This window comes from Spirillospora sp. NPDC000708, assembly GCF_040299565.1.
Classification (GTDB): Bacteria; Actinomycetota; Actinomycetes; order Streptosporangiales; family Streptosporangiaceae; genus Spirillospora.
The window spans coordinates 1-45,957 of record NZ_JBEPCJ010000090.1 but is presented as its reverse complement, the minus strand read 5'-3'; the positions used below and the strand labels follow the sequence as shown (position 1 = coordinate 45,957).

At 74.4% G+C, this 45,957-nt stretch carries 44 protein-coding genes and 1 tRNA gene; 23 read left to right on the top strand and 22 right to left on the bottom strand.

Annotated features, from left to right (window positions below):
* The 6 genes from ABT299_RS41870 to ABT299_RS41845 form a co-directional block, all read left to right on the top strand.
* On the top strand, nucleotides 1-360 hold a 360-nt coding region (locus ABT299_RS41870; RefSeq protein WP_500254143.1), incomplete at its 5' end, for a tyrosine-type recombinase/integrase.
* Nucleotides 361-509: 149 nt separating this feature from the next.
* Complete coding sequence (locus tag ABT299_RS41865; protein ID WP_500254142.1) at nucleotides 510-1,538, top strand: hypothetical protein; 1,029 nt, start codon at nucleotides 510-512, stop codon at nucleotides 1,536-1,538.
* A 97-nt stretch (nucleotides 1,539-1,635) separates the two neighbouring features.
* Nucleotides 1,636-1,706: transfer RNA gene (locus ABT299_RS41860), tRNA-Asn, on the top strand.
* Nucleotides 1,707-1,730: 24 nt separating this feature from the next.
* The gene (locus tag ABT299_RS41855; protein WP_190854101.1) at nucleotides 1,731-2,171 is read left to right on the top strand and encodes an HNH endonuclease; all 441 of its coding nucleotides are present in this window, start codon (nucleotides 1,731-1,733) and stop codon (nucleotides 2,169-2,171) included.
* A gap of 189 nt (nucleotides 2,172-2,360) precedes the next feature.
* Nucleotides 2,361-3,380 carry a coiled-coil domain-containing protein gene (locus ABT299_RS41850; protein ID WP_347256585.1) on the top strand — a complete coding sequence of 340 codons (1,020 nt, stop codon included), beginning with the start codon at nucleotides 2,361-2,363 and terminating at the stop codon, nucleotides 3,378-3,380.
* 12 nt (nucleotides 3,381-3,392) lie between these two features.
* Nucleotides 3,393-4,229 (top strand): endonuclease/exonuclease/phosphatase family protein, encoded by an 837-nt coding sequence (locus ABT299_RS41845; RefSeq protein ID WP_500254141.1) that lies wholly within the window; start codon nucleotides 3,393-3,395, stop codon nucleotides 4,227-4,229.
* Between the two features lie 7 nt (nucleotides 4,230-4,236).
* Here ABT299_RS41845 and ABT299_RS41840 read toward each other — a convergent pair whose 3' ends face one another.
* Nucleotides 4,237-5,292 carry a Gfo/Idh/MocA family oxidoreductase gene (locus tag ABT299_RS41840; RefSeq protein WP_500254140.1) on the bottom strand — a complete coding sequence of 352 codons (1,056 nt, stop codon included), beginning with the start codon at nucleotides 5,290-5,292 and terminating at the stop codon, nucleotides 4,237-4,239.
* Nucleotides 5,293-5,422: 130 nt separating this feature from the next.
* Between ABT299_RS41840 and ABT299_RS41835 the strand changes: the two genes are divergently transcribed.
* Together ABT299_RS41835 and ABT299_RS41830 are read left to right on the top strand one after the other, a co-directional pair.
* The gene (locus ABT299_RS41835) at nucleotides 5,423-7,069 is read left to right on the top strand and encodes an NAD(P)/FAD-dependent oxidoreductase (protein WP_500254139.1); all 1,647 of its coding nucleotides are present in this window, start codon (nucleotides 5,423-5,425) and stop codon (nucleotides 7,067-7,069) included.
* A gap of 73 nt (nucleotides 7,070-7,142) precedes the next feature.
* The gene (locus ABT299_RS41830) at nucleotides 7,143-8,564 is read left to right on the top strand and encodes an ATP-binding protein (protein WP_500254138.1); all 1,422 of its coding nucleotides are present in this window, start codon (nucleotides 7,143-7,145) and stop codon (nucleotides 8,562-8,564) included.
* 236 nt (nucleotides 8,565-8,800) lie between these two features.
* Here ABT299_RS41830 and ABT299_RS41825 read toward each other — a convergent pair whose 3' ends face one another.
* Nucleotides 8,801-9,202 carry a VOC family protein gene (locus tag ABT299_RS41825; RefSeq protein ID WP_190854091.1) on the bottom strand — a complete coding sequence of 134 codons (402 nt, stop codon included), beginning with the start codon at nucleotides 9,200-9,202 and terminating at the stop codon, nucleotides 8,801-8,803.
* Between the two features lie 56 nt (nucleotides 9,203-9,258).
* Here ABT299_RS41825 and ABT299_RS41820 point away from each other — a divergent pair, with 56 nt between their 5' ends.
* Nucleotides 9,259-9,717: a MarR family winged helix-turn-helix transcriptional regulator gene (locus tag ABT299_RS41820; protein WP_500254137.1), complete on the top strand. Its 459-nt coding sequence runs from the start codon at nucleotides 9,259-9,261 to the stop codon at nucleotides 9,715-9,717.
* 42 nt (nucleotides 9,718-9,759) lie between these two features.
* On the opposite strand, the gene ABT299_RS41815 is transcribed toward ABT299_RS41820, so the two are convergent.
* Complete coding sequence (locus ABT299_RS41815) at nucleotides 9,760-10,758, bottom strand: zinc-dependent alcohol dehydrogenase family protein (protein ID WP_500254136.1); 999 nt, start codon at nucleotides 10,756-10,758, stop codon at nucleotides 9,760-9,762.
* Between the two features lie 134 nt (nucleotides 10,759-10,892).
* Here ABT299_RS41815 and ABT299_RS41810 point away from each other — a divergent pair, with 134 nt between their 5' ends.
* Complete coding sequence (locus tag ABT299_RS41810) at nucleotides 10,893-11,828, top strand: AraC family transcriptional regulator (protein ID WP_500254135.1); 936 nt, start codon at nucleotides 10,893-10,895, stop codon at nucleotides 11,826-11,828.
* Between the two features lie 21 nt (nucleotides 11,829-11,849).
* Here the strand turns inward: ABT299_RS41810 and ABT299_RS41805 are convergent, their stop codons facing one another.
* Entirely contained in the window at nucleotides 11,850-12,812 is a 963-nt protein-coding gene (locus ABT299_RS41805) for a GlxA family transcriptional regulator (protein ID WP_190854083.1), read from the bottom strand.
* An 82-nt stretch (nucleotides 12,813-12,894) separates the two neighbouring features.
* Between ABT299_RS41805 and ABT299_RS41800 the strand changes: the two genes are divergently transcribed.
* Nucleotides 12,895-13,794: an NmrA family NAD(P)-binding protein gene (locus tag ABT299_RS41800; RefSeq protein ID WP_500254134.1), complete on the top strand. Its 900-nt coding sequence runs from the start codon at nucleotides 12,895-12,897 to the stop codon at nucleotides 13,792-13,794.
* Nucleotides 13,795-13,811: 17 nt separating this feature from the next.
* Here the strand turns inward: ABT299_RS41800 and ABT299_RS41795 are convergent, their stop codons facing one another.
* The gene (locus ABT299_RS41795; protein ID WP_190854081.1) at nucleotides 13,812-14,606 is read right to left on the bottom strand and encodes a class II aldolase/adducin family protein; all 795 of its coding nucleotides are present in this window, start codon (nucleotides 14,604-14,606) and stop codon (nucleotides 13,812-13,814) included.
* 145 nt (nucleotides 14,607-14,751) lie between these two features.
* On the opposite strand from ABT299_RS41795, the gene ABT299_RS41790 reads away from it, so the two are divergent.
* The 3 genes from ABT299_RS41790 to ABT299_RS41780 all read left to right on the top strand — a co-directional run bounded on the left by ABT299_RS41790 (nucleotide 14,752) and on the right by ABT299_RS41780 (nucleotide 17,277).
* Nucleotides 14,752-15,891: a helix-turn-helix domain-containing protein gene (locus ABT299_RS41790; RefSeq protein ID WP_190854079.1), complete on the top strand. Its 1,140-nt coding sequence runs from the start codon at nucleotides 14,752-14,754 to the stop codon at nucleotides 15,889-15,891.
* Between the two features lie 76 nt (nucleotides 15,892-15,967).
* Nucleotides 15,968-16,828, top strand: coding sequence for an LLM class flavin-dependent oxidoreductase (locus ABT299_RS41785; protein ID WP_500254133.1), 861 nt, complete (start codon nucleotides 15,968-15,970; stop codon nucleotides 16,826-16,828).
* A 119-nt stretch (nucleotides 16,829-16,947) separates the two neighbouring features.
* Nucleotides 16,948-17,277: a DMT family transporter gene (locus ABT299_RS41780; RefSeq protein WP_190854075.1), complete on the top strand. Its 330-nt coding sequence runs from the start codon at nucleotides 16,948-16,950 to the stop codon at nucleotides 17,275-17,277.
* Here ABT299_RS41780 and ABT299_RS41775 read toward each other — a convergent pair.
* The 4 genes from ABT299_RS41775 to ABT299_RS41760 form a co-directional block, all read right to left on the bottom strand.
* A complete protein-coding gene (locus ABT299_RS41775) occupies nucleotides 17,222-17,689 on the bottom strand; it encodes a YkvA family protein (RefSeq protein ID WP_500254132.1) in 468 nt (155 codons plus the stop codon). The two genes, ABT299_RS41780 and ABT299_RS41775, sit on opposite strands and share 56 nt — an antisense overlap.
* 76 nt (nucleotides 17,690-17,765) lie before the next feature.
* A complete protein-coding gene (locus tag ABT299_RS41770; RefSeq protein ID WP_190854071.1) occupies nucleotides 17,766-18,617 on the bottom strand; it encodes a helix-turn-helix domain-containing protein in 852 nt (283 codons plus the stop codon).
* 154 nt (nucleotides 18,618-18,771) lie between these two features.
* Nucleotides 18,772-19,521, bottom strand: coding sequence for a hypothetical protein (locus tag ABT299_RS41765; protein WP_190854069.1), 750 nt, complete (start codon nucleotides 19,519-19,521; stop codon nucleotides 18,772-18,774).
* Nucleotides 19,522-19,756: 235 nt separating this feature from the next.
* A complete protein-coding gene (locus ABT299_RS41760; protein ID WP_500254131.1) occupies nucleotides 19,757-21,166 on the bottom strand; it encodes an aldehyde dehydrogenase family protein in 1,410 nt (469 codons plus the stop codon).
* Nucleotides 21,167-21,280: 114 nt separating this feature from the next.
* Here ABT299_RS41760 and ABT299_RS41755 point away from each other — a divergent pair, with 114 nt between their 5' ends.
* Entirely contained in the window at nucleotides 21,281-22,711 is a 1,431-nt protein-coding gene (locus ABT299_RS41755; protein ID WP_387030294.1) for an alpha/beta fold hydrolase, read from the top strand.
* Between the two features lie 82 nt (nucleotides 22,712-22,793).
* Here ABT299_RS41755 and ABT299_RS41750 read toward each other — a convergent pair whose 3' ends face one another.
* The 3 genes from ABT299_RS41750 to ABT299_RS41740 form a co-directional block, all read right to left on the bottom strand.
* Complete coding sequence (locus tag ABT299_RS41750; protein ID WP_190854059.1) at nucleotides 22,794-23,363, bottom strand: hypothetical protein; 570 nt, start codon at nucleotides 23,361-23,363, stop codon at nucleotides 22,794-22,796.
* A 6-nt stretch (nucleotides 23,364-23,369) separates the two neighbouring features.
* Nucleotides 23,370-24,092 carry a hypothetical protein gene (locus tag ABT299_RS41745; RefSeq protein ID WP_206699862.1) on the bottom strand — a complete coding sequence of 241 codons (723 nt, stop codon included), beginning with the start codon at nucleotides 24,090-24,092 and terminating at the stop codon, nucleotides 23,370-23,372.
* A gap of 86 nt (nucleotides 24,093-24,178) precedes the next feature.
* Nucleotides 24,179-26,353: a DUF6077 domain-containing protein gene (locus tag ABT299_RS41740; protein ID WP_500254130.1), complete on the bottom strand. Its 2,175-nt coding sequence runs from the start codon at nucleotides 26,351-26,353 to the stop codon at nucleotides 24,179-24,181.
* Nucleotides 26,354-26,640: 287 nt separating this feature from the next.
* Between ABT299_RS41740 and ABT299_RS41735 the strand changes: the two genes are divergently transcribed.
* Nucleotides 26,641-27,114 (top strand): hypothetical protein, encoded by a 474-nt coding sequence (locus tag ABT299_RS41735; protein ID WP_190854054.1) that lies wholly within the window; start codon nucleotides 26,641-26,643, stop codon nucleotides 27,112-27,114.
* Between the two features lie 112 nt (nucleotides 27,115-27,226).
* On the opposite strand, the gene ABT299_RS41730 is transcribed toward ABT299_RS41735, so the two are convergent.
* From ABT299_RS41730 to ABT299_RS41720, 3 genes are read right to left on the bottom strand one after another with little or no spacing between them, the layout of a single operon-like run.
* On the bottom strand, nucleotides 27,227-28,279 hold the full coding sequence (locus ABT299_RS41730) for an ABC transporter substrate-binding protein (protein WP_190854051.1): 1,053 nt from the start codon (nucleotides 28,277-28,279) through the stop codon (nucleotides 27,227-27,229).
* Between the two features lie 42 nt (nucleotides 28,280-28,321).
* Nucleotides 28,322-29,257, bottom strand: a complete 936-nt coding sequence (locus ABT299_RS41725) for an ABC transporter permease (protein ID WP_500254129.1) — start codon at nucleotides 29,255-29,257, stop codon at nucleotides 28,322-28,324.
* Nucleotides 29,247-30,104: an ABC transporter ATP-binding protein gene (locus ABT299_RS41720; protein ID WP_387030284.1), complete on the bottom strand. Its 858-nt coding sequence runs from the start codon at nucleotides 30,102-30,104 to the stop codon at nucleotides 29,247-29,249. Before ABT299_RS41720 ends, ABT299_RS41725 begins: the two co-directional genes overlap by 11 nt.
* A 158-nt stretch (nucleotides 30,105-30,262) precedes the next feature.
* Here ABT299_RS41720 and ABT299_RS41715 point away from each other — a divergent pair, with 158 nt between their 5' ends.
* Both ABT299_RS41715 and ABT299_RS41710 read left to right on the top strand, forming a co-directional pair.
* The gene (locus tag ABT299_RS41715) at nucleotides 30,263-31,882 is read left to right on the top strand and encodes a sensor histidine kinase (protein WP_190854044.1); all 1,620 of its coding nucleotides are present in this window, start codon (nucleotides 30,263-30,265) and stop codon (nucleotides 31,880-31,882) included.
* Nucleotides 31,879-32,634: a response regulator gene (locus tag ABT299_RS41710; protein WP_500254128.1), complete on the top strand. Its 756-nt coding sequence runs from the start codon at nucleotides 31,879-31,881 to the stop codon at nucleotides 32,632-32,634. Before ABT299_RS41715 ends, ABT299_RS41710 begins: the two co-directional genes overlap by 4 nt.
* Here ABT299_RS41710 and ABT299_RS41705 read toward each other — a convergent pair.
* The 5 genes from ABT299_RS41705 to aceA all read right to left on the bottom strand — a co-directional run bounded on the left by ABT299_RS41705 (nucleotide 32,583) and on the right by aceA (nucleotide 38,402).
* Nucleotides 32,583-33,605, bottom strand: coding sequence for an ABC transporter ATP-binding protein (locus tag ABT299_RS41705; protein WP_500254127.1), 1,023 nt, complete (start codon nucleotides 33,603-33,605; stop codon nucleotides 32,583-32,585). The genes ABT299_RS41710 and ABT299_RS41705 overlap by 52 nt on opposite strands.
* A 5-nt stretch (nucleotides 33,606-33,610) precedes the next feature.
* On the bottom strand, nucleotides 33,611-34,396 hold the full coding sequence (locus ABT299_RS41700) for an ABC transporter permease (RefSeq protein WP_500254144.1): 786 nt from the start codon (nucleotides 34,394-34,396) through the stop codon (nucleotides 33,611-33,613).
* 22 nt (nucleotides 34,397-34,418) lie between these two features.
* Nucleotides 34,419-35,207 carry an ABC transporter permease gene (locus ABT299_RS41695; protein WP_433235060.1) on the bottom strand — a complete coding sequence of 263 codons (789 nt, stop codon included), beginning with the start codon at nucleotides 35,205-35,207 and terminating at the stop codon, nucleotides 34,419-34,421.
* Between the two features lie 112 nt (nucleotides 35,208-35,319).
* Nucleotides 35,320-36,828: a M1 family metallopeptidase gene (locus tag ABT299_RS41690; RefSeq protein WP_500254126.1), complete on the bottom strand. Its 1,509-nt coding sequence runs from the start codon at nucleotides 36,826-36,828 to the stop codon at nucleotides 35,320-35,322.
* Nucleotides 36,829-37,118: 290 nt separating this feature from the next.
* Entirely contained in the window at nucleotides 37,119-38,402 is a 1,284-nt protein-coding gene (gene aceA / locus ABT299_RS41685; protein ID WP_190854032.1) for an isocitrate lyase, read from the bottom strand.
* A gap of 150 nt (nucleotides 38,403-38,552) precedes the next feature.
* Between aceA and ABT299_RS41680 the strand changes: the two genes are divergently transcribed.
* The 3 genes from ABT299_RS41680 (at nucleotide 38,553) to ABT299_RS41670 (ending at nucleotide 42,460) form a co-directional block, all read left to right on the top strand.
* On the top strand, nucleotides 38,553-39,989 hold the full coding sequence (locus tag ABT299_RS41680; protein ID WP_190854029.1) for a helix-turn-helix domain-containing protein: 1,437 nt from the start codon (nucleotides 38,553-38,555) through the stop codon (nucleotides 39,987-39,989).
* A 136-nt stretch (nucleotides 39,990-40,125) separates the two neighbouring features.
* Nucleotides 40,126-41,109, top strand: coding sequence for a glucosyl-3-phosphoglycerate synthase (locus ABT299_RS41675; protein WP_500254125.1), 984 nt, complete (start codon nucleotides 40,126-40,128; stop codon nucleotides 41,107-41,109).
* 121 nt (nucleotides 41,110-41,230) lie between these two features.
* On the top strand, nucleotides 41,231-42,460 hold the full coding sequence (locus tag ABT299_RS41670; RefSeq protein ID WP_500254124.1) for an acyl-CoA dehydrogenase family protein: 1,230 nt from the start codon (nucleotides 41,231-41,233) through the stop codon (nucleotides 42,458-42,460).
* Nucleotides 42,461-42,501: 41 nt separating this feature from the next.
* On the opposite strand, the gene ABT299_RS41665 is transcribed toward ABT299_RS41670, so the two are convergent.
* Nucleotides 42,502-43,869: a hypothetical protein gene (locus tag ABT299_RS41665; RefSeq protein WP_500254123.1), complete on the bottom strand. Its 1,368-nt coding sequence runs from the start codon at nucleotides 43,867-43,869 to the stop codon at nucleotides 42,502-42,504.
* Nucleotides 43,870-44,078: 209 nt separating this feature from the next.
* On the opposite strand from ABT299_RS41665, the gene ABT299_RS41660 reads away from it, so the two are divergent.
* Both ABT299_RS41660 and ABT299_RS41655 read left to right on the top strand, forming a co-directional pair.
* Complete coding sequence (locus tag ABT299_RS41660) at nucleotides 44,079-44,741, top strand: TetR family transcriptional regulator (RefSeq protein ID WP_190854021.1); 663 nt, start codon at nucleotides 44,079-44,081, stop codon at nucleotides 44,739-44,741.
* A complete protein-coding gene (locus ABT299_RS41655; protein WP_500254122.1) occupies nucleotides 44,738-45,181 on the top strand; it encodes a phosphomannose isomerase type II C-terminal cupin domain in 444 nt (147 codons plus the stop codon). The genes ABT299_RS41660 and ABT299_RS41655 overlap by 4 nt, the downstream gene beginning before the upstream one ends.
* Nucleotides 45,182-45,197: 16 nt before the next feature.
* On the opposite strand, the gene ABT299_RS41650 is transcribed toward ABT299_RS41655, so the two are convergent.
* Nucleotides 45,198-45,677 carry a hypothetical protein gene (locus ABT299_RS41650; protein ID WP_387030263.1) on the bottom strand — a complete coding sequence of 160 codons (480 nt, stop codon included), beginning with the start codon at nucleotides 45,675-45,677 and terminating at the stop codon, nucleotides 45,198-45,200.
* Nucleotides 45,678-45,957 lie beyond the last annotated feature (280 nt).

Here is a 45,957-nt window from a genome sequence, read left to right as displayed (position 1 = left end):
GAAGGCGACGACTTCGCGCCCGTGACCGGCCAGACCTACCGGCGCGTCTGGGGCAAGGCGCGCAAGAACGCTCTGAGCGGCTCTGAGCGGGCCTCCCGGCTGGCTGAGCGGCCGTATGACCTGCGGCACGGAAACGCCTCCCTGCTGCTCAACTCCGGCGTTCCGGCAACCGAGGTCGCCCGGCGGCTGGGGCACTCGGTCCAGATGCTCTACACCACATACGCGCACTGGTTCGACGGCATGGAGCAAGCCGCGAACGCTGCCGTTGACGCTGCCCTCGCGGACGGCGACACGCTGACCTGCGAAAACTCCGACAGCGGGCCAGCTACGGGCCAAAAGGGCAGGGGCGGCGGCTCATGACCGCGTATCCGCTGGTCGCAGCCATGATCGCGGCACCTTGAACGTTCACCACAGAATCCTGTTCTGGTTCCGTCCGCCACCGTCGGCGGCCACGCTGAGACCCCGGGCGCGGCAGGGGGCCGCGCCCGCGGAACGGGGGAGGCGGGCCCATGGGCGGGCGGTTCGTGCTGGAGGTCCCGGCGTCGGTGACCACGCGGTTCCTGGTGGCGACCCAGGAGAGGACGCTCCCCGGGCCCGGCCGCCTCCCGGACTCCCTCGGCGGCGGAGCGCTCGCGCGCGAGGCCGCCGCGATGCTCGCGTCCGCCGTCCTCGCCGTCGAACCCGTCACGCGCCCGTCCGCCGACCTGAAGGCCCGCTTCCACCGGCTCGCCGCACCGCACGGCCGGCTCGGGACGGTCGTCGCCGCCCGCCGGCACATCGCGGTCACCGCCGAGGGCCCGCCCGCGGGGCAGCCGCGGTCCGCGCAGGCCGCCCGGCTCGCCGCCCGCGCCCTCGCCGCGGACGTCGGCGGCACCGTCGCCGACCTGGACTCCCGCCAGATCCTTCCCGGCACGCCACCGGACGCGGAACCGGACGTGGAACCGGAGCGGTTCGCCCTCGGCCGCGGCTGGGTGTCGGTCTTCGTCACGCTCGACCCCGGCGACGGCGTCCGCGCCCGCATCGACACGGCAGGCCTGCACCGCTTCGGCCTGCCGGAGGTCGCCGCGCGGCACGTGCCGTACGCGAGCGTCCTCGCGGCCGCCCACCTCGTCCGCGGGCTGGCCTGGCAGCTGGTCGCCGAGCAGACCGCGTGGCTCGGCCGGGGCCACCGCGACCGCACCCGCGCCACCCGCCGGGAACGCGCCGTGTCCGCCGCCGACGTGCTGCGCTACTGGGGCGCCGGGCCGCCCGCCCTCGCTCCCGGCGCCGCGGAGGCCGTCGCCGTCCGCCTCGGCTGGACCGGCACCGACTGCCCCGACTGCGCCGCCGCCATCGAGGCCGTCCCGCCCGTCCGCGTGCCGTCCGGCCCGCCGGTCTCCGGTGCGTACGGCCCGGTCCGGTGCGCGTCGCCCCCGCACGCCGGCCCCGCCGAGGACGCATGGTGGCGCGCGGCGGCGGAGGCGATGCCGAAGATCGCCCGAGCCGCCCCCGCCCCGTCCGGCCGGCCCCGCGCCCTCCGGCACCGGCGGGCGGCCTGAAGCGGGCGGGAAAAACCGTTGCCTTTGCGGGGCGTGCGTCGGCATTCTGATGGAGGCTTCCGGGAAATGCCCGGAAACCGGAGAATTTCCGGAACATTGTCTCGTAGTTCAACGGCAGAACGCCGCACTGTTAATGCGGATATCCAGGTTCGAATCCTGGCGGGACAGCGGCCCGGGGTGGGAGGTGACCCGGTGAACGTGCTCGTCCTGAACGCGTCGTACGAGCCTTTACAAAAGGTCGACCTGCGGCACGCCATCCGCATGCTGGTCCGCGAGGTGGCGGTCGTCGAGGAGGCGGAGGAGGGCCGGACCATCGGCCGCTTCCCGGTGCCGCGGGTGCTGAGGCTCGTCCGGTACGTCGCGATGCGGTGGCGGTACGGCCGCCGGCCGCCGTGGAGCAAGCGCGGCGTCTACCTGCGCGATCGGGGCCGGTGCGGCTACTGCGGGCAGCGCGGCAACACGATCGACCACGTCCACCCGCAGTCGCGCGGCGGCGGGAACACCTGGGAGAACACCGTCCTGGCCTGCGGCCGCTGCAACAACCGCAAGGCGGACCGGACGCCCCGCGAGGCCGGGCTGCGGCTGCGCTGGGAGCCGCGGGCCCCGCGCTGGGAGGACCTCGTCGGGACCTGAGGGGAGGCCGCCGGACCCCGTCCGGCGGCACGGGGGAGGGGCCGGATCGCCTGCGGGCGGTCCGGCCCTCTTCGCCGTCTTCCGTGGTGTCCGCGTCACCCAGTGTGCTTGCCCGAATGTCGGAGGGTTTGTGGTGATTGTGGTAGCGTGCCCGCCAATCTCCGACCCTCTGTTATCCGGGAGTGATCTGTGGCGGCCTTCGGTCCCTTCGGCAGGACGGCGCGCCCGGCCGGCGGGCGCCGGGCGGCGCGGCGGCTCGCGGTGGTCGTCCTCGCGGCCGGGATGTCGGCGGCGCTCCCCCCGGCCGCCGGCGGCGCCGCCCGCGTGCCCGCCGAGCCGAAGAAGGACCTCGCGAAGGAGTACGCGAAGCTCAAGAAGCGCGCGGACACGCTGTCCAAGCAGTACCGCGGCGAGCTGGTCTCCCTCGAGGAGGCCAAGAAGGCCGCCGAGCGGGCGGGCGCCGACGCCGCCCGGGCCGACCGGGAGTACGGCGCGGCAAGGCTCTCCGTCGCCCGCATCGCCTCCACCAGCTACATGACCGGACGGCTCGACGTCATCCCGATCGTCACCTCCGGGGACCCGTCGTCGGCGCTGCGCGACGCGTCGGTGGTCGAGCACATCAGCCAGGACAACGGGCGCCGCGTCGAGAGCCTCGAGCAGCTGAACGCCAAGGCGTCGCAGTCGCACCGGGCGGCGCAGGCGAAGCTGGACGAGGTGCGCAAGGAGATCGACGACCTGGAGGGCCAGCGCGCCCGCGTCAAGAAGCTGCTCGCCAAGTACAAGCCCGAGACGCCGAAGGCCCCGGCGGGCGGCGGGAAGCCCGACGGCGTCTCCGGGAGCAAGTCGCCGATCGTGGGCAACTCCATGACCGCGCGGATGCGGACCGCCCTGCTGGCGATCGACGGGAAGTTCGGGCCGTTCCCCACCATCGGCTGCTCGCGCCCCGGCGACCCGCAGGACCACGGCTCCGGCACCGCCTGCGACTTCATGGAGAGCACCGGCGGGAAGATGCCGAGCGCGTCCGCCCAGGCGCACGGCGACCGCGTCGCCCAGTACGTGATCGACAACGCGTCCCGGCTCGGCATCAAGTACGTCATCTGGCGGCAGCGCATCTACGACATGCGCGGCAGCGGCGGATGGCGCCAGATGGAGGACCGCGGCAGCGTCACCCAGAACCACTACGACCACGTCCACGTGTCCGTGCTGTGACACGCTCACCGCATGGGCTATGACGTCGAGGAGCCGTACGGGCCGCTGATCGAGACGACGATCCGGGTGGCGACCTGGAACGTCTGGGACCGCTACGGCCCCTACCGGGAGCGCGAGGCGGCGATCATCGCGGCTCTCCGCGAAGCGGCGCCCGACGTGCTCGTCCTCGTCGAGGCGTGGGAGGACGGGGACGACTCGCTCGCGGCGCGCCTCGGCGAGCCGCTCGGCCTCCCGCACGCGGTCTTCGGCGGATCCGGCTCCGGGGCCGTGCCGGGCGCCCGCTCGGGGGTCGCGGTCCTGTCGCGCTGGCCGCAGGAGCGGACGGGCGAGCGCCCGCTCGGCGACCCGGGCGGCACCGACGGCGGCCTCACCGTCTCGGCCGAGGTCCGGGGACCGCGCGGTCCCGTCCACGTGTTCGGCGTCGCGCTGGGCTACAAGCTCGGGCACAGCGGGCAGCGGCAGGAGCAGGTCCGCGACCTCGCCGCGTACGTGCGCGAGACGGCGGGACGCGACGCGCCGGCGGTGGTCGCGGGCGACTTCAACGCCGACCCCGGCTCGGACGAGATCCGCATGCTCACCGGCCGCGCCGCCGTGGGCGCGCCCGGCGTCGTCTTCTACGACGCGTGGGAGACGGCGGGCGACGGAACGCCCGGCCACACCTGGAGCAATGCCAACCCCTGGACGCGGCCCGTCCTGTGGCCGGACCGCCGTATCGACCACATCTTCTCGGCGTGGCCCCGCGCGGGCGGCGCGGGCCATCCGGTGCACTGCGCGCTGCTGGGCGTCGAACCGGTGGACGGCGTCGTCGCGTCCGACCACTACGGCGTGCTGGCCGACCTCCGCTACTGACCGGCCGTCACTCCGGGCGGGTGCCGACGACGGCGCCCTCGTCGGCCGACCGGAGGGCGGCCTCGATGACCTCCAGCCCCGTGATCGCGTCGGCGAGGGTGACCGGCGGGGGCGCCTCGCCGCGCAGCGTGCGCGCCACCGCCGCGTAGAACTCGTGGTAGGCGCCGGGGGCGGTCGGCTCCGGGCGCTCGTCGCCGGGCGTGCCGACCAGGCCGTACGACTCGGGCGGCGCGATGCCGTAGCCGGGGTCCTTCGGCGTGAGGCCGGCGCGCAGCGCCTCCTCCTGCCCGTCCATCCCGCTCACCGTGTACGCGGCGCGGTCGCCGAGGACGCGGAACCGCGGCCCGAGCTGCGCGGCGGTCGCGCTCATCCAGAGGTGGGAGCGGGTCCCGCCGCGGTGCTCCAGCGCCACGAACACGTCGTCGGGCGCCGCGGCGCCGCGCCGCCGCGTGTCGATCTCGGCGTAGACCCGGTCGGGGCGGCCGAACAGCGCGACCGCCTGGTCGATCAGGTGGGAGCCGAGGTCGTAGAGGATGCCGCCGGCGTCGCGCGGGTCCGCGCTCTCCTTCCAGCCGGACCTCACCTCGGGCCGCCACCGCTCGAACCGGGACTCGAACCGCAGCAGCCCGCCGAGCGCGCCGGAGCCGGCCAGCCGCAGCACGGTCCGGTAGTCGCCGTCCCAGCGCCGGTTGTGGAACGGGATCACCGGCAGCCCCCGGACGGCGCTCAGCGCGGCGAGGGACCGGGCGTCCGCCGCCGTCGCCGCGACCGGCTTGTCCACGACGACCGGGAGCCCCGAGGTCAGCGCGGTGCGGGCGAGCGGGACGTGCTGCCGGTTCGGGGCGGCGACCACCACCAGGTCGTAGCCGCCGGACGCCTCCCACAGCCGGTCCGGGCTGGCGAGGACGGTCGTCTCCGGGTAGCGCTCGGCGACGGCCCGCTGCCGCTCCGGGTTCCCCGTGACGACCGCGGCGAGCCGCATCCCCGGCACCGAGGAGATCAGGGGAGCGTGGAACACCGAGCCCCCGGTGCCGTATCCGATCAGCGCTGCACGCAGGTCCATGCGACGATCATTGCCGATGCGGTCCCGGCCGCGGGGCGCCGGGGTGCCGGCCGGCCGGTGCGGGCGGGACGCGGCCGGGCCGGGCCACGTAGGCTTTTGCCCGGGGATGTCATGGGATGAGGGGGACGCGTTGTCCAAACCAGTGCTGCTGACCGTCGACGACGATCCGGGCGTGTCCCGGGCGGTCGCGCGGGACCTGCGCCGCCGGTACGCCGAGTCGTACCGGATCGTCCGCGCCGAGTCGGGGCGGCAGGCCCTGGAGGCGCTGAGCGAGCTGCGGCTGCGCGGCGACGACACGGCGGTCCTGCTCGCCGACCACCGGATGCCCGAGATGAACGGCGTGGAGTTCCTCGAGCGCGCCATGGACCTGTTCCCGTACGCGCGCCGGGTCCTGCTGACCGCCTACGCCGACACCGACGCCGCGATCCGCGCGATCAACGTCGTCGACCTCGACCACTACCTGCTGAAGCCATGGAACCCGCCGGAGGAGAGGTTCTACCCGGTGATCGACGCGCAGCTGGACGCGTGGCGGCGCACCGACCGGTCCCGGCCCGCCGAGCTGCGGGTCGTCGGGCACCGCTGGTCGGCCCGCTGCTACGAGGTCCGCGACTTCCTGGCCCGCCACCAGGCGCCCTACACCTGGCTGATGGACACCGACCCGGAGGGCGCGGAGCTGATCGCGGCGGCGGGGTCGCCGGAGCTGCCGCTGGTGGTGACGGCCGGCGGGGAGACGCTGTGCGCGCCGTCGGACGCGGAGCTGGCGTCGGTGATCGGGCTGCCGAGCACCCCGTCCACCGGGTTCTACGACCTGATCGTGGTGGGCGGCGGGCCGTCCGGGCTCGGCGCCGCGGTGTACGGGGCGTCCGAGGGGCTGAAGACCGTCGTGGTGGAGCGGCGGGCGCTCGGCGGGCAGGCCGGGCAGAGCTCCCGGATCGAGAACTACCTCGGCTTCCCCGACGGGGTGACCGGCCAGCAGCTCGCCGACCGGGCGCGCCGGCAGGCCGACCGGTTCGGCGCCGAGCTGCTGCAGGCGGGGGAGGTCGTCGGGCTGGAGGCGCGCGGCACGGCCCGGGTGGCGCGGCTGGCCGACGGCACGGAGATCGCGGCGCACGCCGTCATCCTCGCCAGCGGCGTGTCGTACCGGCGGCTGAACGCCGAGGGCGTGGACGACTTCGTCGGGCGCGGCGTGTACTACGGCGCGGCGCTCACCGAGGCGCCGTCGTGCGCGGACGAGGAGGTCGCCGTCGTCGGCGGCGCCAACTCCGCCGGCCAGGCGGCCGTGCACCTGGCCAAGTACGCCAAGACGGTGCACATCATCGTCCGGGCCGACGGCCTGGAGAAGTCGATGTCGCACTACCTGATCGAGCAGATCGAGCAGACGCCCAACATCGAGGTCCACACCGGCAAGACGGTCTGCGCCGCCGAGGGCGCCGACCGGCTCGAGCGCCTCACGTTCGCGTGGCCGGGCGGGAAGAAGACCATCGACGCCCACTGGCTGTTCGTGTTCATCGGCGCCGAGCCGGGCACGGACTGGCTGGACGGCTTCGTCGAGCGCGACGCGCGCGGGTACGTCGTCACCGGCCCCGACCTGGTCGCCGGCGGGCGCCGCCCGGCCGGGTGGCCGCTGGCCCGCCAGCCGTACCACCTGGAGACCAGCGTCCCCGGCGTGTTCGCGGCGGGGGACGTCCGCTCGGAGTCGATGAAGCGCGTGGCGTCCGCCGTGGGCGACGGCGCCATGGCCGTGGCGCTCGTCCACCGCTATCTGGAACAGGCATGAGCGAAGCGAACCGGGGGGTGCGGGGGGTCGTCCCCCCGCAAGTGACAGGCGTGAGCCCTCGGAGGAGGCAGGCATGACCATGACCGCATCGCCGGAGGAGCTCCGGTCGCTGTTCCTCTTCGAGGACCTCGACGACGAGAAGCTCGAATGGCTGTCGGCCTGCGGCACCGTCGCCGAGATCCCCGCCGACGGGGTGATCTGCGCGCAGGGAGATCCGGCCGAGTTCCTGTACGTGCTGCTGGAGGGCGAGATGGTGATGAGCCAGCTCGTCCGGGACCACAGCGTCGAGACGAGCCGGACGTCGCGTCCCGGCACCTACGGCGGCGCCGTCCAGGCGTACCTGGACGACCAGATCGAGCAGAAGTACCAGCACACGCTCCGGGCGACGCGCCCGTCGCGGGTGTTCGTGCTGCCGGCCCGCAAGTTCAGCAAGGCCGTCCGCAAGTGGTTCCCGATGGCCACGCACCTGCTGGCCGGGATCTTCTTCGGGATGACGAACCTGCGGCGGTCCGTCGACCAGCGGGAGCGGCTCACCGCGCTCGGCACGATCACCGCGGGCCTCACCCACGAGCTGAACAACCCGGCGGCGGCCGCGGCGCGGGCCAGCGCCGAGCTCGGCGACCGGCTGCTCGCGGCGCAGAAGAGCCTCGCCGACCTCGCCGCGCAGGGCGCCGACTGCACGCGGCTGGCGGCGCTCGTGGCGCTGCGGCCCACGCTGCCCGCGGCGCCGGGCGCGCGGCGCAGCCCGCTGGAGGTCAGCGACGCCGAGGACGAGCTGGGCGACTGGCTGGAGGAGCACGGCGTCGCGGACGCCTGGGACCTGGCGCCCGGCCTCGTGTCCGCCGGGGTCGGGGTGGAGCAGGCCGAGGAGGTCGCGGAGGCGGCCGGCGAGCACCTGCCCTCGGCGATCCGGTGGCTGGCGGAGGTGATGGAGGTCGGGCAGCTCCAGGCGGAGATCTCCGAGGCGATGGACCGGATCACCGCGCTGCTGGACTCCGCGCGCCAGTACTCGCAGCTGGACCGGGCCGCCTACCAGCGGGTCGACCTGCGCGAGCTGCTGAACAGCACGCTGACGATGCTCAAGCGCAAGTTCGGGCCGGGGGTGACGGTCAAGACCGTCTACGACGAGTCGCTGCCGCCCGTCCCGGTGTACGCGGCGGAGCTGAACCAGGTATGGACGAACCTGATCGTGAACGCGCTGTACGCGATGGACGGCCAGGGCACGCTCACCATCCGGACGTCCCGGGTGAACGACCAGGCGATGGTGGAGATCGCCGACACCGGCTGCGGGATCCCCGAGGAGGACATCGACCGGATCTTCACGCCGTTCTTCACCACCAAGCCGGTGGGGCAGGGGACGGGCCTCGGGCTCGACATCTCCTGGCGGATCGTCGCCGACCGGCACGGCGGCGACATCAAGGTGGAGTCGCTGCCGGGCGACACCCGCTTCCAGGTGCTGCTGCCGCTGGCCGAGGCGTCCCGCAACGGGGACTGACGCCGCGCGTCCAGTCACATTCCGGCGGGGTGGCGCGCTCCTTTTCGTCGATGAGGGACAAGCGTCCGCCTCCCCTCGGGTGATGTGATCGGCGTACGGGCTCACACCGGGGTCGGCCCGGCGGACCCTCCCTCCGCCGGGCCGAACGCCCCCGTACCGCGGTGCCCTCTCGCGGTGCCCGTCCCGCGACGCCCGTGCCGGCACCCGCTCCCGCGCTGACCCCTTTCGGGGGCGGGTCAGTACGACTGGAGTTCGAGCAGGTTGCCGCCGGGGTCGCGCAGGTGCGCGGTCCGCAGCCCGGGCCCCCACTCCGGACGGTCCGCCGGCGCGGCCACCACCCGCCCGCCGAGCCCGGCCAGGGCGGCGGCGGCCTTCTCGACGTCGTCGACGCGGAACACCAGCATCGAGCCGTCCTGCCCGGACGGGGCGGGCAGGTCCGCGGTGCCCACCGCCTCGGCCATGCGGGCGCGCCCCATCAGGACCAGGACGCACTCGTCCTCGTGATCCCAGTTGGCGTACTGCGCGGCGGGGAGCATCTTGACGGGCCGGATGCCGAGCAGCTCGTCCAGCGCCGCGGTGTAGAACCGGGCGCAGGCGTCGAAGTCGTCCACCAGCAGGCGCGGGTAGAGCGCGTCCATGCCGCCTCCAATTCATGGGTGTTCACCAATGATGGGGGTAACCCTACAATAGGGGGATGGACGACACCGCGGGCCCGCTGCCGCCCCGCCTGCTCGCGATCACCACGTTCGTGCTGGCGCAGGTGGGCCGGACCGGCCGGGTCCGGATGGGCCGGATGATGGACGAGCACGGCCTCGGCCTGTGGCACTTCGCCGTGCTGTCCGCGCTGGACGACGCGGCCCCGGCCTCCCAGCGGGAGCTGGGCGCGCGGCTGCGCATCGACCCGAGCGACCTGGTCGAGGTGGTCGGCCGGCTGGAGGCGGCCGGGTTCGTCCGGCGCGAGCGCGACCCGTCCGACCGGCGCCGCTACGTGGTCGAGCCGACCGCCGAGGGCCGGGCGGAGCTGGACGCGATCGGCCGCCGCGCCGTCGAGCTGGACGCCGACCTCCTGGCCCCGCTGCCCGCCGCGGACCGGGCCGAGTTCGCGCGCATGGCGCGCGTGCTGCTGGCCCACCACGACCCGAGGGCCCGCTGACGCCCGGCGCCGCGGGGCCGCAGCGCCGGGCGAGGGAGCGCGCTAGTGCTCGACCGTGAGGACGATCTTGCCGAACTGGGTGTTGGACTCCAGATGGCGGTGGGCCGCGACGACGTCGGTCAGGTCGAAGGTGCGGTCGATCACGGGGGAGAGGGAGCCGGAGCGCAGGCCCGCGTTGATGAAGTGCTTCGCGCGGCGCAGCCGGGGCTCGCTGTCGACGGTGAGTTCGGTGAAGGCGTAGGTCCGGATGGTGCGGCCCCGGAAGTCGGGGGCGATGGGCATCGGCGCGGGGGTGGGGTCCAGCCAGCCGTAGAACAGGAGGGTGCCGTCCGGGGCGACCGCCTGGACGAGGGTGTCGACCGCCGGGCCCATGACGGCGTCGATGGCCAGGTCCACTTCGCGGCCGCCGGTGGCGGCGTCGATCTCCTTGAGGAGGTCCTGCTCCTGGACCGCGATGACGTGGGCGGCGCCGGCGTCGAGCAGCCGCTGCCTTTTGGCGCCGGTGCGGGTGGTGGCGATGGGGACGGCGCCGAGGTGGTTGGCGACCTGGATGGCGGCGAGGCCGACGCTGCTGGAGGCCGCGTTGACGAGCACGGTATCGCCGGGCCTGGTTCCGCCGAACTCGACCAGGAGGCCATAGGCGGTGGTGTAGGCCATCCAGGTGGCGGCCCCGGTCACCGCATCGACGCCGGCGGGCCGGTGCACCAGTGCGTGCGCCGGGAGGACGGCCGACTCCCCGTAGGTCCCGTACTCGGTCATGAGGAAGGTGGGCACGGCGCTGACGGCGTCGCCGGGCGCGAAGCCGTCGACGCCTTCGCCGACGGCCTCCACGACGCCGGCCGCCTCGTAGCCGATCCCGGACCCGGGAAGGTTCGGCTGGTAGACATAGGTGCCGGACCGGAAATTGGCCTCTGCCCGGTTCAGGCCGATCGCGTCGACGCGGACGCGGGCCTCGCCCTTTCCGGGTTCGCCGGGCGCCACCTCCCGCAGCCGGAGCACCTCCGGGCCGCCGAGCTCGTCGAAGAACACTGCCTTGGTCATCACGGATCCCCCTGGTCGGGCCGGCCGCGCCGATGCGAGCCGGGTCATGCCACCGTAGGAGGCCACGTCCGAGACCTTCAATAAGTGATCGTCTGGCAGGACCCAGCGATCGTCTCGGCATCTAGACTTCCGCCATGGACGTCCTCAGCGACACGATCACCGCCATGCACGCCGGACGGCCGCACGCCAACCGCCACGAGCTGCGCGCGCCGTGGGGCATGCGCTTCACCGCCGACAGCGGCGGCGCGTTCCACGTCGTGCTGGAGGGGTCCTGCTGGCTGCTGCCTCCGGACGGCGCCCCGCCGATCCGGCTCGGCGTCGGGGACGTGGCGTTCCTGCACGGGGCCGGCACGCACGGACTGGCCGACCACCCCGGAAGCCCGCTGGTGGACTTCGACATGCGGAGCCCGCAGGCCGGGCCGGAAGGCACCGGCGCTCCCACGATCGTGCTGTGCGGCGCCTACCTGCTGGACGGCAGCAGGGCGCACCCCCTGCTGGCGGAGGTCCCGCCCGTCGTCCACCTGCCCGCCCGGATCGGACGCCATCCCTCGCTGCGCGCGGCCGTCGACCTGCTCGGCGACGAGATGGGGCGGCCGCGCCCCGGAGCGGGGGCCATCGTGCCGGCGCTGCTCGACACGCTGCTGCTCTACATCCTGCGGGCCTGGTTCGAGGAGCGGACCGAGGACCCGGCCGCCACCGGCTGGACGGTGGCGCTCACCGACCCGGCGATCGCCGCGGCCCTCACCGCCATCCACGACGCGCCCGACCGGCCCTGGACGGTGGCCGAACTCGGCGCGCGGGCGGGGCTGTCCCGCGCCGCCTTCGCCAACCGGTTCACCGCCCTGGTCGGGCAGCCGCCCCTGACCTACCTGACCTGGTGGCGCATGACGATCGCGGCGCGGCTGCTGCGCCGCTCCGGCACGCCGCTGCGCGTGGTGGCGCGGCGGGCCGGCTACTCCTCGGACGTCGCCTTCGCCGCCGCGTTCAAGCGCGAGTACGGCATCACCCCCGGCCGCTACCGGACCATGAACGCGCGCCCGCGAGACGGCCGGACCACGGGCGGAGCGTAGGGGCGGACGGGCAGCCGGTGGTCACCGCGCGGCGGGCCGGCTCCGGGAGAAGGTGCGGCGGTAGGTGCGGGGCGGGACGCCGCGGCGCAGCGCGAACTGCTCGCGCAGCACGGCCGCGTCGCGGTAGCCGACCCGGCGGGCGACCTCCCGCACCGGCAGGTCCGTCGTCTCCAGCAGTTCCTCGGCCAGGTCGAGCCGCTGCGCGCGCAGCCACGCGTGAGGCGTCGCGCCGGTCGCGGCCTTGAACCGGCGCGCGAACGACCGGCGGCTCATCAGCGCCCGCGCCGCCAGCTCGTCCACCGGCAGCCGCCGGTCCAGGTTGCCGCGCGCCCACGCGATCACGTCGGCCAGCCGCCGGTCGTCCCCGTCGGACGGGACGGGCGCGTCGATGTACTGGGCCTGGCCGCCGTCCCGGTGCGGCGGAGTCACGAGGTCGCGGGCCACCCGGTTGGCGAGGGCCGCGCCGTGGTCCCGGCGCAGCAGGTGGAGGCAGAGGTCCAGGCCCGCCGCCGCCCCCGCCCCGGTCGCGACCGCGCCGTGGTCGATGTAGAGGGCGTCCGGGCGGACGGTGACCCGCGGGTGCGCCGCCGCGAGTCCGGCGGCGTGGCGCCAGTGCGTCGTGACGTCGAGGCCGTCCGCGAGCCCGGCCGCCGCGAGCAGGAACGTCCCGACGCAGTGGGCCGCGATGGTCGCGCCTCTTCCGCGGGCCTCCCGGAGCGCCTCCACGACGTCCGGGGGCGCGTCGCGGAACCCCGCGCCGGGCAGCAGCAGGACGAGGTCGGCCGAGGCGATCAGCTCGGGGCCGTGGCCGATGTGCGCCTCGAGACCGAGTTCGGTGCGCAGCGGGCCCGGCCGCTCGGCGCAGAGCCCGAGATCGAACGGCGGGACGCCGTCGCGGGGACCGAACACCGAGTTCGCGATCCCGAGGCTCAGCGCGGTGACCCCCTTCGGGGCGTAGGCGGCGATGCGCTGGAACGGGGGCATGCCGCCAGGATGGCACGAAACCCGCGATGGGTGGCAGATGGGCCACTTCTCCGCGCCGAGGTCGCGGGACAGGCTGGTCGTCATGATCGAGCAGAGCAGCGAGCGGAGCGGCGGCCGCGTCCGGCGCGACGACGGGATCGTTCTGGTGACGGGGGCCACGGGGAAGCAGGGCGGCGCGGCCGTCCGGCACCTCCTCGCGGCCGGCCGGCGCGTCCGCGCCCTGACCCGCGACGTGCGCGGCGCCGCCGCACGCGCGCTCGCCGCGGCCGGCGCCGAGGTCGTCGCCGGCGACCTGGACGACCGCGCGTCGCTCGACGCCGCGGCGGCCGGCGTCCACGGCGTCTTCAGCGTGCAGGCGGGCCTGCTGGGCTCGCCGCCCGTCCCGTTCGACGACGAGGTCCGGCGCGGCATCGCCGTCGCGGACGCCGCCGGCGCGGCGCACCTGGTCTACTCGTCCGTCGCGGGGGCCGAGCGCTCGGCGGGGGTGCCCGCCTTCGAGGCCAAGCTCCGGATCGAGGAGCACATCCGCCGGAAGGGGATCCCGGCGACCGTGCTGCGGCCCGTGTCGTTCATGGAGAACTACCTCGGCGCCGAGGCGATCGCGACGCCGTTCTCCCCGGACGTCCCCGAGCAGCTGATCGCGGTGGACGACATCGGCGCGTTCGCCGCGGCCGCCTTCGCCGACCCCGCCCGGTACCTGGGGGAGACCCTCGCCATCGCGGGCGACGCGCGGACGCCCGGCCGGCTCGCGGCCGCGTTCAGCGAGGCCGCCGGCCGCGAGATCCCGTACGTTCCCGTACCTCTCGACGCGCTGCCGCAGGAGACGGCCGCCGCCGTCGCCCACCTCGACTCACACGGCGGTTACGGAGCCGACATCGCCGCTACCCGGGCCCTGCGCCCCGAGACGAAGGACCTGGCCACCTGGCTGGAAACCGTCGGACGGCGGGCGGCGGCCGCCGACCGCGGTCCGAGCCGGCCTTGACCGCCGCCACGGGCGTCCTAGTCGAACAGGTCGGGCTGCTCGCGGGTGATCTGGTCGTAGAGCGGCTGGTAGTTGATCCAGCCGACGAGGTCGTTGCCGATCTGCTCGTGGGTGAGGACGGCGTTGTCGTGCTCGATCGGGACGACCTGCCCGGCGGCCTTCGCCAGCAGCTGCACCTGGCACGAGCGTTCCATCGTGATGAACCACCAGGCGGCGGCGTCGACCGTGTCGCCGACGGTGAGCAGGCCGTGGTTGCGCAGGATGACGGCCTTGTGGCCGCCGAGGGCGGCGGCGATCCGCTTGCCCTCCTCCAGGTCGGTGACGACGCCGGTGTAGTCGTCGAACAGGCCGTGGTCCTGGTAGAAGGCGCACACGTCCTGCGTGATCGGCTCCAGCTTCTGGCCGAGGGCGGAGATCGCGCGGCCGTACGTGGAGTGGCTGTGCGCGGCGGCGACGACGTCCGGGCGGGCCTGGTGCACCTGGGAGTGGATCGCGAACGCGGCCTCGTTCACCGGGTAGCGGCCCTCGACGACCTGGCCCTGGTGGTTGACGAGGATGAGGTCGCTGACCTTGATGTGCTTGAAGGACATCCCGAACGGGTTGACCCAGAAGTGGTCGGTGCGCTCGGGGTCGCGGGCCGTGATGTGCCCGGCGACGCCCTCCTCGAAGCCGAACTTGCCGAAGATCCGCAGCGCGGCCGCCAGCCGCTCCTTGCGGTGCCGGCGCTCGTCCTCGACGCTGTCGAAGGTCGGCGGCAGCCGGAAGATCAGGTCGGTGGGCAGCTTCTCCAGGAACTGCTCGTCGTCGGACATCGGCGAACTCCTCGGGCTCTGGGCGGGACACCGCCGGGCACTACCGCCAGCGAACACCAGGCGGCGGGCGCCCCGCTAGGGGAGGCGGCCCAAGCGCCGCCCGGCTCGTTGTCCGGACGGGACAACGGCGGGGGACAATGGCGGGATGGAGTCGAGCGAGGGCGACCGGTTCCTGCGGCTGGTGCGCGAGCGCGGCGACGACCCGCGGCTGCTGGAGGGCGCGGTGCGGGCGGCGCGCGGCCGGTCGGAGATGGTGGCGGCGCTGCCCGAGGAGGAGACGCGGCGGCACACCCGCGCGCTGCTGCGCGGCGTCCTCGCCGCGCTGGCGGACGGCGCGCCCGGCGAGGAGCTGCTGGACGCCGCCGGGCGGCTCGGCTCGGACCGGGCCCGGCAGGGCGTGCCGGTCGCGGCGTTCCTGGACGGCTTCCAGGCCGGCCGCGCCCACCTCGTCCGCACGCTCATCGAGGACGGCCGCCGCCAGGGCGTGCCGGACGCGCTGCTGCTGGACGGCGTCAGCCGCATCGACGAGATCAATACCGCTCTCGTCCACCGGATGGTGCACGCCCACCGGGTCGCCGAACTGGAGATGGCCCGGACGACGCGGGAGGGCCGCGTCCAGATGCTGCGGCAGCTCCTGCACGGCGAGGCCGTCCCCGTCCTCGCCCCCCTCGACCCGGAAACCGAGTACCACTGCGTCGTGTCCGACGTCAGCGACCCGGCGGTGGCGGCGGAGCTGGAGGCGCGCCTGGTCGCGGCGGGCCCCGGCCTGTGCGGGCTGGTGGACGGGCGGTTCGCCGCGCTGGTGGCGCGGCTGCCCGCGCCGGGGCCCGTCCGCTCCGGGCCGCTGCTCGTCGCGGCGCCGCCCGCGCGGCCCGGCGGCGTCGCCCCGCTGTACGACCTCGGCCGCCGCGCCCTGCGCGCCGGATCCGCGGCGGGCCTCACCGGGCTGCGGGAGCTGGCCGGCCTCGCGCTGCTCACCGTCACCGAGGCGGAGCCCGAGCTCGGCGGGCTGCTCGCGGACGGGTTGCTCGGCGGCCTCGACCGCGACGACCCGTTCCACCGGGAGCTCGCCGGGACCGCGCTCGCCTACCTCGACCACGGCGGCCGGATCGAGCCGACCGCCGCGGCCCTGCACGTCCACGGCAACACGGTGAAGTACCGGGTGCGGCGGTTCCAGGAGCTGACCGGCCGCGCGCTGCTCGACCCGTCCGGCGGCGCGGCGGTGGAGCGGACGGCGCACTGGTGGTGGGCGCTGCGCCGCTGGCTCGCGGCGCCGGGCGCGTGACCGGCCGTCGGTGCCGGGTGATGGGATGGACGCGGCGCCCCGGGGCGGGGCGTCCCGGAGACAGAACGGGGGAGCAGTGACCGCACCGCGGATCAGCACGGTGATGTGGCCGATGCAGTCCTGGCCGGAGGCCGGCGAGCTGTGGCGCCGCGCCGAGGAGCTCGGGTTCCACCACGCCTGGGTCTACGACCACCTGGCCTGGCGCGGGACGACGCCTTGGTACGACGCCTACACCACGATGGCCGCCGCGGCGGCCGTCACCTCGCGGGTCCGGCTCGGCACGCTGGTCACCTCGCCGAACTTCCGGCACCCGGTGCCGACTGCGCACGCGATCCGGACGATCGACCACGTCAGCGGCGGCCGGCTCACCGTCGGGATCGGCTCCGGCGGGACGAACCGGCGGTCCGACGCCGGCGTCCTCGGCGGCGGCGACTGGACGCCGCGCGAGCGCGCGGACCGGTTCGCCGAATGGGTGGACCTGCTCGACCGGCTGCTGCGCGGCCCCGAGACCACCGGCGAGGGCGCCTACTACAGCGCGCTGGACGTGGTGTCGGACCCCGGCTGCGTCCAGCGGCCCCGGGTCCCGTTCGTGATCGCCGGCGACGGGCCGCGCGGCATGCGGCTCGCCGCCCGGTACGGCTCCGGCTGGGTGACCAGCCCGCACGGCGACGGACGCGAGCCGCTGGACGTGGTCCGCGAGCGGTTGGCCAGGTTCGGCGAGGCGTGCGAGGCGGAGGGCCGCGCTCCGGCCGACCGGATCCTGCTGACCGGGTTCAGCGGCGAGCCGTGGCTCGCGTCGGCCGGCGCGTTCGAAGACCTCGCGGGCCGGTACGCCGAGCTCGGCATCACCGAGATCGCGCTGCACTGGCCGCGTCCGGGCACCCCGTGGGACGCCGACATGAAGGTGTTCGAGGAGGTCGCCACGCAGGGCCGGTGAGTCGGGGGCGCCGGGCTCGAACGGGGCAGGAGAACGAGCGGGAACGGGCCGGGGAATGGGCGGGGACGCGGGCCGGGCCGCCGGGCCCGGCCCGGAAGGCGCCCGGTTAGACTCCTGCGATGCCGTACGTCCTGCTGGCCCTCGCGATCGCCTTCGAGGTCACCGCCACGCTCGCGATGCGCGCCTCGGAGGGGATGACCAGGCTCGGGCCGTCCGTGCTGGTGGTCGCCGGCTACCTGATCTCGTTCGCGTTCATGGCCAAGGCGCTCACCTCGCTGAACGTCGGGCCGGTCTACGCGATCTGGTCGGCGCTCGGCACCATCGGGGCCTTCGCCGGCGGCGTCGTGCTGTTCGGCGAGCAGGTCAGGCCGCTGACGATCGCCGGCGCGGTCATCATCGTCCTCGGCGTCGTCGTGATGAACCTCGGCGGCGGAGTGAGCCGGGGCTAGGCTCCGGCGCGCGCTCCGGGCCTGCGGTGACCGCGCGCCGCGCGCCGGAACGGCGGGTGTACTCCTGGCCGAGCGCGAACAGCAGCCAGGTCAGCGCGGTGGCGTCGTCCACGATCCCGACCGGCAGGAACACGTCCGGGATCAGGTCGACCGGCGACACGATGTACACCACCGCGAGGACCATCGCGACGATCTTGCCGGTGGACGTCCGGTAGTACGCCTGCGCGCCGCCGGCCACCGGGCCGAGGCGCCGCCTGCGGCGCAGCCGCAGGATCCCCGCGACCAGCAGCACCGCTCCGGCGGACAGCGCGACGGCGCCCGCGAGCGTCAGGTCGACGCCGGCGAGGCGTCCGCCGGCGGTGAGGACGGTGATGCCGCCCGCGACGAGCAGCACCGCTCCGAACCAGGCCATCGTGCACCTCCGGGGGGAGTCGTCTGCGGTATTGCCGTTCAGGCGCGTTCCATTCGCCGGGACGCGCGGACGCGGGTCAGGCGGGCTCGGCGGCGGTGGTGGTCCGCTGTTCCTCCAGCATGCCGCCGAGCAGCTGCGACGGCGTGCAGCCCGCCAGCGCGCGGAACTCCCGGTTCAGGTGCGCCTGGTCGTAGTAGCCGCAGGCCGCCGCGGCCTCGGCCGGTCCGAGGCCGCCGTTCGACAGCAGCCCGATGGCGCGCCGGAACCGCAGGACCCGGCCCATCACCTTCGGCGGCAGCCCGGCCTGCTCGGTGAACCGCTGGGTGAGGTGCCGGCGGCTCCAGCCCACCTCCTCGGCGAGCCGCGCGACCCCGACCGCGCCGCCGGTGCCGTCGAGCAGCCGCCACGCCCGCGCGACCTCCGGGGCCGGGACGGGGCCGATCTCCAGCCGGCGCAGCAGGAACGCGTCCATCAGGTCGAACCGGGCCGCCCAGGACGGCGTCTCCGCGAGCCGCTCGACGAGCTCCGCCGCGCCCGCCCCGAGCACGTCCGGCAGCTCGGCGGCCGCGTTGGTGATCCGGGCCATCGGCACGCCGAGCAGCGTGTACGCGCCGAGCGGCGTGACGTCGAGCTGGATGCCGTGCTGCCCGCCCGGGGTGGTGTACTCCCCGTGGCCGTCGTGCAGGCCCGCGACGAACGACCCGTACTCGGTGGCGGCGTCGGACGGCGTCGCCAGCCGCATCGGCGGGCCGAGGTTGACGATGACGACGGCGCCGCGGGTCGGGAGCGTCCGCATCCGGGCCGGGACGGCCACGGGCTCGAAGTACCCCTGGTAGGCGCGCAGCAGGGGGCGCAGCGCGCGGTGCGGCGGCCCGCTCGCCTCCAGCCAGCCCCCCCGGTCGCGGATCACGACCGGCCTGTCGACCATGCCCCCACTACTACCACCGGCCTCCGACATCGCGCCGACGCCCGGCGAGATCGCGACAGCGCCCGGGGACGTCGCGACAGCGCCCGGGGACGTCGCGACGGCGCCCGAGGGCATCGCGACGGCGCGGGGACATCGCCACCGCGCCCAGGCGGGGTCACTCGTACATCTGCCCGCACACCGCGATCCGGGCGAGGTCGCCCCAGGTCATCGTGGTGATCTCGCGGACGTAGGAGCGGGCGGGGGGCTCGCCGGCCGGGGTGGGCACCGGCACCCGCGCGCCGTCCGCCGCGTCCCAGCCGCCGAGGCTCCCGGCGACCGCGCACTCCAGGTACGTCGCCGGGTCGAAGTTGTACCAGCGGGCCGGGGTCGCGCGGGCGCCCGAGCCGGCCGGGCGGGGCGCGTCGACGCCGAACCGCGCCTGCGGCCCCGGCGGGCTGGCGAGGAAGTCCTCCAGGTCGGCGACCTGGGACAGCACGACCCGCTCCCAGTCGGCGTACCCGTCCGGCTCGTCACCGGGCAGCGACAGGTCCTTGGCGCTCCACGCCGGGTCGTAGGGGGCGGGCGGCGTGGTGGACGCGGCGGCGAACATCGCGGCGACGTCGTCGGGTCCGAGGCGCTCGTTGTCGCGCAGCGGAGCCGACACCTTCCACAGCGCGCGCAGGAACGCCGACAGCGACCACGAGGCCGCGCGGGCCTCCTGGCCGAGGTGCAGGAAGATCAGATAGAGGTCGCGGTTGGTCCGGACGGACGGGCCGGGCGGCCCCTCCACCCAGTACGCCTGCTTGTGCGGGACGCCGCACTCCAGGGCCAGGACCTGCGCGAGCGCCGAGACCCGGGAGTCGTGCGCGGCCACATGGAACTTGTTGCCGAGGTCGTCCTGGCGGATGACGTCCCATGTCTGCATCCGGCTCCTCCACGGTCGGCGGTGCGGTACCGAGGGCCCCCGCTCAGAAAGTGTCCCATTCCGGGACCGGACCGCCAGTAGTGGTGATGTCACTTTCCGGACTCGAAGTCGTGACTTTCCGCACATGTCGATCGAGGGTGGGAACGCCTAGGGAGGACGGCCGGAGAGGGCCTTCGGGAGGACGCCGGACGAGGGGGCCGGCGGGCGTTCCCGCGGGCCCCCTCGCGCCGTCGGCTCAGTGCTTCGAGCGGTGGATCACCTGCATCTCGGTGAAGCCGTACAGGCCCCACGGGCCGTTCTCGACGCCGACGCCGCTCCACTTGAAGCCGCCGAACGGCTGGTGCGGCGCGAGCGCGAGGTGGGTGTTCACCCAGGCGGTGCCGCACTCCAGCTCCGCCGCGACCTCCGCGGCGCGGTCGGCGTCGGCGCTCCACACCGAGCCGGACAGCCCGAAGTGCGTGCCGTTCGCGCGGGCGAGCGCCTCGTCCAGGTCGGTGTACTTGATGATCGGCAGCGCGGGGCCGAACTGCTCCTCGTCCACGATCCGGGCGCCGTCGGCGATGTCGGCGAGGATCGTCGGCTCGAAGAAGTAGCCGGGGCCGTCGATCGGCCGGCCGCCGGCCGCCGCGCGGGCGCCGCCGGTGAGGGCGTCCGCGACCAGCTCGCTGACCCGCTCGTACTGCGGCCTGTTGTTGATGGGCCCGTACTGGACGCCCTCCTCCATGCCGTCGCCGACCTTGGCGGCCTTCGCCTGCGCGGCCAGCGCGTCCACCACGTCGCCGTACAGCGCCTCCGGCACGTACACCCGCTTGATCGCCGAGCAGACCTGGCCGTTGTTCTGGAACGCGCCGCCGAACAGCTTCGGCGCGACCGCCGCCGGGTCGGCGTCGTCCAGCAGGATCGCCGGGTCGTTGCCGCCGAGCTCCAGGGTGACCCGCTTGAGGTCCGGGGCGGCGGCCGCGGCGACCCGCTTGCCGGTGGCCACGCTGCCGGTGAAGCTGATCTTGCGGGGCACCTCGTGCGCGGTCATCCAGGCGCCCAGCTCGTCGCCGCCGGTGACGACGTTGAGCACGCCGGGCGGCAGCACGTCGCGCAGCACCTCGCCGAGCTTCAGGCTGGACAGCGGTGTGAAGGGGGACGGCTTGAGCACCATCGTGTTGCCCGCCAGCAGCGCGGGCGCGATCTTCCACACGGCCAGCAGCAGCGGGAAGTTCCACGGGGTGATGGCGGCGACGACGCCCATCGGGCGGCGGACGACCTCGACCACGGCGTTGTCGTCGTCCTGGATGACCTCGCGGGGCAGGTCCAGCTCGGCGAAGTACTTCAGCCACACCCCGGCGCCGACGACCTCCATCGTCGCGTCGGCGAGCGGCTTGCCCTGCTCGAGGGTGAGGATGCGGCCGATCTCCTCGGAGCGGGCGAACATGACGTCGGCCGCGGCCAGCAGCGCCTTGCGCCGGGCCGACTCGTCGCGGCGCCACGCGGGGTAGGCGGCCTGGGCGGCGGCCATCGCCGCGTCCAGCTGCTCGCGGGAGGCGTCGGGCGCCCGCTCGGCCACCTCGCCGGTCGCCGGGTTGATCACTCCGAAGGTGGCGGGCGCGTCCACCGCCGCGCCGTCGATGGTCATCGCGAAGTTCTCGGGCACCGTTGCTCCTCCGCTCGGGTGGGGTGTAACCGAATGACGTTCAGTATTCACCGTGGACCGCCCTCTTGACGAGCGCCCTCTTGACGGGCGCCGCCCGCGGCGGATGATCGGCTCATGCGATCACGTCTCACCGCGGTGTTCGCCCTGAGCCTCGCCCTCGCCGCGTCCGGCGGGGCGCCGGCGGCCGCCGCCACCGCCCACGCGACCACCTCCGCCCGAGCGCCCGGGCTGGAGGATCCCCATCCGTGCGCGGGCCAGCCGGGGTACACCTGCTCGACGCTGACCGTCCCGCTCGACCACCGGGACCCCGCCAAGGGAACGCTCAAGCTCCAGGTGGCCACCGGGGACAACGTGGCCGCGCCCAAGGGAGTCCTGCTGTTCCTGACCGGCGGGCCGGGTCAGCCCGGCGTGCCGTTCATCTCCCGCATGGCCGAGCAGAGGCTCCCGGAACTGGCGAAGAACTACCGCTTCGTCACCATCGACCAGCGCGGCACCGGCGAGTACGGCGCCATCGACTGCCCGAAGCTCCAGGCCGAGGTCGGGAGCAGCGACATCGAGCCGCCCAGCCCCGGCGCCGTCCGCGAATGCGCCTCCGTCCTCGGCGACCGGCGCAGCTACTACACGACCGAGCAGACCGTGGGCGACCTCGACCTGCTGCGCCGCGCGCTCGGCGCCCGCACGATGGTTCTGGACGGCGTCTCCTACGGCACCATGACCGCCGCCAGCTACGCCGTCGCGCACCCCCACAACGTGGGCAAGGTCGTCCTCGACTCGGTGCTGCCGCACGTCGACCCGCAGAACGACGACATGCTGTACCTCACCGGCCTGCGCGCGACGGCGCGCGTGCTCCGCGACGCCTGCGAGACGGCACCGGCCTGCGGGTTCGACCCCGCGCAGGACCTCGCCTGGCTCGCCCGGCACCGCTCCGACCACGTCCTGATCTGGGACATGCTCGTCAGCTACGAGTTCCTCGACCCCACCTACCGGGACCCCGACCCGGGCGGCCTCCCCGCCGGGTCCGGCGACGTCGTCACCGCGCTCCACCAGGCCCGGCACGGCGACCCGGCACGGCTCGACGCGCTGCTCCGGATGATGGACTCGGGCGGCGACCCGGTCACCGGGTACAGCTCCGGGCTGCACATCGCCACCATCTGCGGCGACGGCCACTTCCCGTGGGGCACCTCCGAGGCGCCGCAGGCCGGGCGCGAGGCCGCCCTGCAGCGCGTCCGCCGGACCCTGCCCGCCTCCGCCACCTGGCCGTTCACCGCGGACACCGCCGTGGGCGACGGGTTCGTCCAGGAGTGCCGGAACTGGCCGTGGGCCCGCCACACCGCCGAGCCCGCGCAGGACCGGCTCCCCGCCGTCCCGATCCTGCTCCTGAACGGCGACCGCGACCTGTCGACGCCGCTGGAGTGGGCCCGCGAGGAACTCCGCCGCGCCCCGCTCGGCCGGCTCGTCGTGGTGAAGGGGGCCTCGCACTCCATCCAGAACCGCGAGCGCGGCACGCAGGGCCGCGAGGCCGTCTACCGGTTCCTCAACGGCTGACCACCCGCCCAAGAGCCGACCGGCGCCCCGTTCTCCGAGGCGCCGGTCGGTGTTCTCGTCGCGGGAAGGCCCCGCCCTCCGGTCAGGCGGCGAAGATCCGCTCCAGCAGGTCGCGGTACCCGCGCAGCGCCAAGCGGAGCCGCTCGGTGTCCGGGGTCTCGTGCCGGCCGACCTCCTCCGAGAGCGCGCGGCGGTGCGTCCCGACCGAGCGGCTCAGCGCCTCGACCGCGTCGGAGGCCAGGGCGTCGGCCGCGCGGACGGACTCCGCGGGGTCGTCGATGAAGCCGGCCTGCACCTCGTGCCAGCGCTCCCGGAACCGCTCGGCGTCCGCCGGGTCGAACAGCCGCTCCGGGACGCCGCCGAGCCCGGCGGGCGTCGGGTGGAGGCCGGGCTTCGCCCCGCCGGGGCCGGGGCTCGGGAAGCCGGTCGCCACCTCCTCCTCGCCCAGCTCCGCGGCCGGGACGGGATCGGGCGAGGTGTCCTCGGCGGACACGGTGTTCTCGGCGGAAACGGAGTCCGCCGTGGGCGGCGGTCCGGCGACGTGGACGTCACCGGCCATGCCCGGGTCCGCCGTCCCGGCGGCGCGGGCCCGCTCGTCCTCGGTGCTCCCGCCGGCGGGGGGCGCCGCCTGCTCCTGCTGCCTGTGCTGCATCGGCGCTCAGCTCCTCGTGGTCCGCTCGTCGTCCCGGCCGGTGCGCCCGTCGTCGGGCTCGCCGGCGCGCGGACCGGGCACCCGGACCTCCTCGCCGCGGGCGGCGCGCCGCTCGTCAGGAGCGGTGCCCTGCTGGTCGGGGGCGGTGCCCCGCTGGTCGGGGGCGGTGCTCCGCGCTTCCGGGGCGGTGCGCTGGACGGGGACCGAGAGCAGCTCCTCGAACAGGGCGCGGTAGTGCACCATGGCCTGCCGCAGATCCTCGGTGGACGCCTTCCCATCGGCGGCGCGGCCGCCGATGGCGTGGGCGCGCCGGTAGTGGTCAAGGGTGCGGCCGTGCTCCACCGACAGGTGGGCGGCCTTCTCCTCGAACCCGCTCGTGGGGTAGCCGCGCTCTCCCATGACGACGGTGACCAGGCCGTCCGCCTGCTCGACCGCCGACTCCGGCGCGTCCACGAAGCGCTCCTGGACGGCCACCCACTGCTCGCGGTACTGCTCGCGGCGCCGGGGGTCGAGGTCGCGCAGCTCCAGGTCCCGGTGGCGCCGCTCGCGGTCGAGCAGCTCCCGCTCGGCGGCGGCGCGGCCGCCGTGCTGCTCGACGGCCCGGTCGTACTCGGGGCCGAAGCGCTTGCGCAGCCGCCGCGTCCGCGCCTGCTTCCAGGCGAGGAACGCGACCGCGGCGACGGCGGCGATGATGATCACTGCGATGACGACCATGACGGCGGTCGACATTGTCTGTCCTCCAACGTGCGTCGGATCGAATGGATCGCCGATGCCCGGACAGACGCGGTCGAAACAGACCTAAAGGCGAAACTGCCCTAAGGGGTGCGGGGCCCATGGCCGGCGAAGAGGCACACCAGCTGGCCGACCCGCCGGCGCCCCGACAGCCCGGCCTGCTCCAGAAGCGAGAGTCCCCGCAGGTCGCTCGGATGCGCGCACGCCACGACGACACCGACCCGATGCAGCGCGCCCTCGATGTCGGCCAGTGCGGGCTTCCATCCGCCCGGCCGGCGCACCGCCGCGGTCAGCACGCGCCGGTCGTCGACGAACCGCGCCGGAACCGGCAGGTTCCCGAGGTAGTGGGTGTTGGGATTGGCGGCGTGGACCCGCGCGGTGAGCAGCGGCACCGCCCGCATGTAGCCCTGAGGCATCACCACCACGCCCCCGGTGCGGGCCAGGTCGACGACCGCGCGGGCCGTCCCCACCTGCTCCGCGGGGAGCTTCCACGACGGACGCGACGCGACGAGCGAGCCGTTCTCCGCCGACCAGAGGGGCGTCCCGCCCACGATCATGGTGACCGCCAGCGCGGCGGCCGGCAGCGCCGCGGCGACGGCGCCGAGCACCCCCGTCCCGCCGGAGCGCGCGGCCGCGGGCAGGGGGAGGCGCACCGTCGCGAGCAGCCCGATCAGGACGGGCGCGGGCACGATCCACATCGTCCGCCACAGCACCTGGCCCGCCCCCGTGACGTCCGCCGCGAGGTGCAGGACGCCCGGCAGCAGGAGGAGCGTGGTCACCGCGGCCACTCCCGCGCCGGCGAGCGCGGGGACGCCGCGCCGCGCCGTCCACGGCGCCAGCCACAGCGCGCACCCCGCGAGGACTCCCGGCGCGGAGTGCAGCAGGACCCACCGGAAGTCGTCGGACGCGTCACCGACGAACCCCGTGACGGTGGTGTCGTGGTCCTGCAGCGTCACCACCAGGCCCGCGGCGACCGGGTAGGCCAGCGCGGCGCAGGCGGCGAGGCCGGTCCGGACCCGGCCGGACGCGATCAGCGGGATCGCGGCGGCGCCGACGGCCAGCGGCAGGACGAACGCGGCCGAGGACGTCAGGCCGGTCGCGGCGACCCCGCAGGCGGCGAGCATCGCCAGGTCGCGCCGCGTCCGCCGCTCCGCCCAGCGCGTGAGGTGGACGTACAGCAGCGGGACGAGCGCCGACACCATGACGGCCTTCCCCTGCCACATCCGCAGCAGGTGGAACGAGCCGAGCGACGCGGGACCGAGCCCGGACCACAGCAGGTACACCGCCGCGACCGCGAAGCACGCCGCGGCGCGGCGCGGCGCCCACGCGCGCGACAGCCGCCACGCGGCCCACACGGCGATGAACGTCACCACCGGCAGCAGCACGTAGTACACGAAGGACGCCGCCGGGACGCCCGCGACCCGCGCGAGGCTCCCGGCGAGGACCTCGATCGACGAGACCGGCGGCTCGCCCGCGATGGGACCGGTCGCGCCCGAGGTGAAGATGGTGTCCTTGAACGGGATGCGGCCGAGCGCGGCCGTCGCGACGGACCGCGAGACGAAGTAGGCGTCGTCGCCGTCGGAGTTCACGATGAACAGGGAGGCGACCGAGAACCCGGCGGCGGTGGCGAGCGCGAGCGGCGTGCCCCACCGGCTCGCGGACGTTCCGGCCTCGACCGGCCCACCGGGCTCGGCGAGTGCGCGCGCGGGGGGCTCGTGCGGGGAGTTCTCGCGGGAAGAGGGCTCGTGTGCGGAGGGCTCGTGTGCGGAGGGCTCGTCCTGGGCGGACGGGCCGCCGGCGGGGGAGCGGCGGAGCAGCAGGCAGGCGGCGGACGCGGAGGCGGAGACCAGCCCGAACGCCCAGGCGCACCACCACGGGGCGCCGGACGTCTGCAGGCCGGCGCAGAAGCCCGCGACGATCCCCGCCAGGACGGCGACCAGGGCGAGGGCGCGCGGGGGAGCGGCAGAGCGCGGTCCGGCGGGCTCGGGCCACAGCGGCGCGCCTCCCGGGCCGTCGCGCCGCCTGCGCGCCGCCCACGCCGTGGCGGCCACCGCGGACGCGCCGAGCCAGCAGGCGAGCAGCGCCCAGGTCGGCGGCCGCAGCAGGAGGCCGAGGTGGTAGACGACCGTCCACACCGCGAAGAGCAGGACGGCCGCGTCCACCGCCGTGTCCACGGCTCGTCCCGTGCGCCCGGCGCGGCCCGTACCGGGCGCCGCGCCGCCGGGCCCGCCGGCGGCGGGCAGCCTCAATCTGATCATGCTTCCCCCGAAAGCGATGGTGTGCTGTCCTTGCCTCTTTCTTCGCCGCGCGGGCGGAACGCGTTCGCGGCGCCGCAGGATCGATCTTGTTCGGTAGGACGTCCCGCCTTCCTGGGCGGTTGGCCGTCCCCGGCCGATTCCTGGAGGTTCGCTGAAGATCGGCTGGATGCTCTGCCAGTCATCGCACCGCGAAGGGCAATAAGTCCGGATTTACTGCGCTGTGCATGCCGCGCGTGTTCTGATGGACCGGTACCAAAGGACGCGCGTTCGATGGGATGTGATGCGCGGTGCGCCACGCGTTCGGCTTCGTCCTCGGCGTCCTGCTGACCCCCGCGCTCGCGTACGGCGCCGCTTGGGGCTACGTGCAGGGCGGGCAGTCCTTCGACGGGACCGGCCAGGAGATCACCGACCGCACCCGCATCTACGGGGCCTTCGCGCTGCTGGCGGCGGTGGGCCTGGTGACCGGCGTGATCATCGTGGCGCGCTGGGCGTCGCCGCTCGTCTCGCTCGTGCCCGCGCTGGCGCTGCTCGGCTTCTCGGTCGCCTTCCTCATCGACCCCGGCCGCGTCCTGGACCTGCCCTCCAAGGTGCCGCCGTCGGGCGACATGGACGACGGGCTGCGGACGCTGCTCGGCTCCGGGATGTACGCGATGATGGGCTTCGCGCTGCTGGTGCCGTCCTGGGCGCCGCGCCGCTGGGGCTCGGGCCGCCACGAGGACGAGGCCGCCGACGTGGACGTCTACTCCGCCGCGCGCCGCTGACGGCCGCCGCCCGCGCCGTCCGCCCCCGGACCCGGAGAGTCCCCGCAACGCGAGCGGGCCGGACCTCCAGGAGGTCCGGCCCGCCTTCACCGCGCCCTGCGGGCGCCGTCCGTCAGGACTGCTTCGCCTTGGTGACGAACTGGGTCGTGTAGGTCTTCGACAGGTCCACCTGGTCCTTCTTGCCCTGCACGTTGGGCGAGAACTGGGCCAGCACCTCCAGCACGTTCTTCGCGCCCTCGTCGGGCATGACGCCGTCGCCGTTGAACATGCTGATCGAGTCGGTGATGGCCTTCTCGTACAGCGCCGGGTCGCCGCCCGCGTAGTCGGCCGGCATCTTCGCCGCGATCTCCGCCGGCTTGTGCTGCTTGATCCAGCCGAGCGTCTTGACGAACGCGTTGGCGAGCTTCTGCACCGTCTCGCCGTGCGACTTCACGTAGGAGCAGTCCATGTACAGGGAGCTGGACGGGTACAGCCCGCCGAGCGCCTTGCGGGTGCCGTCCTCGGTCCGCATCTCCACCATGACCTTCGCCTTGCCGGTGCTGACGAGCTTGGCGATGGTCGGGTCGGTGGTCATGCCGGCGTCGATGCCGCCGTTGTCGAGCGTCGAGATGAACGTCGGGCCGGCGCCCGCCTTCACCGTGGTGTAGTCGGAGGTCTTCACGCCGTTGCGGACCGCGAGCGCCCGGGTGATGAAGTCGGTGGACGAGCCGGGGCTGGTCACGCCCAGCTTCTTGCCCTTGAACGCGGCGGGCGACGCCAGCGCGGACGCCTTCTTCGCGGCGACCATCTCCGCCTCGCCGGGTACGTCGGCCATCTGCACGACGCTCTGCACGCACTTGCCCTTGGTCTGCAGGTCGATGGTGTGGTCGTAGAACCCGACGACGCCCTGCACGTCGCCGGAGATCAGCACGTTCTCGGCCTGCGCGCCGGCCGGCTCGGTGAGCAGCTGGACGTCGAGGCCCTGCTCCTTGAAGTAGCCGAGCTGCTCGGTCAGCTTGGCCGGCAGGTAGATGACCTTGTCGATGCCGCCGACCATGATCTTGACGGTGCCGCCGTCCTTCCCGCCGCCGTCCCCGCCGCCGCGCGAGTCGCGGCAGGCCGAGACGGACAGGGCGGTGAGGGCGGCGACCGCGGCGGCGGTGACGCGGATCGGGGTGGTGCGCATGGTGGTTCTCCTGGTCGTGCGAAGGGGGTGGGACGGGGCCGGTCAGATCTGCGGGTCGGCCCCGGCGGCCGGCGGGCGCCAGCGCAGCAGCCGGCCCTCGACCGCGGTGAGCAGCCACTCGGCGAGCAGCGCCAGCACCGTGATGATGATCATTCCGGCGTAGATGCCGGCCGAGTCGAAGGTGCCCTGGGAGTGGTTGATGAGCAGGCCGAGGCCCTTGTCGGCGCCGCTGTACTCGCCGACGATCGCGCCGATGATCGCGAACCCGAACGCCGAGTGCAGCGAGGCGAGGATCCACGAGGTGGCGCTCGGCACCACGATCGTCCACAGCACCTGCATCCGGCCGGCGCCGAGGATCCGGGCGTTGTTCACCAGGTTCCGGTCGACCTCGCGGGCGCCCTGGAAGGCGTTGAAGAACACCGCGAAGAACACCAGCACGAACGCGGTCGCGATCTTGGACTCCATGCCGAGCCCGAACCAGATCACGAAGAGCGAGGCCAGGATGATCCGCGGGATCGCGTTGACGGCCTTGATGAACGGCGCGCACACGTCGGACAGGTAGCGGCTGCGGCCGAGCACGATGCCGAGCACCACGCCGCCCGCGGCGCCGAGCACGAAGCCCGCCACCGCCTCCTGCAGGGTGTAGGAGATCTGCTCCCAGATCGAGCCCTGCGAGGTCCCGTCGGTGAACCAGCCGGCCAGCCGGCTCCAGATCTTCGACGGCATCGAGTAGTAGAACGGGTCGATCCAGTTGCGGGCGGCCAGCTCCCACGAGCTCAGCCACGCCGCGACCAGCAGGACGCGGACGCCGTTGACGCCGAGCCGGCGGCGCAGCCCGGCCGAGCGCATCCGCGCGATCGCGGCGGACTCGTCCGCCCCGCCGGGCGGCCCGGCCGGGGCCGCCGCTCCCGCGCTCAGTACGTCCTGTCCGGCCCGCGCCTCCTCGGCGGCCTGCACGGTCTCCGACTCACGCGGCATTGCCGGTGCCCCTTTCCCTGGTGATCTGGACCTCTTCGCGCAGCGAGTCCCAGACCTCCCGGTAGATGTCCAGGAACCCGGAGGTGAGCCGGACCTCCTCGGCGTCCCGGGGCCGCTCCAGCGGCACCGTGAACACGCCCTTGATCGTCGCCGGGCCGGCCGTCATCACCACGACCCGGTCGGCGAGGACGAGCGCCTCCTCCAGGTCGTGGGTGACGAACACGACCGCCGCGCCCGAGCCCGACCACAGCCGCAGCAGCTCGTCCTGCATGAGCCCGCGGGTCTGCACGTCCAGGGCCGAGAACGGCTCGTCCATCAGCAGCACCGACGGCTCGTTCACCAGGGTCTGGGCGAGCGCGACGCGCTTGCGCATGCCGCCGGACAGCTGGTGCGGGTAGTAGCCCTCGAAGCCGGCGAGGCCGACCCGGGCGACCCAGTCGCGGGCGCGCTCGCGCGCCTCGCGCTTGCCCGCCCCCCGGTAGCGGGGGCCGGTCGCGACGTTGTCCAGGACGGTCCGCCACGGCAGCACCGCGTCGTTCTGGAACATGTAGCCGACGCCGTCGGGGATGCCCTCGACGGGCCTGCCGTGCACGAGGGCGCTGCCCTCCGACGCCGGCTCCAGGCCGGACACCAGGGACAGGGTGGTGGACTTCCCGCAGCCGGTCGGTCCGACCACGGCGACGAACTCGCCGGCCCGGACGGTCATGTTCAGGTCGCGGACCGCGGTGTGCACGCCGCCGCCGGACGAGCGGAAGCGCTTGGTCGCGCCGCGCAGCTCGATGACGGGATCGCCCGTGCTCACGCGGCCGTCGTCCGCGTTCTCGGGGGTGGTTGCTCGCTTGGGCATGGCGGAACCGTAGGGATGTGGCCCGCGTCACCGGAACCCTTGCCCGCGATGTGCTCGCAAGCCGCGAATCCCCACGTTGAGTGCGTATTCCGCACTTCTGCTCTTTTTGCTCGCCGGGGTCTGGGCGGCGGGGCCCGGCGTGACGTACGGTGCGGGTCATGTCCGTCCGGCCCCGCATCCCCTTCGCCCGGCAGGTGCTGATCCTGCAGGTGGGCGTGGTCGTCGTCGTCGCCTGCCTCGGCTACGGGCTGGTCGCCTGGATGCTGGACGGCGAGCTGCGCGACCAGTACGGGCAGCGGGCCCTCACCGTCGCGCGCGCCGTCGCCGTCGACCCGCAGATCGACGCCGCGGTCGCGGCGGGCGACCCCGGCCACGTCGTGCAGGAGCGCGCCGAGCGCGTCCGGATCCGCACCGGCGCGCTGTTCGTCGTGGTGACCGACCGGCGCGGCATCCGGTACTCGCATCCGACGCTGGGCGAGGTCGGCCGGCGGGTCAGCACCGACCCGTCGGAGGCGCTCGCCGGGCACGAGGTCGTCAACATCGAGCGCGGCACGCTCGGCCTGTCGGCGCGCGGCAAGGTCCCGCTGTACGGGCCGCAGGGCGGCGTCCTCGGCGAGGTCAGCGTCGGGTTCGACGCCGGCGCGATCGACCGGGAGCTCGACCACCTGCTGCGCGACCTCACGCTGTTCATCGCCGGCGCCGTGCTGCTCGGCGTGCTGGCCTCCGCCGCGATCGGCCGCCGGCTGAAGCGCCAGACGCTCGGCCTGGAGCCCTACGAGCTGGCCGAGCTGGTGCAGGAGCGGGAGGCCGTCCTGCACGGCGTCGGGGAGGGTGTGGTCGCGGTCGACACCGCGGGCCGGATCGCGGTCTGCAACGACGAGGCGTCCCGGCTCCTCGGCGTCGCCCCCGAGCGCGGCGCGGCCGCCGCCGGGCTCGCGGCGGAGGGCGCGCTGCGGGACGTGCTGACCGGCGCCCGCGAGGCGGCCAACCTGTTCGTCACCGCCGGCGAGCGGGTGCTGGTGGTGAACCGGCGGGAGGTCCGCCGCGACGGCCGCGACCTCGGCGCCGTGGTCACCCTGCGCGACCGCACCGACCTGGAGACCCTCGCCCGCGAGCTGGACTCGGTCAGCACGCTGTTCGACGCGCTGCGCGCGCAGCGGCACGAGTACGCCAACCGGCTGCACACGCTGTCCGGGCTGCTCCAGCTCGGGCACGCCGAGGAGGCCGCCGGCTACCTCGGCGCGCTGATGGACGACGAGGTGGGCCGGCTGCCCGCCGCGGAGGAGCTGCCCGACCCGCTCACCGACCCCTACCTGCGGGCGTTCCTGGCCGCCAAGTCGGCCGTCGCCGCGGAGAAGGGGGTCCGGCTGGACATCGGCTCCACGAGCTACGTGCCGGGCCGGGTCGCCGAGCCGCTGGACGTCACGACGGTCGTCGGCAACCTCGTCGACAACGCCGTCGAGGCGGCCCGGCTGGGCCGGCGGCGGCCCGCCCGGGTCGAGGTCGAGCTGCTCGGCGACGGCCGCGACCTGCACGTCACCGTCGCCGACTCCGGCGACGGGCTGCCGGAGGGGCTGCGCGAGGCGGTCTTCGACGACGGGGTGTCCACCCGGGACGCGGCCGGCGGCCGCTCGCGCGGCCTCGGGCTGGGGCTCGCCCGCCGCACCGCCCGCGCCCGCGACGGCGACGTCGCGTTCGTCGACCCCGGCGGGGACGGGACGGGCGCGGTCGCGGTGGCCCGGCTGCCCGGCGTCCTCGGCGCGGAGGCGGTCCGGTGAGCGGGCACGGAGACGGTCGGGCGACCGGGCGCGGGACCGGCGCGGAGAGCCGGGCCGGCGGCGCGGCGGTGGAACGGGGAGGCGGCGCGGTGATCGGCGTGCTGGTGGTGGACGACGACTTCCGGGTGGCGCAGGTGCACGCCGGATTCGTGGCGGGCCTGCCCGGCTTCGCCGTCACGGGCCTCGCGCACACCGCCGCCGAGGCCCGCTCGATGGCCGCCGAGCTGGCGCCCGACCTGGTCCTGCTGGACGTCTACCTCCCGGACGAGCCGGGCCTCGCGCTGCTGCCCGAGCTGTCCGCGGACGTGATCATGGCGACCGCGGCGGCGGACCCCGGCGTCGTCCGCGAGGCGCTCGCGGGCGGCGCGCTGCACTACCTGATCAAGCCGTTCACCGCCGCCGCGCTCGGCGAGCGGCTCACCGCGTACGCGCGCTACCGGGCGGCGCTGTCCGGCGGCGAGCTGTCGCAGGCGGCGCTCGACGGCGCGCTGCGCGCCCTGTACGCGCCGCTGCACGCCCAGCCCGCCGCGCCGAAGGGGCAGTCGCCGGTGACGGCCCGGCTGATCGCCGAGGCGCTGCGGGCGGCGGACGAGCCGCGCTCGGCGGCCGAGGTCGCCGACCTGGTCGGGATCTCCCGCGCCACCGCGCAGCGCTACCTCGCCGGGCTCGCCGAGGCCGGCCGGGTCGTGGTGACGCTGCGCTACGGCGCGACGGGCCGCCCCGAGCACCAGTACGCGTGGTCGCCGCGGTAGAGCCCGGCGAGGACGTCCTCGATGCCGGCCTCGCGCAGCGAGATGTCGCGGACCTCGTGGCGCTGCGCGAGCGCCGCCACCAGCGCCGCGGCGTTCTCCTCGCGCGGGACCCGCAGCCACTGCCGCGCCCCCTCGACCCGCTCGGCCCGGATCTCCCCGAGCACGATCGGCGGCGCCGGCTCGGCCAGCTCGACCACCAGGGTCCGGTCGGCGTCGACGGTGCGGCGCAGCTCGTCCAGCCCGCCGTCGTAGGCGAGCCGGCCGCGGTCGATGATCAGCACGCGCCGGCAGAGCCGCTCGATGTCGCCGAGGTCGTGCGTGGTCAGCAGGATCGTGGTGCCGCGCTCGGCGTTGGTCCGCTCCAGGAAGTCCCGGACGGTCGTCTTGCTCACCACGTCCAGCCCGATCGTCGGCTCGTCGAGCACCAGCAGCTCCGGGTCGTGCAGCAGCGCGGCGGCGAGATCGCCGCGCATCCGCTGGCCGAGGCTGAGCTGCCGGACCGGCGTGTGCAGGAACGGCTCCAGCTCCAGCAGCGCGGTCAGCTCCGCCAGCCGCTCCCGGTGCGCCGCCGCGTCCACCCGGTACAGCCGCCGGACGAGGGCGAGGCTGTCGCGCAGCGGCAGGTCCCACCAGAGGGTCGTGCGCTGCCCGAAGACGACGCCGATCCGGCGGGCGAGGGCCGTCCGGCGGCGCGAGGGGTCCAGGCCGCACACCCGCAGCGTGCCGGACGAGGCGGTCAGGATCCCGGTGAGCATCTTGATGGTCGTCGACTTGCCGGCGCCGTTCGGCCCGAGGTAGCCGACGAACTCGCCGGGCGCGACCGTGAACGACACCCCATCGACGGCACGCAGGGCCGTCCGGGCGCGCCGCCGGCCGCCCGCGCGCCCGCGGACCGTGAACGACTTGACGACGTCCGCCGCCCGGATCACCGGCTCGGCCCCGGACCCCGCACCGGTCCCCGCCTCCCGCATCGGCCTCAGCTCCCCGTCGATCGGTAGTGCCGGATCCCCGCCCGCCACGCCAGCGCCGCCGCCCCGCACAGCACCGCCGCGACGGCGGGCGAGGCGAACCGCGCCGCCGCCGGCAGCCCCAGCGGGTCCGGCCGGTCCAGGACGTACAGCGCGGGCTGCCAGTTGACGAACGCGAGCGGCACGACGAAGGTCACCCCGCGCACGAAGTCGCGGCCGAACATCGTCATCGGGTACTGAGTCAGGTACGCGCCGCCGTAGGTGAGCGACTTCGTGGCGCCGTGGCTGTCGACCATGACGAACTGCACGGCCGCCGTCAGCACCCACAGCCCCGCGAAGATCGCCGTCCCGGACGCGACCATCAGCGGGAGCGCGGCGGCCCGGCCCGGCGTCCACGGCACGTCCAGCCGCGGCAGCACGAGCGCCAGGACGGCGACCGCCGGGACGAGCTTGCCGAGCCGGCGGGGCGAGAACTGCTCGGTCGCGATCTGGACCAGCGGGCTGACCGGCCGCACCAGCACCGCGTCCAGGGTGCCCAGCCGGACGCGCTCGCCGAGCTGCTCGGTCGTGCCGAGCAAAACATCGGAGATCGCGAACGAGAGCGCGCTCGTCCCGTACAGGAACAGCACCTCCGCCGCGGTGAAGCCGGCGATGCGGGGCGCGCGGGAGAACAGCACCAGGACGGCCACCGCGTCCAGCCCGCCGACGACCGCGGTCGCCAGCGACAGCAGCACCATGGACACCGGGAACCGGCCCGCCGCCCGCAGCCACGTCCACGCCAGCAGCCCGTACATCCGCACCGGCCGCGCGCCGCCGTCAGCCACCGTGGATCACCAGCCTCCGCCGTGCGGCGCGGGTCAGCAGCCATCCGGCGGCGAGCAGCGCGGCGGCCCACCCGGCCTGGAACGCGAGCGCGCCGAGCAGGCCGGCGCCGGAGCGGCGGCCGAGGAACACGTCCGCCGGCACCTGGATCTGCGCCGACCACGGCAGCGCCCGCGCGACGTCCCCGAGCCGGCCGGGGAAGACCACCAGCGGCAGGATCATCCCGGAGAAGAACAGCGACATCACCAGCGCGACCGCGTTCAGGCCCCGGTCGTCGTGCAGCCAGAACATCCCGAGCGCCACCAGGTAGCGGATCGCGAAGCCGACCAGCGCGCCCAGCAGCACCGCCGCCGCGAACGCCGCCAGGCCCGCCGGGCCCGGCGCGCGGAAGGGGAACGCCAGCGCGCCCGCGACCAGCGGCGGCCCGGCGCGCAGCACCAGCGACCCGGCGGCGCGGCCGAGGTCCTCGGCCAGCCACCAGCCCAGCAGCCCGACCGGCCGGTGCAGGTCGATCGCGACGTCGCCGTTGCGGATCCGCTCGGTGAGGTCCATCCCGCCGAAGATCTGCACGGGGCCGATCAGCGCCTGGGTGATGAAGCAGAAGGTGACGGCGTCGGCCGCGGCGTAGCCGCCGAGCGCGGGACGCGCGTGCCAGAGCGCGAGCAGCACGTAGGCGCGGATGAAGCCGAAGGCGGTGTTGGTCAGCGACTCGGCGAGGGAGCCGAGCGGGTAGGCGGTGTGGCGCCGGAAGCCGTACCACCACACCCACGGAAGGACGCCCACTCGCCGAGAGCCTAGACAAGGCACGGCCCGGCGACCATGTAATTTCGCACAGTGGCCGCCGGGCCGTTGACCCGGGTGATGCTCGCCGCGGGTCGGCGAGGGCTTCGGGCCGTCAGCCCTGCGGGAGGTCCGGCTTGATCGGGGAGTACAGCCAGTCCTTGAAGAACTGCGTCAGGTCCTGGCCGGAGATCTTCTGGGCCAGGGCGGTGAACTGCTCGGTGGTGCCGTTGCCGTACTTGTGCTGGGCGTACCAGGTGCGCAGCACCGTGAAGAACTTGTCGTCGCCGATCTTCTCGCGGAGGAACTCCAGCGCCATCCCGCCGCCGCTGTAGACCCGCTGGTTGAACATGGTGTCGCGCTGCGGGTCGGCGGTCACGACCGACCAGAAGGGACGGCCCGCCGGGTCCGGGAAGGGCCGCGAGTTGTAGGTGGTGCGGGCCCGGTCGTGGACGGTCGCGCCGCCGTGCTTCTCGCCCCAGTACCACTCGGCGAAGGTCGCGAAGCTCTCGTTCAGCCACACGTCCTTCCAGCGCTCCGGGGACACCGCGTCGCCGAACCACTGGTGCGCCAGCTCGTGCGCGATCGTGGAGGTGCTGCGGACGGCGGAGTAGACCGGCTTGCTCTGCGTCTCCAGGGAGAAGCCGAGGGGGTCGCCGTTGTAGCGGGCGTCGTCGGCGATGGCGCCGGTCGTCTCGAACGCGTACTTGCCGAACAGCGACGACCACAGGTCGGTGGCCTCGCTCGTGGTGTCGAAGAAGAAGTTCACCGCGTCCGGCTGGTTCTGGAGCAGCACCGGGTCCACGGCGGTGTAGTTGCCGACGCCGCCGGGCGACTCGCCCTGCTTGACGTCCCACTTGCCGATGTCGATGGTCGCGAGGTAGCTGGCCATCGGGTACCGCTCGCGCCACTTGTACGTGCTGGCGGCGGTCGCGGCGGAGCGGCGGCTGAACGCCGCGTTCCCGCTGTGCTGCCCGTCGGGCAGCCCGTTGGCGACCACGGTCAGCCCCTTCGGCACCGTGACCTCGAAGTCGTAGGTGGCCTTGTCGCTCGGGTGGTCGTTGACCGGGAACCAGGTGGACGCGCCGTTGGGCTCGTCGCCGACGAACGCGCCGTCCGGGGTGTGCAGGAACCCGTAGGGGGAGCCGAACACGATCGGGGAGCCCACGATCGTCTGGGGGACGCCGCCGTAGGTGATGACGGTGGTGAACGTCCTGCCCTTGCGCAGGCCCTTGTGCGGCGTGATGACGAGTTCCTGGCCGCGCCGCTTGAAGTCGGCCTTGTGCCGGTCGACCTTGACGCGCTGGACGTCCATGCCGGACAGGTCCAGGTCGAAGCTCGACAGGTCCTGGGTCGCGCGCGCCGTCATGGTGACGACGCCGTCGAGCTGGTCGTAGTCGGGGTCGTAGGTGAGGTCCAGGGAGTAGTTCTGCGCGTCGTAGCCGCCGTTGCCCTCGAGCGGGAAGTAGGCGTCGCCGACGCCCTCGGCGCCGGGCGTGTAGCGGTGCTGCGCGGCGGACGCCGAGGGGGCGAGCGCGACCACGCAGAGGGCGGCGACGGCGATCGGGAGCGTGCGCCCGGGGGTCGCCCGGAACGGATGGAGGCGGGGGTGGCGCTGCGCCATCGGAAGGATCCTCTCCCTTGAGTGATCACAAGCGTGCTTACGATGCCCTCAATAGCGCCACATGTCGAGACTTCCTCCCCATTTGGCCGATCTTGGTCCGGGTGCCGGCGGCCCTCCGCCCCGGCCCGGTCCCGGCCCGGTCCCGGCCCGCTCCCGGCCTCGTTCCGGCGCTGGCCCCGGACCTCGTGCGGACATCAGAAGGCCCCCGCGGGTGTAGGGACGCGGGGGCCTTCTGCTGGGGATCAGACCTGGGGCGACAGGTCTGGATCAGCTCACTGGTCGGGACCGGCTCAGTGGAACTGGCCCTCCTCGGTGGAGCCCTTCAGCGCCGTGGTGGACGAGTCCGGCGCGATCGCGGTGCTCACCATGTCGAAGTAGCCGGTGCCGGCCTCGCGCTGGTGCTTGACCGCGGTGAAGCCCTTCTCGGCCGCCGCGAACTCGCGCTCCTGCAGCTCGACGTAGGCCGTCATGCCCTCGCGGGCGTAGCCGTGCGCCAGGTCGAACATGCCGTAGTTGAGGGCGTGGAAGCCGGCCAGCGTGATGAACTGGAACTTGAAGCCCATGTGGCCGAGCTCGCGCTGGAACTTGGCGATGGTCGCGTCGTCCAGGTGCGCCTTCCAGTTGAAGGACGGCGAGCAGTTGTAGGCCAGCATCTGGTCCGGGTACTCGGCCTTGACCGCCTCGGCGAACTTGCGCGCCTGCTCCAGGTCCGGGGTGCCGGTCTCCATCCAGATGAGGTCGGAGTACGGCGCGTAGGCCTTGGCGCGGGCGATGCAGGGCTCGATGCCGTTGCGGACGCGGTAGAAGCCCTCGGCGGTGCGCTCGCCGGTGATGAACTCGCGGTCGCGCTCGTCCACGTCCGTCGTGATCAGGGTCGCGGCCTCGGCGTCGGTCCGCGCGATGATCAGGGACGGCACGTTGGAGATGTCCGCCGCGAGGCGGGCGGTGTTGAGGGTCTTGATGTGCTGCGAGGTCGGGATGAGGACCTTGCCGCCGAGGTGGCCGCACTTCTTCTCGGAGGCCAGCTGGTCCTCCCAGTGCACGCCCGCGGCGCCCGCGGCGATCATGCCCTTCATCAGCTCGAAGGCGTTCAGCACGCCGCCGAAGCCGGCCTCGGCGTCGGCCACGATCGGGGCGAGGAAGTGCGTGTCGCCCTCACCCTCGGCCCACTGGACCTGGTCGGCGCGCAGCAGCGCGTTGTTGATGCGGCGCACGACGGCCGGGACCGAGTTCGCCGGGTAGATGCTCTGGTCCGGGTAGGTCTGGCCCGCCAGGTTGGCGTCCGCCGCGACCTGCCAGCCGGACAGGTAGATGGCCTTGAGGCCGGCCTTCACCTGCTGGACGGCCTGGAGCCCGGTGAGCGCGCCGAGGGAGTGGACGTAGTCCTCCTCGTGCAGGAGCTTCCAGAGCCGCTCGGCGCCGAGGCGCGCGAGGGTGTGCTCCTCCTGGACCGAGCCGCGGATGCGGACGACGTCCTCGGCGGAGTAGGTCCGCTCGATGCCCTTCCAGCGCTCGTCGGTCTCCCACTGCCGCTGCAGCTCCTCGGCTGCGCCCTTGAGGCGACTGTCGCTCATCGTCTTGCCCTTCCGTGTCGTCCCCTGGGTGCTTGGACATGACTATGCCCGGACTTCAACCCCTTAATGAACTCGTGAGTAACAGAAGAACTGCGAAATTTCCGCTACGATGAAGCCGTGACGACCTTGCGGCCAGAAGAACCCCTCAACTTGACGAGCGATGTAGACCTCGTCACCTTCGGGCAGCGGCTCCGCCACCTGCGGCGCAGCCGCGGCATGACGCTGTCGGACCTCGGCGAGCGCGTCGGGCGCGCCCCCTCCCAGCTCTCGCTGCTGGAGAACGGCCGGCGCGAGCCCAAGCTGTCGCTGCTGCAGTCCCTCGCCGCCGCGCTGGAGTGCCCGGTGGAGGAGCTGCTGCGCCGCCAGCCGCCGAGCCGCCGCGCGCAGCTGGAGATCCAGCTGGAGGAGGCGCAGCGCGACCCGCTGTACCGCACCCTCGGGCTGTCGCACCTCAAGGTCGGCAAGCGGATGCCGAACGAGGTGATCGAGCACATCCTCGCCCTCTACGGGGAGCTGAAGCGCAGCCGCACCAAGCCGACCGCCAGCCCCGAGGAGGCGCGCAAGGCCAACGCCGAGCTGCGCCGCCAGATGCACGAGCGCGGCAACCACTTCCCCGACATCGAGAGGGTCGCCGCGCAGACCCTCGACGCCGTCGGCTACCGGGGCGGCGCGGTCTCCCAGGGCATGCTGATGACCCTGGTCGGCCACTTCGGCTTCAGCCTGCAGTACGTCCAGGACCTGCCGCGCTCCGTCCGGTCCGTCACCGACCTGCGCAACCGGCGGATCTACCTGGAGCGCGAGCAGCTCGGCATGCACACGCCCCGGACGATCCTGCTGCAGACGCTCGGGCACATCGCGCTCGACCACGACCAGCCCCGCGACTTCGCCGACTTCCTGCGCCAGCGCGTCGAGGCCAACTACTTCGGCGCCGCGATCCTGATGCCCGAGCGCAGCGTCGTGCCGTTCCTGCAGGAGGCCAAGGCCGCGCGCGAGCTGTCGGTGGAGGACCTCGCCGACGTGTTCTCGGTGTCCTACGAGATGGCCGCGCACCGCTTCACCAACGTCGCCACCCACCATCTCGGGCTGCAGCTGCACTTCACCAAGAACGATGAGAACGGCACGATCTACAAGGCGTACGCCAACGACGGCCTGGCGTTCCCGCAGGACGAGGACGGCGCGATCGAGGGCCAGCGGATGTGCCGCGAGTGGGCCGGCCGGCACGTGTTCGGCGCGGAGGACCGCTTCTCCGTCTACTACCAGTACACCGACACCCCCCACGGGACCTACTGGTGCCTGTCGCACATCGACCCGAGCCACGAGCGCGACTTCGCGATCACGCTCGGCGTCCGGTTCGAGGACTCGCGCTGGTTCCGCGGCCGGGAGACCACCCGCCGGGTCAAGTCGGCGTGCCCGGACGGGGACTGCTGCCAGCGCCCGCCCAAGGAGCTGGCCGAACGGTGGGAGGGCATGGCCTGGCCCTCGGCCCGCGCGCACTCGCACGTGCTGTCGGTGCTGCCGCCCGGAGCCTTCCCCGGCGTGGACGACGCCGACGTCTACGAGTTCCTGGACAAGCACGCCGCCGAATGACGGGTGTGTTGCGCCGGTGTCAACTCTTCGGGTCGGCTGCCCGTTCGCCGCGCGGACGGTGAATGATCTGGACGTATCCGGTGTTCACTCAAGGTGAGGGCCGGTCACGGGACCGTCCGCACGGGAGGGGGAGCGCGTGCTGCCAGAGGTCGCTTCGTGGTTGCGGCGCCGTACGAGCACGGCCGAGGACTGGCCGGCGCACGTCCTGCTGGACGCCAAGGACGGCACCGGGATCAGCGTCGTGCTGCCCGCGCGTGACGAGGAGGCGACCGTCGGCGCGATCGTCGCCGCCGTCCGCACCGACCTGATGGAGCGGGTCCCGCTGGTCGACGAGATCGTCGTGGTGGACTCCCGCTCCACCGACCGGACCGCCGCCGTGGCCGCCGCGGCGGGCGCGGAGGTCGTCGCGCAGGACGAGGTGCTGCCCGGCGAGGGGCGCATGTCCGGCAAGGGCGAGGCGCTGTGGAAGTCCCTCGCCGCCACCACCGGCGACCTGATCGTGTTCGTGGACGCCGACCTGCGCGGCTTCACCTCGTCCTACATCACCGGGCTGCTCGGTCCGCTGCTGACCGACCCGTCCGTCGGCTACGTGAAGGGCTGCTACGACCGCCCGCTGATGGAGGGGGAGCGGCGCGTCGAGGGCGGCGGCGGTCGGGTCACCGAGCTGGTCGCCCGCCCGCTGATCAACATGCACTGGCCGCTGCTGGCCGGGGTGATGCAGCCGCTCGGCGGCGAGTACGCGGGCCGCCGCGCGCTGCTGGAGCGGCTGCCGTTCGTGACCGGCTACGGCGTGGAGCTCGGCCTGCTGCTGGACGTCTACCAGGACGCCGGGCTGGACGCGATCGCCCAGGTCGACCTCGGCCGCCGGGTGCACGGGCACCAGTCCACCGAGGCGCTCGGCGCGATGTCCGGCCAGATCATGCTGACCGCCTGGTCGCGGCTGGAGCGGCACGGCCGGATGATCCCGCTGGGCGCGCCCGCGACCGCGCTGACCCAGTTCCGCCGGTCCGCGGCCGGGCACGACGCCCGGACCAGCGACGTCGCCGTGGGGGAGCGCCCGCCGATGATCGAGGTGCCCGGCTACGCCGCCGCGCGCTCCTTCTCTCCCGGCCGCGGCTGACCCGCCGCCCCCCGCCTCCGCGCCCCTTTCCCGGCTGTGACTCCGGCCACCTGTTACCCGCGGTAGCACGCGATGCTGCTACCGTTGGTAACAGGCGATATTGGAGAAAGGGTCAATAATCATGACGAGCGCGGAGTCCACGCCGTTCTCGCTGGAGCTCAGCGAGGACGTGCGCGAGGTCAGGGACTGGGTGCACGAGTTCGCCAAGGACGTCATCCGCCCGGCCGCCGAGGAGTGGGACGAGCGGGAGGAGACCCCCTGGCCGCTCATCCAGGAGGCGTCCAAGGTCGGGATCTACTCGCTGGACTTCTTCGCCACCCAGTGGCTGGAGCCGACCGGCCTCGGCATCCCGGTGGCGTTCGAGGAGCTGTTCTGGGGCGACGCCGGCATCGCGCTGTCGATCGTCGGCACCGGCCTCGCCGCCGCGTCCGTGGCCGCCGTCGGCACCCCCGAGCAGGTCACCGAGTGGGTGCCGCAGATGTTCGGCACCACCGACGACGTCAAGCTCGGCGCGTTCTGCGCCTCCGAGCCCGACGCGGGCAGCGACGTGGGCTCCATCCGGACCCGCGCCGTCTTCGACGAGGCCAAGGACGAGTGGGTGCTGAACGGCACCAAGACCTGGGCGACCAACGGCGGCATCGCCGACGTCCACGTCGTCGTCGCCTCGGTGTACCCCGAGCTCGGCAGCCGCGGCCAGGCCAGCTTCATCGTCCCGCCGAACACCCCCGGTCTCCGGCAGGGGCAGAAGTTCAAGAAGCACGGCATCCGCGCCTCCCACACCGCCGAGGTCGTCCTCGACGACGTGCGCGTCCCGAGCCACCACATCGTCGGCGGCAAGGAGAAGTTCGACGAGCGCATCGCCCGGACCCGCGAGGGCAAGAGCTCCAAGGGCCAGGCCGCGCTGAAGACGTTCGAGACCACCCGGCCGTCCGTCGGCGCGATGGCCCTCGGCGTCGGCCGCGCCGCCTACGACTACGCGCTGCAGTACGCGCAGGAGCGCGAGCAGTTCGGCAAGAAGATCGGCGACTTCCAGGCCATCGCCTTCAAGCTGGCCGACATGAAGACCCGCCTGGACGCCGCCCGCCTGATGGTGTGGCGGGCCGCCTGGATGGCGCGCAACGGCAAGGACTTCGAGAACGCCGAGGGCTCGATGGCCAAGCTCATCGCCAGCGAGATGTCGGTGTACGTCACCGAAGAGGCGATCCAGATCCTCGGCGGCAACGGCTACACCCGCGAGTACCCGGTGGAGCGCATGCACCGCGACTCCAAGATCTTCACGATCTTCGAGGGCACCAGCGAGATCCAGCGCCTGGTCATCGGCCGCACCGTCACCGGCCTGCCGGTCCGCTAGCGGACCCCTCGCGGGCGGCGCGGTCGCGGATCGCGGCGCCGCTACAGGATCGCGGCGTCGTACAGGATCCGCTTCATCGCAGGCACGGGCAGGCCGGGGTTGCGCGCCGCGCTCCCGGCCGCGTCCGGGTCGTCGAGCAGCTCCAGCAGCCGGGCCTCCGGCAGCCGGGCGTCGCGCGCCGCCGCGGCGCGCACGCCCGGCTCCTCGTCCCGGCTGAGCCGCTCGACGGCCGGCGCCGGCAGCTCCGGGTCGCGCAGCGCCAGCGTCCGCGCGACCGGGTCGTCCGACTCCGCGAGGCGGGCGAGGCCCGCGCACGGGAAGTTCGGATGCCCGGTGCGGTCCAGCCGGGTGATGAACGGCGACTCCAGCGCGACCGACAGCAGCAGCTCACCGGGCGGATCGGGATGCTTCTCCGACAGCAGCAGCCGGACGACGAAGTCCTCGTCGCCCGCCAGCCGCGCGACCAGGTCGGGCGGCAGGTGCGGGCTGTACGCCGCGAACCGGCGCAGCCCGGTGTGCGCGGAGGTGGCGTACCGCCGCATCAGGTCGAGGTCGTCCAGCCGGTCCCAGAACCATCCCGGAGGGCGGAGATGATCCTCGGGCCCCACGCGGTAGTCGATCGCCGCGCGCTGCTCCTCGGTCAGCTCGGGGCGCAGCGACACCGCGAGCCGCACCTCGTGCTCGGGGTCGCCCGCCAGCACGGCGACGAGGTCGGGCGGCAGGCTCGGGTTGGCGGCGACGGCCCTGCGGACGGCGCTCCGGCCGTCCCGGCACAGCGCGGCCGCCTGCCCCGGATCCAGCGGGACGCGCGCCACGACGTCGGGGTCCCCGGCGGCGAGCAGCGGCGCGGCCACGTCGGGGCGGCGCCGGGCGGCGAGCGCGACGGCCGCGCGCCGGACCTCCGGATCGGGGTCGCCCAGCGCCGCGTCGACGATCTCCTCCGGCGGCTCCGGCCAGGTGCGCAGGACGCCGCGCCGGACCCGGGCGTCCGGATCCGCCGCGAGCGCCGCGCGGACGCCGTCGGGGAGGTCGCGGTCGAGGACGGCGTCGCGGACGCGCGGGTCCGGGTCGGCGGCAAGCCGCAGGACGACGTCCGCGGGCAGGGGCTTGCGGGGCTGCCGGTACTCGGGGATCGCGGCGAGCGACCGGCGCACGTCCGGGTCGGGATCGTCGGCGAGCAGCGCGCGGATCTCCGCCGGCGCGTGGCCCGACACGGCGACCAGCCGCCGGGCGTGCGGGTCCGGATGCCGGACGGCGGCCTCGTACACCGCGTCCGGTACGTCCGCGCGGCGCAGCAGGGCGTGCCGCATGCGCGGTTCCGCGCGTTCCAGGATCAGCAGCAGGTACTCGACCGGGGCGGCGGGGTTCGTCGCCACGCCCTCCAGCCGCACCGAGTAGAGCGTCCGCACCCCCGCGACCTCCTCACGCCGGCCACCGATCACGGTAGCCGCTGCGGCCGCCCGCCGGGAAGGGCGCGAGGCGGCGGACAACCCCCAGGCCAGGCGGTGTTGTCACCGGGTAACACCCGCGGATACCGTTCGGTGTATGCCCGCCTGCCCAGCGCTCACCCCGCCCCACGCGCGTCCCGCGCGCACCGCCCGGCTACGGTGATCGCACCATGAGGGGCGAAGCGGGCGGGAGGGCACCGGGATCCAGGCGCGATCCCGGCCGCAGGCGCGCCCTGCTGGAGGCGGCGGACCGGGTCATCCAGCGCGAGGGCCCCGAGGCGTCGATGGCCGCGATCGCCGCCGAGGCGGGCATCAGCAAGCCGATCCTGTACCGCCACTTCGGCGACAAGAGCGGCCTCTACCAGGCGCTCGCCGAGCGGCACACGCGCAAGCTGATCGAGGGCATCCGGGAGGAGTTCTCCCGGGACGACTCGATCCGCGCGCGCACCCGGTCCACCATCGACACCTACCTGGCGACGATCTCCAAGAACCTCAACCTCTACCGCTTCCTGATGCACCGGGCGAGCGCGGAGGACACCGCCACGCACAGCGCGATGAGCACGATGATCCGCGACGTGAGCCGGGAGCTGGCCGAGGTGATGATCGCCGAGGGGGAGATGGCGGACCGCACCCGCGCCTACGTGTGGGGCCACGCGATCGTCGGCATGGTGCAGACCGCCGGCGACTGGTGGCTCGACCAGGCCGACGAGGTGCCCCGCGAGGCCGTCGTGGACGGCCTCGCCGACCTCGTCCTCGGCGGGCTGCCGGCCGCCGCCTCCGCGTCCGGCGCCCGCGTCCCGCAGATGTTCCCCGACCCGCGATTCCCGAGGTGACCGTGCAGACCGACGTGCCCGTGCCGACCGACTCCCGCGCGCAGACCGGCGTGCCCGCGCAGCCCGACGCTCCCGCGCCGGAGGGCGTGCGGCAGGAGCCGGAGGTGCTGACCGAACGGCGGCCGTGGGGCGCCTTCGAGCAGTTCACGCTGAACGAGCCGTCCACCGTGAAGATCATCTACGTGGAGCCGGGGCAGCGGCTCAGCCTGCAGCGGCACCGCGACCGCGACGAGCTGTGGGTCGCGCTGGACCCCGGCGCGGTGTTCGAGGTGGCCGGCCGCCGGACGCTGCCGGAGGTGGGGGAGCGGGTCCTGATCCGGGCGGGGCAGACGCACCGGCTGGGCTCCGACGGCCCCGCGGTCCGGGTCATGGAGATCGCGTTCGGGAACTTCGACGAGGACGACATCGAACGGCTCGAGGACTCCTACGGCCGGGCCTGACCCTCCGGGGCGCCGGTCAGCCGCGCGTCCGGCGGAACCGGGACCGCACCAGCACCGTCGCGCCGGTCCCGGCCGCGCCCGCCATGAGCACCATCGCCACCGAGGTCCACGGCACCTGGAACCCGTCCCCGCCGCCCATGGCCCAGCCGTGCGGGCGGGGACGGCGCGGCCGGCGCACTTCCAGGGGCGCCTGCGCGGCCCGTCCCGACGGGACGCAGGCGACCTCCACGGGCCGGCGGCCCGTCTCCCGGGCGGCCCTGGCCTCGACGCGGAACCGGCCGCCCCGCACCGCGCCCTCGCCGGTCGCGGCGCCGGAGACCCGGACGCTCCGATCCGCGGCCGGGCAGGTCCCCGACACCACCACGGTCTCGCCGGGGCGGGCGCGTCCCGGTGTGACGACGGGGCCGGCGGCCCTCGCGGCGGGCGCGGCGCCGCACACGATCGCGCCGCACACGACGGCGCCTGGCAGCAGCCCGGCGCGCACGATGGCTCTCACATCGCGGATGATGCCCGTGCGGGCGCCCGCTCAAGGCACGGCACCCGCCGACTTTGCCGACTCTTGCCGTGGTCCCTCCGGCGCACCCGCCGTGTCCGGACCGTCCTGAAGGCGCTCGTCCGGGCCGGAAGGCGCCCGTCCGGGGAGGCGCTGCTCCGGGAGAGCGGCCCCGCACGGAACCGGCCCGCGGCGCGCGGGGGGGGGGCCGGGGGGCGGGCGGGGGGGGGGGCGGGGGGGGGGCGGGGAGGGGGGGGGTGGGTGGGGCCGGGGCGAGAACATA

What these genes read in the sequence shown, in the direction of transcription:
- ABT299_RS41865 (WP_500254142.1), top strand. Translation starts at nt 510, where the DNA reads ATGGGCGGGCGGTTCGTGCTGGAGGTCCCGGCGTCGGTGACCACGCGG.
- ABT299_RS41845 (WP_500254141.1), top strand. Translation starts at nt 3,393, where the DNA reads ATGGGCTATGACGTCGAGGAGCCGTACGGGCCGCTGATCGAGACGACG.
- ABT299_RS41840 (WP_500254140.1), bottom strand. Translation starts at nt 5,292, where the DNA reads ATGGACCTGCGTGCAGCGCTGATCGGATACGGCACCGGGGGCTCGGTG.
- ABT299_RS41830 (WP_500254138.1), top strand. Translation starts at nt 7,143, where the DNA reads ATGACCATGACCGCATCGCCGGAGGAGCTCCGGTCGCTGTTCCTCTTC.
- ABT299_RS41825 (WP_190854091.1), bottom strand. Translation starts at nt 9,202, where the DNA reads ATGGACGCGCTCTACCCGCGCCTGCTGGTGGACGACTTCGACGCCTGC.
- ABT299_RS41820 (WP_500254137.1), top strand. Translation starts at nt 9,259, where the DNA reads ATGGACGACACCGCGGGCCCGCTGCCGCCCCGCCTGCTCGCGATCACC.
- ABT299_RS41815 (WP_500254136.1), bottom strand. Translation starts at nt 10,758, where the DNA reads ATGACCAAGGCAGTGTTCTTCGACGAGCTCGGCGGCCCGGAGGTGCTC.
- ABT299_RS41810 (WP_500254135.1), top strand. Translation starts at nt 10,893, where the DNA reads ATGGACGTCCTCAGCGACACGATCACCGCCATGCACGCCGGACGGCCG.
- ABT299_RS41805 (WP_190854083.1), bottom strand. Translation starts at nt 12,812, where the DNA reads ATGCCCCCGTTCCAGCGCATCGCCGCCTACGCCCCGAAGGGGGTCACC.
- ABT299_RS41800 (WP_500254134.1), top strand. Translation starts at nt 12,895, where the DNA reads ATGATCGAGCAGAGCAGCGAGCGGAGCGGCGGCCGCGTCCGGCGCGAC.
- ABT299_RS41795 (WP_190854081.1), bottom strand. Translation starts at nt 14,606, where the DNA reads ATGTCCGACGACGAGCAGTTCCTGGAGAAGCTGCCCACCGACCTGATC.
- ABT299_RS41790 (WP_190854079.1), top strand. Translation starts at nt 14,752, where the DNA reads ATGGAGTCGAGCGAGGGCGACCGGTTCCTGCGGCTGGTGCGCGAGCGC.
- ABT299_RS41780 (WP_190854075.1), top strand. Translation starts at nt 16,948, where the DNA reads ATGCCGTACGTCCTGCTGGCCCTCGCGATCGCCTTCGAGGTCACCGCC.
- ABT299_RS41775 (WP_500254132.1), bottom strand. Translation starts at nt 17,689, where the DNA reads ATGGCCTGGTTCGGAGCGGTGCTGCTCGTCGCGGGCGGCATCACCGTC.
- ABT299_RS41770 (WP_190854071.1), bottom strand. Translation starts at nt 18,617, where the DNA reads ATGGTCGACAGGCCGGTCGTGATCCGCGACCGGGGGGGCTGGCTGGAG.
- ABT299_RS41765 (WP_190854069.1), bottom strand. Translation starts at nt 19,521, where the DNA reads ATGCAGACATGGGACGTCATCCGCCAGGACGACCTCGGCAACAAGTTC.
- ABT299_RS41755 (WP_387030294.1), top strand. Translation starts at nt 21,281, where the DNA reads ATGCGATCACGTCTCACCGCGGTGTTCGCCCTGAGCCTCGCCCTCGCC.
- ABT299_RS41750 (WP_190854059.1), bottom strand. Translation starts at nt 23,363, where the DNA reads ATGCAGCACAGGCAGCAGGAGCAGGCGGCGCCCCCCGCCGGCGGGAGC.
- ABT299_RS41745 (WP_206699862.1), bottom strand. Translation starts at nt 24,092, where the DNA reads ATGTCGACCGCCGTCATGGTCGTCATCGCAGTGATCATCATCGCCGCC.
- ABT299_RS41740 (WP_500254130.1), bottom strand. Translation starts at nt 26,353, where the DNA reads ATGATCAGATTGAGGCTGCCCGCCGCCGGCGGGCCCGGCGGCGCGGCG.
- ABT299_RS41730 (WP_190854051.1), bottom strand. Translation starts at nt 28,279, where the DNA reads ATGCGCACCACCCCGATCCGCGTCACCGCCGCCGCGGTCGCCGCCCTC.
- ABT299_RS41725 (WP_500254129.1), bottom strand. Translation starts at nt 29,257, where the DNA reads ATGCCGCGTGAGTCGGAGACCGTGCAGGCCGCCGAGGAGGCGCGGGCC.
- ABT299_RS41720 (WP_387030284.1), bottom strand. Translation starts at nt 30,104, where the DNA reads ATGCCCAAGCGAGCAACCACCCCCGAGAACGCGGACGACGGCCGCGTG.
- ABT299_RS41715 (WP_190854044.1), top strand. Translation starts at nt 30,263, where the DNA reads ATGTCCGTCCGGCCCCGCATCCCCTTCGCCCGGCAGGTGCTGATCCTG.
- ABT299_RS41705 (WP_500254127.1), bottom strand. Translation starts at nt 33,605, where the DNA reads ATGCGGGAGGCGGGGACCGGTGCGGGGTCCGGGGCCGAGCCGGTGATC.
- ABT299_RS41700 (WP_500254144.1), bottom strand. Translation starts at nt 34,396, where the DNA reads ATGTACGGGCTGCTGGCGTGGACGTGGCTGCGGGCGGCGGGCCGGTTC.
- ABT299_RS41690 (WP_500254126.1), bottom strand. Translation starts at nt 36,828, where the DNA reads ATGGCGCAGCGCCACCCCCGCCTCCATCCGTTCCGGGCGACCCCCGGG.
- aceA (WP_190854032.1), bottom strand. Translation starts at nt 38,402, where the DNA reads ATGAGCGACAGTCGCCTCAAGGGCGCAGCCGAGGAGCTGCAGCGGCAG.
- ABT299_RS41670 (WP_500254124.1), top strand. Translation starts at nt 41,231, where the DNA reads ATGACGAGCGCGGAGTCCACGCCGTTCTCGCTGGAGCTCAGCGAGGAC.
- ABT299_RS41660 (WP_190854021.1), top strand. Translation starts at nt 44,079, where the DNA reads ATGAGGGGCGAAGCGGGCGGGAGGGCACCGGGATCCAGGCGCGATCCC.